The sequence below is a fragment of the Rhizobium sp. CC1099 genome, from assembly GCF_029714385.1.
Classification (GTDB): domain Bacteria; phylum Pseudomonadota; class Alphaproteobacteria; order Rhizobiales; family Rhizobiaceae; genus Rhizobium.
Genome location: NZ_CP121642.1, coordinates 2458931 through 2516601 on the forward strand (window position 1 = coordinate 2458931; position 57671 = coordinate 2516601).

Consider the following 57671-nt stretch of genomic DNA (forward strand, 5'->3'; position numbering starts at 1 on the left):
AGGCCTGCCAGTGCTCCGCCGCGCGTGCTTCGGGGCTCACATCACGAACCTTGGAGATGTCGAATTCCGGTCCGCCTGCCGAAAGCTGTCGGGCCGCTGCGCGCGCCCGATCTATCCAGGTGTCGGCAGCCTCACCCTCGGCAACGATGCGACCCTGGACGATCGAAAGCAGAACAGATTTGGGCGGAGCCAGCGACGCCGTCAGCCGCTTCAACACGAACTCCGGCTCAAGGCTCTGATAGAATTGCCATTGCGAATGAACGCGGGCGGGATCGACATGCGTTCCAGACAACAGCGACTGCGGGTCGGCGCCAAGCGGGTCTCTCAGGCCGGAAATGTAGAATTGGCCATCGCGCACCTTTTGTTCCGCAACGATGATGCCCGGTTGGGCCTCAAGTCGCGACACATAGGCCTGCCAGTGCTCCGCCGCGCGTGCTTCGGGGCTCACATCACGAACCTTGGAGATGTCGAATTCCGGTCCGCCTGCCGAAAGCTGTCGGGCCGCTGCGCGCGCCCGATCTATCCAGGTGTCGGCAGCCTCACCCTCGGCAACGATGCGATCCTTGACGATCGAAAGTCGTACTGTATCCGGCGGAGCCAGCGACGCCGTCAGCCGCTTCAACACGAACTCCGGCTCAAGGCTCTGATAGAATTGCCAGCGTGAATGAACGCGGGCGGGATCGACCTGCGTTCCAGACAACAGCGACTGCGGGTCGGCGCCAAGCGGGTCTCTCAGGCCGGAAATGTAGAAATGTCCATCGCGCACCGTTTGTTGGGCGACGATGATGCCCGGTTGGGTCCCCAGTCGCGACACATAGGCCTGCCAGCGCTGCCCGGATTGCCAGGAAAGAAAGAACCAACCGCCTGCCGGAATCAAAACCAGCAGGACTGCAGCCACCACCAGCCACGGAAATCCCTGGTTTGAGTCCTCCTGCTTCAGTTCAACGCAGGTCTGCAACTGCGTCTCTATGCCGGCTAACTGAGAACCGTCGCCGTCAAACTGCTCTAAAGCCTGTGAGTATTCATCATGGATGCGAAGCAACACATCGCGAACTATTTCATGTAATTCCTCTGGCGGATTTCCCCGGATCACCGCAACCAAGGTCGCAAACGGTCCAACTTCTGACCAGAGACGAAGCTCCCCAAAGCGGATAGTGTCCAGGCCGCTCTGTTCTTTCTCGTTAAATGAGTCTTTAACAAAGTCTTGAATTGCACTGAGCATCGAAGAAATGAGTTGAGGATCCTCGCTCGTTGCATTATCGGCAGTTACATGCGCGATCAAAAGCCCGGAATTTCGGTTAATGAGAAAGACATGTTCTACACGATAGACAAGAGAATGCTTCAGAACAACTTCCGAGAAGCTGGCACCAGTTCTCCAAGATTCAAATCTCCACTTGAGCCCATGCCAGGTAAATATATGTCTTAAAGTTTCATTCAGCGACTGAAAGGTCTGGTCGATCTTTTCCCCGATCGACTTGCGAATTGCCGGCAGAAACACCGGGTATAATATATCCGTCAGCGTGCGCGGGCTCTTCTGGATCGACCGTTGCACAGCCCTCTCGACGGCTGGCGCAAGGGCCTCGCCGAGCTGCGCATGAGGCGCCCGTGCGGCTGCACTGGGAAGAACGCCGCCCACTGCTTCCGCAAGCTGCTCCGGTTCGCCCAGCAGATGCGTAACTCGTGAAAGCTCCGAAATTTCGCGGCCGACCAGCAACTGGCGCAGCGTTTCCATGCGACGATCGGCGGTTGGAACTCCGTCGAAACGCGCATGATGGTCCGGATCAATGTTCCGAGCAATTTCGACCAAAAGAATAGCCAGAGCCGCGCGATCAATCTCGGTATCGTTCGAGGCGGCTTTTTGAGGAAGCCTGATTGGGTCGACGGTCGACGTCAAGTTCCGATCAACTCACTTTCCAGCCACGTTCCGAGTTGCTCTTGCTACCGCCGGAATCCTGATTTATGCATTTTGCAACCTCGACAAACAGGCCAGCCAAAAGATTTCTGTCGGTCTTGACGTTGCTGAGATCGGAAAACATTTTCTCCATTAGCATCTGAATGCTTTCATTCTTTTGCTTGATTTCCTCACGCAGCAAATGATCGCTTCGATTTATCCGGTCCGCAACGTCGCGCTCAAGCTCGCTCAATTGGTCCGACAACGCGCGCACCTGCTTTTCAAGTGCCTGATTTTGCTCGCGAAGATTCCGGTCAATCTCCTTGTCGGCCTCGGCTCGTGCATCTTTTTCGCTCCGCAATTGCGCCGCGAGCGATTCGACCTGCTTCTTTGAATTTGACTCGTACGTTTCAAGATTGCGCTTGGCCTCGGATTCGACATCCTTAAAGCGCTGCAAGAACCGGTCTTCAAGCTTGGAAAAACGGCGGTCATAGTCCTGCATCTGGTTGCCGAACAGCAGATCGCGTATCTTGTCGACACCTACAGCGTCACCGGAGATCCCGCCCTCGCGGGCCTGGGCCGCCATGAAGTTCAGCCCGTTTCCCTCTGCATTACCTATCAGATTTTCGTCCGCCTTATTCGCAGAAGAAGCGGTACTCGAAGGTTCCTTTGCCATCCTTATGCCCCCCCATTTGAACACCTGCCACAGTGCAACCCCGTTAACAGGGAATAATGTCAGCAAAATAGCCGGCCCACAAGCCGGAATCTTCTTGACTCAAGCCGATTCGTGACGCAGCCGAGCGCTACGTCACTGACGTAGCAATGGAAGTTTGGGGCGATGCCATCTTAAAAGCGGGCGGCCGCGACTGGTCGGGGATCAAAGGCGGCAAGCGCGCACGGTCGTCGAGCAGTGACGGTCCGCAATCTCTGCGCTCACGGCATCACGGTGTTAAACCGCAAGGCGATCACTCTAGTAACGACGGCGGCAGGGCGCAATATCGCGCTCAAGGAGGGCGATCCCATCAAGCTCGATAAGAAGCGCTTCACCAATTACACGGCAACACTGCGGGCGTTTGCGCGCGCACTCGCGGATGGCGTGACGAACCTTCCAGACGTCAAGAAGGGGTCGTAGCGCCCCTGGAGCGGCCTCAGGATTCCAAGTCGGTAGACGGGCTGTTGCGTTGCCATTTGGGCCATACTTACCTTGAAGTCGAGGCGATTGAACTCGCCGAACTGGCCCGGCAGCGGCTAGGCGACGAAAGTCATGTCGACGAGCATGGCGGAGCCGAAAGGTGCGGGCGCAACTCGTGCGGCTACAATGTCCGAACGCCTGCTTACGGGATCGAATAAGTCTGTGTCCAACGGCTGCCATGACGGCGTATAGCCGACCGCTTAACTTGGAAACACGGAAAATCGTTCTGGGAGGTGCGGCCCCGCAATGTGCAGGGCCGCCCCGCGAACATCGCTGTTGTCAGCGGTTCGGAAAACAGCATCCAACCCCACAACATCGTCACAGGTGGGCTGAGATAGATCGCAGCGCTGACCTTGGCCACTTTGACCTCCCCGAACGAAGTCGCGTTGGCAACAGAGCGGGTCGAACCAATTCCCTCGGGAGTTTTCGGTGATCGGGGGTTCGACACACACACACACACACACACACTGCTTTTCTGACGCATGGTCCGTGGGCCAATCGCTCAGCTCGCCTTAAACGGCCCCTCCCACCCGAAACACCGGCAGTTCCTGCCGCACGCCTCGAAGATGTGCAGTTCTCGGGTCGACCGCAAAAGCCGCCAGTCCGTCGCGAACCCCGGTCGCGTCGTAAACGTCCTGGCTGACAAAAATCTCGTCGGCGTCGGCAAGGCCTTGGACGCGCGCAGCAATGTTCACGGTCTGGCCGAAATAGTCGAGGCGCTCGTTCAGCGTGACCGCAATTGCCGCGCCTCTGTGAACGCCGATCTTGAGGATCAGAGCCTTGTCTGGCTGCCGCTTGTTGAACGAGGCGATTTCGCTGCGCATGTCGAGCGCCGCGCGCACGGCATCGGCAGGCCTCAGGAACGCTGCCATCACCGCATCGCCGATCGTCTTGATGATCGCGCCGTTGTGGCGGACCGTCACGTCCTGCAGCCGCTCAAAATGCTGCTGCACAAGTGCAAAGGCATTCAGGTCTCCGATCCGGTCATAAAGTGCAGTCGAGCCCTTCAGGTCGGTGAAAAGGAGAGCGATGTCCGTGACGCCGAGCCCTTCGTGGCTGCGGATCACCTCGGAGCGAAAGAGGTCGCGGAACGTCTGGGTCGTGAGCAGCCGCTTCCCTGAGAGGAACGGCGCGAAGTGGAGCGGCGGCGGCCTGTCGACGCCGGGCGGCAGTTGAAGGATCCCGAACTCGATGCGTTTGTCCGCGACATTGGACATCTCGAAAATCACCTTGCCGGTCGCGATGGTGCCCGCGTCCGGCGTGCTGGACTCGAGGTCAAGACGGATTGCAATGCGCTGTTCGCCAGTCGGAAGCGCGGGATCGACAATGAATGTGATACCTGCGTCGCTGTCGGAGCTGCTGCCATGTAATATGCCAGCCTCTGCGATTATCTCAAAAGCGGTCGTCTCGCCCGGCTCGATATAGGCTAATCCGCGGCTCAGCATCTCCCTCAGGTGGACGAAAGGCGTTCCGTCCGGGATCAAGCCCTCATTCGTCGAGCTGTAGCGGAAAAGATAATCCTCCACCGTCAGCGTCTGCGGATCGTGATAGGAGATGCGGCGAATGGCCGGGTTCACGGTGAAGGTTATCGCGATCATGTCGTCGAGAGCCGCCACGAAATCCAGATGGCAGTGGGTGCAGCGGCAGTGACTGCGGAGATTCTTGAGAGCCCGGAAGCTATCGATGACACAGGAGCAGACCGGACAGATCAGAATCCAGGTCATATCGAAGAGACCTAGGGCGGTGGCGTGCAGGAAGAGAACAATCGTCTCCTCCTCGTTGAGGCTCTTGTCGGCGGCGAATTTGATCGGATTGATGCGGAAGAGCTCGGCGTCGCTTGCCGAACGGATGTTGCTCTCGAGCTTGGATACGAGCCGCGCACTCCAGGTCCGGGCCGACTCTAGCGCCGTCAGCTTCTCTTCGAGGTTCTTCTCGTCGATCGATGCCATGGCGACCTCCTCCCCGGACTGCGCTATTGTCAACCGAACGAGTTCAGTTGATCGTCCACCATCAGCGGTTCTACATGTTCGCAGCATTCTAGGTCTACCATAGCGAAAGGCTTCATTGTAGTGGGAAGCCCCCAGGATCCCGGGACGTGCAGGAGTTGGCGCCGACGAGCCTTTCCGCCGACCCACCCACTTGTCGACATCGGGATGGGTCAAGCGGACCGGCAGCTTTCAGAAAATCGCCGAGGTTGCTCGAATGGCTGAAATGCGGGCGCGAAGCGGACAGGCAGGGCAGGGACGAATGGCCGACTAACAACTCATGGTATCCAACGAGGCTAGAAGAGGTCGTTCGACCAATGAGGTTGGGGTTTTGGTTAGCCCAAGGTAGGCGACGATATGACTTTGGTGACGGTACTTTTTGAGGCGAGTTAGATACTGCGCCGAGGTTATCGATCCACAAAATCGTCCGACTGACACGGATAGTTGGTGAAACCTCGAAATAAATTTCACCGCGAATTTCTCTTGAAAATCAACAGCGTAACTTTTTGACGGCTCGACTGTCGGGGTTTGGCCGCCGTCGGAAAGTATTTACTAGCGATTTCAATGGGTTGTAGGCTTATTGAACAATCGAGTGGGGTCCATCGCGTCCCCCAAGGCGTTATAAACTCACCCGGCGGGAATTTCCTGAACGTGCCCCCGTCTCCAGCCGCTTCAGTTCCACGTGTGCAGGCACGTCTTCCAGGAACCGTCGCTTTGTTTTCGCAAGATCGTGACGATCGTGCCCTCGTAGCGTATCGCCTTCCCGTCTGCTCCCAAACCAGACGCCCACCACCTGCCGCTGGAATAGGCGATGTCACCCGCATCATGGGCATCAAGCAATTCTATGCCGTGGCCTTTGACCCCGGCCGAGATCATTCCGGCCCAGAAATCGGCGATTGCCGTGCGACCTTTTACGATTGCATGTGTGTGCGGCAGCACGGTTCCGTCTTCGGTGTATAGAGCCGCTATCGAAGCTGAATCTCCGCTGTTGAAAGCTGCATTCCAGCGGTCGTTAGCGTCCTTGACTATCCCGCGGATATTCGACTCCGGCGTGGTCACCTCCCTGCTGTGGGCTAAGCTGCTCCTGCGGTGTGTCCGCTTAGCAATTGCGCGTTCTTAAGGTCTGGCAGTGCCGTACCCTCTGTGAAACTTTCACAAATTTTGGCAAGCTGTTCACGCGCGGAACCTTCGTTGTCAATCCGGGCAAGGCTCGTTGCTGCCCTCAGTTCCCAAAAGCGTGCGCCCTGTGCTCGGGCAGTGGCCAGCGACTCGCCGAAGCGCTCCGCAGCCATCGTTTTCCGTTCGGGATCGATTTGCAGCATGGCCTCTCCCTGAAGACGGAAAACCTCGGCCGCGAACCAACGCTCATTGGTACGTTCGATGACCTGCTGTGCTTCCACAAGGAGGGCGAGGGCCGCACCCGGATGTCCGGCTTTAATGTCGATCTGCGCTTGAACCGCCGAGAAGTACGGCGACATGTACTTCGCCCCGGTGCGACGCCACTCTTCAATACCCCTCAACAAATCGGATCTGCCACGATCTGTTTCGCCCTCCTCGGCAATTGCCCAGGCCTGCAGGATCATTGCTCCTGCTTGCCAAAAGCGAAATCCGGCCTCTTCTGATATTTCCAGGAGTTCACAGGCCCGACTTTTCACAGCCTCCCGATTGCCGAGTATCTGATGGACAACGCCGCCGAAAAACAAAGGCAGAGCGAGACTGTTGCGGTGTCCTAAGCTTCTCGCTTCCCGCACCGCTTCATCATTGGCCGCAATCGCCTGATCGGGCAAACCAAGCGGCAATAGAGTGCGGGCAAGATAATCGAGACAGACGACGCGGGGGTCAAAGGCATACACGAATGCTTCAGACCGATGCTCCTGCGGGTCATAAAGTGACAGCGCTTCCTTCAAATGGGCGCGAGCACGCAAAAATTCGCCTGCGGGAAGCGCGCTGACACCAGCCGCCCGATGGGCGAAGAAAGACAGGCCCCGGTCATTGTTGTGACCGGCCAGCTCCAGCAGCTTGTCGGCGGCGCGACGTGCCTCAGCAAGCTCGGCCGCATAGAGATGGTAGAGGCAGAGGCCGTAGAGAACCGGGAACAGCTGGCGCACCTCACCAAGCTCTTCGCACAGCTCGTGGGCCCGCAGGTACGCCGCTCCTGTTTCCGGCGCGGCAAAGCCATGCGCTGCCACTTGCGCGCTGCCGAGCGCTACCTGAATCGCTAGTTCTCGCCGCGATCGCTCCTGGGAAGGCGGCAGAGCCGCCAATCCGTTCAGGGCATTTTGGAACCGAACAAGCGCTTCCGATATCGAGGAGCGCGAAAGCGCACGCCGACCGGCCAATTCGTTATACTCGATGGCCTTGTCTAAAAGAGAGGCCTGGTTGAAATGATGCGCAAGCAACTCAGGCTCAGCTTCCACCTTTTCAGGAAAGCTTTCCTCCATGATGTGCGCAATTCGCGCGTGTAACTGTTGGCGTCGGCTCAATAAAAGGCTCCCGTAAGCGGCATCTTGAACCAATGCGTGTTTGAAGGCGTAGCTGACATCGCCGCCTCCACCACGGCGGAATACCAGGCCTGCAGCCACAAGCTGGTCAGTCGCCCTCTCCAGCTCGGGTTCTGCCAGCCCAGCGGCAGCAGCCAGCAATTCGTGACTGAATTCCCGGCCGATCACTGCACCGATCTGGGCAACCTCCCTGACAGGGGCCAGCCGATCGAGCCTTGCCATCAAGGAGTCGTGCAGCGTTGCGGGTACCGCCAGCGGAGGCAAGGGGCCTGACAGTTTGTAGTCGTCGCCTGTGTCGCAAAGCATGCCTGATTCCAAGATGACCTTGGTCAATTCCTCGATGAAAAGCGGCACGCCCTCGGTTTTTGAAAGAATTTGGTCGAGAACCGAGGGTGGAAGACGCTTTCCTCCTGTCATGACCATGATAATCGAGGCCGCCTGCGCACGACTCAATCGGTTCAGCGTCAATAAAGTTGCGTGCGGAAGGCCATTCCACCGAACCAGGCCTTCCGGCCGGGATGTGGCGACCAGCATGATTGGAAGCTTTTGAATCCGATCCACAATCACATCGAAGAGCTCGGCCGATACGGGATCAAGATAATGCGCATCCTCAAGCAGCATGAGGGTCGGCTTTACTCCCGCGAGGGCCACCAGTTGGTCGACCAAGACCTCGAATGTGCGCGTTTTCAATTTTTGGGGCATCAGATCGGGTTTAGGATAACGGTCTCCCGTGGGGATCGACAACAGGGTGGCAATCAGCGGCACTTCCTCCTGCGGATTGTTGGTCGCTGCAAGCACTCCTTCGAGAAACGCCAGCTGCCGTTCCGGCGGATCCGTCCGTGAAATGCTGGCAGCCCGCAGCAACTGGTCAATGACTGGGAAAAGCGCGCTCTGCGTATGATAAGGTGAGCAGAAATAACGCAAATATGTGACGTTCTCCTCCTTCAACCGTTCGCGAAGTTCCTGAAGGATGCGTGACTTTCCGATCCCTGCTTCGCCAAATAGCTCGACGACCTGACCTTCCCCCGACGCCGCGAGATTCCATCGTTCGGTCAACAGGGCAAGGTCAAGATCTCGCCCCGCCAACGGAGCGGTGCCCCCAGCGTGGAGAGCGTCGAAACGGCTTTCCGCCCGGCCCTCCCCGATCACTTGGTAGGAATTCGTGGGGGTATCGAAACCGTGCAGTTTCTGCGGACGGATACGCTTCACCTCGAAGAGCTTACCTATCAGTCGGAATGTGAGTTCAGAAATCAGCACTGTGTTCGGTTCAGCAAGAGCTTGCAGTCTGGCCGCGAGGTTTGGTGTCTCGCCGACAACTGCATTCTCCTGAGCGGCGCCGGAGCCGACTAAGTCGCCGACGACCACCAGACCGGTCGCTATCCCAACACGAACGGAGAGTTGCTGGCCGCCCTTGGTCGACAAGCCCTTGACGGTTTCCACAACTGCAAGACCCGCCTTGACGGCTCGCTCCGCTTCGTCCTCATGGGTCTGGGGCCAGCCGAAATAACAAAGCACGCCATCGCCCATCAGCTTCGCCACGTAGCCGTCAAAGCGGACGACGTCGCCCACCACGGCATTCTGGAATTCACGCAACAGCGCGCCCATTTCCTCAGGATCGAGATGGGTGGAAAAGCCAGTAGAACCCACCAGGTCGACGAACATCACTGTCAGCTGGCGTCTTTCCGCCTCCCGGGGACGCGCGGACAATGGTTGGTGGCGAGGAGGAACGGCGGTCAAATCCGCCTGCTGACGCAGACGCGAGGCCCCTTGGCCGTCATCAAGTCCAGCAATTGCCTCGAGTATTTTCTTTCTGTGCGCGAGGGCGGCCACCCCGATCTCTTTAAGGTCGTCGGAGGTCAGCTTTGGCAGCATCTCCGCGTCAATCGCATTGATCTCGAAGGCCGAGGCATACTGCCCGCATCCCAAGCTCTCCAGCCAGGAAGAAATAATCATCGGGGTCCCCTCCCCAGGACGACCCTCAAGAAAACACTATACCGCATCCACCGGGAAAAAGCATTCGCCATGCAGTGTATACCGACTGTACCGGAGGGGGGGTTTAACCACTGGATAGCCGAATCTGATTGGGCGATGCCGGCCCCCTTCCAGCTTGCTCAGGTGAACGGATGCAGCCAGCCCCCGCAGGGTGTGGGGCGCAAGATTTCCAGCGGCTTATGACGCAAGAATTTCCGTCTCATCACCGCGGTAGCGCGCGGTCAAATCGGCGTACGACCTTCCTTGCGACAAGCCTGCGCTTGCGCAACGAAAAGCCCGGCGCGGGAGGAGGTGCGCCGGGCTTCGATAATGACTGGCAGCTTGGGAGGAGGAGTGCTGCCCGTCGGACCGAAGCGGCTCGGGAGGAGGGTGAATCGCTTCGGATCATCAAAAGATAATGCTGCAACGCAGCAAATTCAAGCCCGTATATCGATGTTTCCTGCCTTAAGCGACAAAAAGCAAAAAGGCCGGGCGGACTCGAGCCCGGATGCCGAACCGACCGCCGTCAGCCTCTTGCGGATAAGCGCTTTCGGAAGGCCGACGATCCGTGAAGCGAAGTTCGGCACCAGATTCAAGAGCCACTTGCCGATGACCGTTCTCGATGTCCCTGCTGCGACGGCGGCTTCCATTGGCGGCGCGGCATGTGGTGTGCCACCTCCGGCTCTGCAAGCTCGCCTTCGTCCAGCTGCCCGACGCTCAGAATACTGCTTTTCTTTCCTATTTCCCGCTCTAGCTGCCAAAAGCCTGAGCAAATGCAGTCATTGTCGGACATCTGAAAGGAGGGGGCATGAGTAGGATACCATTGGAGACGCTTCCGGAGCAGCCGGAACTGAAGCGGGTCATGGGACCCGGTCTGCTCTTGCTTTTCATCGTCGGCGATATTCTCGGGACGGGTATTTATGCGTTGACAGGGCAAGTCGCCAAACAGGTCGGCGGCGTGGTCTGGCTGCCGTTCCTGGTTGCTTTCGTCGTCGCACTGCTGACCGCCTTCAGCTATCTTGAACTGGTGACGAAATATCCGCGCGCCGCCGGTGCTGCACTCTATACGCACAAGGCGTTCGGCATCCACTTCCTCACCTTCCTCGTCGCCTTTGCCGTCATGTCCTCGGGGATTACGTCCGCGTCGACGGCCTCCCGCGCTTTTGCGGCCAACTTCTCGACAGCCTTCGGCTTCGATTTCGGCGGTTATGGCGTGACCCTCATCGCAGTTGTCTTCATCTCGCTCGTCGCAGCGATCAATTTTCGCGGCGTCGGCGAGAGCGTCAAGCTCAACGTACTGCTGACCACCGTCGAACTCACCGGTCTTCTGATTATTATCGGCATCGGCTTTTGGGCAATCGCCGGCGGACAAGGCGACGTTTCCGAGTATGGACTTTCCAGCCGAGCGGCGATCGCGGCGTCTTTTGGTCCGTCATCGCGGCGACGACGCTTGCCTTCTTCGCCATGGTCGGCTTCGAGGATTCGGTCAACATGGCCGAGGAATGCAAGGCACCGAGCCGGATATTTTCGAAAGTGCTCCTTGGCGGCCTGGTGATCACCGGCACCATCTATATCCTTTTTGCGATATCGGCCATTACACTCGTCCCTGCCGCCGCTCTCGGCGAAGGCGAAACGCCGCTCTTGAAAGTCGTGCAGGCAGGTGTGCCGAGTTTCCCGGTCGGCATCTTCGGGATCATCACAATGTTTGCGGTTGCGAACTCCGCCCTGATCAACATGATGATGGCGAGCCGCTTGATCTATGGGATGAGCCGCGAGAACGTTCTGCCCGACGTGCTTGGAAAGGTTCATGCGGCCAGAAAGACGCCGTATGTGGCAATCATCTTCACCTCGCTTCTTGCCGTCGCGCTGATCGTGTTCGCAGGCGGCGTTCCGGCGCTCGGCGGCACCACGGCCCTCCTGCTGCTGTGCGTCTTCGCAGTGGTCAATATCGCCGCGCTCGTGCTTCGACGCGACAGCGTCGGACATTCGCATTTCAAAGCACCGACGATTGTACCGGTGCTGGGTTCGATCACCTGTGTGTTCCTCGCCGGACCTTGGACCGGCCGCGATCCGGTTCAGTACCTGATCGCCGCCGTCCTTCTCGGCCTTGGCGTCGTACTGTGGTTCGTCACAGTCGGCATCATGCGCATCGACAGTAGGCGATGTCCATCAGGTTGAAGTCGTCCTTGAGGGGCGCGTCGTGGACAGACGGCACGAAAAACATCAGCTGAGCATCCTTATAAGGCGTGTAGAAGCCTCGATGCTGGTCAAGACAGTCCGCCCGGCGGATAGCCACCTACTTGTGGCTGCCGCCGGTTTTTCCTTGATCATCGGTGGCTTCGGCCTGTTTGTCGCGCCGGCCGTCTTGCCACACTACCTGGGCGCGTCCTGTATACCTAAAAAATTCACGGCGCTCTGCGCGCGCCTACCCCTGGGGAGTCCCCCAGACCCCTATCCTACCCGCAAATTCGCGGCGTACCCCAGGGGGCTGTCTGCCCCCTGGCCCCCCGAGGATATTTCGAAAAGGGTTAGGATGAGGGTTCGGTGATGATGTCGAGGATCAGGGCCGCCAGCGGCGCTTCGGAGCCCGCAAGCTCTCGATCATGGCACCGAGGACGCGATCGCGATCAAGCGCCTCTTCATTGAAGGGAAGGCCAACGTGCTCGGCCAGGACCGCGAGCAACGTCAGCTGCGTGCGGCCGTTGCCTTCGCGGAAAGGATGGACCGCGTTGATCTCGGCTAGCAGATGTGCGGCTTGGGCCGCGAATTCGGCGGGCGCCAAGCCTTCGAAATAATTGGCATTCGCCAGGAACTGAAACGCCTGGCCCAGCTGGGCGTGGATGTGCTCGGGGTAGCAGAACCAGTTGCCGCCCTTCCCGATCCGGATCGTGCGGATCTCGCCGGCCCAATCGTAAACATCCTGGAAGAGGTGGCGATGAAGCGCCAGATAATGCGCGACGTCGAGTTTTCCGGCCGGCCAGGCTTCGTCGGAGCGAATGACGAACATGGCGGTCTCGAACTCGTCCAGCTCGTCCTGGTCAGTCAGATCCAGCTTGTTGCGGAGCACAGTCGTGCCCGGATAACAGAGGGGATCGGATTCGGCGGTATAGACCAATGCTTAGGCGGACTTGCGAGCGAACTGCGCGCGGATAGCCTGGCGGCGTTCCTCGGCCGGCTGGTCCTTGGTCTGGGCGAGGATCTTGCGCATGCGCGCGCTGAGCACGAGACCTTCAACGGCACTGATCTTCTCGGCACGCGCCTGCGAAAGGCGGCCGGTCTTGGCGTTGCGGTTTAGTTTGGGCGTTTTCAGAGTGTTCATGAATCAGAACCTATCACGTCCTTATGGCAGGCGGCAAAAGGATTCCGCTTGGCAAGCCTCGGCCGGCGTGATTCACTGCGGGCACGGTACAGGCTGCGAAGCCGATAACCGTAAAGGGTTAGGATGCCACCATGGAAACGTGGTGGCATCCGCCATTCAGGCGCGCTTCAAACGCGTTTAGCCTTCCCAGCCGACCTGTGTCCCGTTTTCAGGGAATAAAAGGCCGTCGTGTCGCCGGCGGCCTTGCGCGCAAGCCGGTAGATGAAACGAGCGAGCGGCCGTGACAGCAGGAAATAGTCCGGATTGAGCGTCAGCATGGTCGGCTTTCCATCGGGGCGCACGAGCCCGGGATCTCGATCTCGACCTGGTCGACCCGATCCTGGTTGGTACGGCTGACCACCTTGTAGCGGCCGATCAGGGGGAAGGTTTCGGTCGCGCGCCGGTCCCGGCCCTCACGGCCACCCTTGAGGTTGGTGATGCGGATATTTGTCGCCGGCAGCCGCGCGAGGGCGCGTTCCAGATCCTCGTACTGCTTGCCGCCAAGTTCGCGCCGGCAGAACTTGAGGATTTCCGCTGGGGCGGAATGCTCGGCTTGAGGCCTTTGGCCTCGTCGATGCGGAAGCGCCGTGTGGCACCTCTCGGCGCGCCTTGGCAACAGACTTCGATTGATATACTAGTATGCAACACGAAGTCATGTTCAGGCAGTCCATGCGGCAGGCGTCCAGTTCCGAAGCGATCGATTTTCCGGCTCTTTTGGAAAGACCGGCGAAGCTTCGCCGCGTAACGACGGCGGATGCGATCTTCGAGAGGCTTCATGCCGACATCGTTTCGCTGCGCATGCCGCCGGGAATTGCGCTTCAGGAAAAGCGCATCGCCGAGGAATTCGGCGTCAGCCGCACGCCGGTGCGTGAAGCGCTGCTTCGTCTTGCCGAAGGTGGGCTCGTGGAGATTTATCCGCAGTCCGGCACCGTCGTTTCGCGTATCCCCGTATCGGCAATCCCGGAAGCGGTTGTCGTTCGCAAAGCACTGGAAGGCACGACCATCGAGAGTGCTGCCAGGATGGCCACGCCGCACCACATTGCCAGGCTCGATGCCATCATCTTCCGGCAGAAAGCGCTTGCCGCCCTCGGCGACGTGTCCAGCTTCCATGAAGAGGACGAGGCCTTTCACGAGGCGATAATACAGATCGCCGGCTATCCCGGTATCTGGACCATCCTGAAAACGGTCAAGGTGCAGATCGACCGAGCTCGGCGGCTGACGCTTCCGGCCCTAGGGCGTATGGACAATGTGGTTCCCGAACACTGTGCTATCCGCGATGCGATCGCAGCCCACGATGCGGAAGCCGCCCGCAACGCCATGCTTCACCATCTGAGCGCCGTCATCCCCGATGTCGCGGAGCTTCGAACACGTTATCCCGATTATTTCTGCTGAAGCAGCCGGCAGAACCATAAGCAACGAGACAGCAAGGAGGAAACAGATGCGGCAAGGTTGGAGATGGTTTGGGCCTGAGGCTCCCGTCACCCTGGACGATGTACGCCAGACGGGCGCGACGAACATCGTTTCCTCGCTGCATCAGGTGCCGATCGGCCGCGCCTGGACGGAAAGCGAAGTCAGCGAACGCAAGGCCATGATCGAAAACACGCCGCCCGGCCGCTCGTCCCTCACCTGGTCCGTCGTCGAGAGCATTCCGATCCCCGATGCAGTCAAGCGCAAGGGCGGCCAGGCCAAGGCCGAAATAGAGGCTTGGATTGCAAGCCTCGAAGCCGTCGCCGCCTGTGGGATCCCGATCATCTGCTACAACTTCATGCCCGTAGTCGACTGGACACGCACCGAGCTCGACTACGAGATACCAACGGGCGCGACCGCCATGCGCTTCGACCACGAACGCTTTGCTGCCTTCGACCTCTTCGTGCTGCAGCGTCAGGGCGCCGAAAAGGAATATTCAGCGGACGACCGGAAACGCGCCCGCGATGTCTACGAGGCTATGCCGGAAGCCGAGATCGCCGAGATCACACGCATCATAACCTCGGCGCTGCCCGGCTCGACAACCGAGCCTTTGACCATTCCCGGCTTCCGCGAAAAGCTTGCCGCCTATGCCGGCATCGACGCCGCGAAGCTTCGCCAGCACCTCATCGAATTCCTTCAGGCCGTCACACCTGCCGCCGAAGCGCGCGGCGTCAAGCTGACGCTCCATCCGGACGACCCGCCGCGTTCGCTCTTCGGCCTGCCGCGCATTGCCTCGACGGCAGACGACTACGGCGCCCTTTTCGAGGCCGTACCATCAAAGGCCAACGGCATGTGCTACTGCACCGGCAGCCTCGGCGTGCGTGCCGACAACGACCTGCCGGCGATCGCCCGACGCTTTGCCTCGCGCATCTACTTCGCGCATCTGCGCGCCACCAAGCGTGAAGGCGACGGCCGCTCCTTCCATGAAAGCGCACATCTGGAAGGTGATGTCGATATGGTCGCGGTTCTCAAGGAACTCGTGGCCGAGGACGGCAAGCGCAGCCCGAAAGACGAAATCGTGTTTCGCTCCGACCATGGTCACCGTATGCTGGATGATCTGAACAAGACCGTCACGCCAGGCTATCCCGCGATCGGCCGCATGCGCGGACTGGCGGAACTGCGCGGCATCCTGCACGCGCTCGGTGCCAAACCATCCTGATCGTGAGAGAGCCCTCCAGGCCCGCCATTTCGATTTTCGCAGGTTGCTTTTCCTCGTTTTGTCTCACCGGAATTTCGGCTCGATGAAAGCGGGAAATTTTTGCGGGTCATATAGCTCTTGCGGCTCGAATCCGGCACGGATGCTATGGCTGGCGTGGGTGGTCTTGGTGTCGTGCTGCGCCATTTTGGATTCAGACCAAAACGAAGACCGCCATCCATTGCCCACTGCACTCTCTATTGTACCATCATAGGGGTTTATTTTTTTACTTCAGCGCATTAATTGACCCATTAAAGGGGATTAAACATGCGCCTGACGCTTCAAGTTCATGACAATGGCGAATGGCGTGGGGCCGCAACCCTACAACTTCAAGACGAAGCAGCTGGCTATGCGGGCGCCTCGGTCATTGACTACGATCTCGATTACTTTGTTGAGGCAGCTTCTGTCGATTTTGCCAATGGAAAAGCTGTTTGCGACCATCGCGCCCTATCCGTCCGCTATCCCGTAGACCTTAAAAACCGATACAGTCGCCACTGGCCACCCTTCCTGACAGGTTGCCGAAATCGAAACCGGCACAGGAAACCCGACTCTAGAGACGCTAGAGAAGATCTGCAGGCTATTCGGCTTCGCTGTTGGATTTGTACCGAAAACGCCGCGCGACGATGAGCCAGGATCACCCCTGGGGTAAAGCCTGGTTCAGGAGCAGGCTGTTAGCGCACCCGACTGTCTGTCGACTGTCTGCCCATTTGGCAGCCGCTCATGTGCGTTCTACCGGACAGGAGAGCCAATCGGAATCCCTGCCGAAAGGCTGGAGAAGGTGGGCGTTGAACCCAGAACCCTTGACCATACCGCTAGCGCGATTTTCCATCATCCGCCTGCATGACTTCCGGCGCAAACCGTCCCCTTTCGTCAGCTTCCATCAACTCGTTACTGACGTTGCGGATGTGGCGCGCCATCGCCTTGTAGGCGGCGTCGGGATTGCGCAGACGCAGAGCCGTCAGGATTGCATGGTGATCGCCGATCCAGAGCGGGCGCACGCTTGGCGCGTGGATATGCTCATGCAGTTTTTTCCACATCAGCGACTCGTCGCGCTGAACCCAAAGCGCCTCGACGATTGAAACGATGATGGCATTACCGGTCATGCGCGCAATCGTCACATGGAAATCGCGGTCGCCCTTTTCGTTGTTTAAGGTGACGTCGGTCTCATGCTCCATCTGAGCGATACAGTCCTCGAGCACGGCAATATCGTAATTCGTCGCGCGTTCGGCCGCCATGGCGGCGGCACTCGCCTCGACTGCAAGCCGGGCTTCCAGAAGTTCGAACGGGCCGGGGCCGGCATCCGCACTGATCTTGTCAAAATTGACCTGATTGCCGCGGACCGGCAAAACGACGATGCCGGCCCTGCCCTTGACTTCGACCAGGCCGCGCATCTCCAGAGCAATAACCGCCTCGCGCACGACCGGGCGGCTGACTTCGAGTTCTTCGGCAAGCTCGCGTTCGGAAGGCATGCGCCAGTCCGGGTTCTTGGCGTTTGCCTCGATCATGCGCGCAATACGGCGTGCGACGATCTGATAAAGCCGCTGCTCCCCCTGAAGCCGAAGCGCTGGTACGGCTGCCCCCATGATACCTCCTTGCGGCGCCACCCTTAAGACGGGTGACGCATGTCTGTTTGGCGCTCAGGCGCTGGCGGCCATACGCCGCTCTTCGTCCGGAAGCCACGAGTGGTAAAGCGGATGCTCGGCGGTGATCGGCAGCGGCGTCGGCTTGCCGGTGCGCTGCGAATGATAGGCCGCCGTCACCAGTTCCAGCGAATTGCGCGCGTCCTGCAGCGTCACCGGCGGCTCCTTGTCTTCGATGATCGCCTGATGGAACAGCTCGAACTGGCGGGTATAGCCGTCTTCCTTCACTTCGTAGCCGGCGAGCGCTTCGTCGACACGCTTCTGGTGCTCCTCGGTGCCTGCGATGAAGCTCCACGGATCGCGACCCATCGTATAAGGTTCGAGAATGCTTTCGGCGACGAGATCATGGAAGCAGAAGCGCAGGCGCGAGATCTCCTTGCGTGAGCCGAGCGTCATGGAAAGTGCCGCCAGCGATCCGTTCTGCATCTTGACGGAAAGCGCCATCGTATCTTCGACTTCGATCTTGTTTACCAGCGTCGCGCCATAGGCAAAGACTTCGGCGCAGGCGCCATGCACATAGTTCAGCATGTCGTGCGCATGGATCGCGTGCCCCAGCAGGCCGCCGCCGAGCTCGCTCTTCCACTTTCCGCGCCACGGAACTTCGTAGTAGGCAGGGCCACGCCACCAATGGGTCTCGATCGTCGTCAGGAAGGGACGCCCGGTCAGACCAAGTTCGATCAGCAGCTTCAGCTTCTGAAGACCGGAGCCGTAGCGATACTGAAAGATCGGCATGAGTTTCTTGCCGCCGGAACGCGCAACAATGCGGCTCATCTCGTCGACGTCGGCAATCGAGCCGAAGAGCGGCTTTTCGCAAATCACATGTTTTCCCGATTCGATGCCCTTCTTGCAGAGTTCGAAATGAGAATCCGGCGGCGTCGAAATATCGATGATGTCGAGATCGTTGCGGACAAAGAGGTCGTCGACATTCTGAGTATATTCGCCAATGCCATGCATTTCGCAAAGTTCGCGGCCGCGTTCTTCGTCCAGCGAGCAAAGCACCGGCACGTCGAAAAGGTCCTTGTTCCAGTCGTAGCCGATCAGATGGCGCGAAGCGATGCCCGCACCGATTACGCCAACGCGCAATTTCTTCGTCATGATATCTCCTCCTATCGTCCGCCGAGCCGGGAAGCCTTGGCCTGCGCCTCAAGCGAAAGGCGGCAGACCTCGTAGACGTGCGCCTGCGTCATCGCCGTTTCCGTGCGATCGCGCACATCGGCGGTGAATGCTTCAAAATAGTCGAGCTTCTCGCTGCTGCAGTCGATGTAGGTATTTTCCTCGCCGTTCACGAGGAACAGATGATCCTTGCCGGGGCGGCCGGAAATATCGATGTATTTGCGAAGCTCGATATAGCCTTTGGTGCCGAGAATGGTCAGACGTCCGTCACCCCAGGTCGGCAGCGCCTCGGGCGTAAACCAGTCGACGCGGACATAGCCGGACGCCTTGTCGGAGCGAAGCAATACCTCGCCGAAGTCCTGGAATGCCGGTTTCTCCGGCATGCCGAAGTTGCCGATTGCGCTTGCGACGACTTCGCCGCTCGTCGAGCCGGTATAGAAGAGAAACTGGTCGATCTGATGCGAGGCGATGTCTACGATGATGCCGCCAAAGGCTTCGGGATCGAAAAACCAGTCCGGCCGCGTCGGCAGCTGCAGCCGGTGCGGTCCCATGCCGAGCGTCTGGATGACCTTGCCGATCGCACCTTCCTTGACGAGTTTGGCTGCTTTGACCGCCGAGCGAACGCAATGGCGCTCCGAAAAGCAGATCGAGAAGATCTTGCCTGTCTCGGCGACGGCCTTCTTGACCTCCTCCAACTGCGCAAACGTCGTGACGCCCGGCTTGTCCGTCATCACGTCCTTGCCGGCCCTCATGGCGCGGATCGCAAGACCGGCGCGATCGCGCGGAATGGCGGAGATGCAGATGACGTCGATGGACGGATCGGCGAAAATCGTCTCGCGGTCGATCTGCGGCGCATCCGGATATGTCTTCTTGAAATTTTCGAGCAGCGCCGGAACAGAGGTCTTCGGGCAATAGCCGACGAATTCTCCACCCGCCGCTTGCAATCCCTTCACATGATCAAACGTGTGCGGATGGTCGATTCCGACAACGGCAAATCTCAGCATTTTAGTCTCGTCCTCCTGCAAAAGCCGTGGGAGCTGCGGCTTCTCGTCTCCTGATAATTGGTCAAACCAGACACTCAAAGCTCGAACCTGTCAAGAATGTTTTTGCAAATGGAACTGCGGCAAACCAGCCACATTAGCACTGGTTTTGGCAAAAATTCTTTCGCCTTGCCGGTTGACAATCTGGTAAGTCCAGACATGTTTATGGCAGATCGCCACCCCGGGCGGGAGGCCCGTCGCGATCGCTGGAGGATCTGGATATGAAACGCACCCGCATCGGCTTGTGGGCGGCCTCGACGCTGCTTGCAGCCACGGCGCTGACGGGTATTGCCCAGGCGCAGGAACTCACCGTTTTTTGCGACGATATCGGCTTCGGCTGCCTGACCATGGACCCGGTCGTCAAACGATACGAATCCGAAAATCCAGGCGTCAAGGTCAAGCTCGAGACCGTTCCCTATCAGTCGCTCGTCGAAAGCCTGCCGGTGCAGCTCGAATCCGGCGAGGGCCCCGATGCGGCGATCATCACCGACCTCGGCGGCCTCAGCCGTTACTATCTCGACCTGACGCCTTATGTGAACGCCGCGAATTTCGAGAAGGAATACAGCCAGACCCTGCAATGGCTGCGTGGCTCCAATCCGACGAGCAAGGCAATCAACGGCATGCCGACGACGCTCACCGTCAATGGCGCCTATGTCAATCTCACCTTGTTCGAGCAGGCGGGCGTTCCGGTTCCCAAGGAGGGCGCAACCTGGGCCGAATGGGCCGAAGCGACACGCAAGGTGGCCAAGGCGACCAACACCGAATACGCCATGGAGATGGACCGCTCCGGCCACCGCTTTGCAAGCCTTGCCATCAGCTACGGCGCCGAATTGGTCGATGACCAGGGCAAACCGGTTGTCGACAAGGGGCTGAAGGATGCCGTCGAACAGTTCGTGGCATGGCACAAGGACGGAACAATGCCGATGGACCTTTGGGGAGCGGTCGGCGGCGCAACGCATCGCGAACTCTTCTCAGATTTCCTGAATGCCAAGACCGTGCTTTACTTCGGCGGTTCCTGGACGCTCAGCCAGATGGACAAGGAAGTCGGGGACCTCTTCGACTGGCAGGTGGCACCTGCGCCCTGCGGGCCCTCATCGTGCACCGTCATGCCGGGCGGCGGAGCGCTCGTCGGCTTCAAGCATACCAAACAGCCCGAAGCGGTCGGCAAGCTGATCGACTATATCGCCCAGTCGAAGAACAACGCCGAAATCGTCTCGGCGGCCGTGGAGATTCCGGCGGCAAAATCGCTAATCGAAAATGGCGTGACCTATCCGGGCGCCTCTGAGCGTACGCAACAATCACTTTCGACCTTCATCGCCCAGATCCCGAAAATGGCGCCGGCCGCCTATCGCTTCCAGGGCTGGCGCTATCAGCGTGCCATGATGAACGCGCTGACGACGCGCATCAGCCAGGTCCTGAATAGCGAATTGGAGGTCGATGCAGCACTTGACCGTGTCAAGCAGGATGTCGAGCTCGCCATCAAGGCGGCCGGCCAATAGACAGGATGATCCGGAAGGAGAGCGGTATGGCCACAAGGGCTCGACTTGCGACAGTTGCCGGCGGCATCATCCTCCTGCCGGCAAGGCTCGCCGAGCCTTTGATGACGGGCCTGCAAAAGATCCTGGGCATCCGGCGCATGCCGTGGGTCTTTCTTCTGCCGAACCTCCTCGCCGTTTTGTTTTTCTCGCTCCTTCCGGTCGCAATCAACGTCTTCTATTCGGTCACCGGCAGCGACCGTCTTTATCCGAGCGAGCGACCCTTCATCGGATCTGTCAATTACGAAACGCTGTTCGACTGCACCAACTACCTCGACGCATCCACCTGCTCGAGCGATCTCTTCTGGCGGGCGCTCGGCAATAGTCTCGTCTTCGTGCCGATCCAGGTGATCTGCATGATCGGCGTCGCGCTGCTTGCCGCTGTCTGCCTCAACCGCGAGATCCGCGGCCGCGGCTTCTTTCGCGCTGTCTTCTTCTTTCCCGTCATGCTTTCGCCTGTCGTCGTGGCGTTGACCTGGCAGTGGATCCTGCAGCGCAACGGCGCGTTGAACGGCATCCTAACCTGGCTCGGACTTTCGCCCGTCAACTGGCTGGTATTTCCAAATACCGCCTTCTTCTGGTCGGTCTTCGTCACCGTCTGGGCGCATATGGGCTTTTACACGATCATTCTGCTTGCCGGTCTGCAGTCGATCCCGCGCGATGTCTACGAAGCTGCCAAGATGGACTCCGCCACCAACTGGCGGGTCTTCACGCGCATCACGCTGCCGCTTCTAAAGCCCGTCCTGCTCGTCGTCTTCGTCCTCTGCGTCATCCGCTCGGTCCAGACCTTCGATGAGCTCTACGTGCTGACAGGCGGCGGCCCCGGATCTGCGACGATGCTGATCGTCCAATATATCTACGAGGTCGGTTTCGCCGTGCAGCCTCGCAATTTCGGTCTCGCGGCCGCGGCCTCGCTGCTGCTCGGCGTCGTGCTCTTGATCTTCACCGGCCTGCAGCTGCGCCTGTCGAGGAATTCGCAACATGGCTGACGTTGCCCTGTCCAAATCCGGAGCTCCCATGCGCGGTCTGCTCTTTGCCCGGCGCGGGCGCAACAGGCTCGACGTTACCGATTGGCTCACCTATGGCTTCCTCGTCCTTGGACTGCTCATCATGTTCACGCCGGTTGCCTGGGTGGTCCTGTCTTCTTTCAAGACGCAAGCCAATCTGCAGGAATTTCCGCCGAGCATTCTGCCCTATTCCAGCGAAACAGCCGTGGTTGAAGGTTTCGACCAGCCGCTGCCGCTCTTCGACGTAACCTTGAAGGACGGCACGAAGGCGCGGCTTGCGCAGATCCGCCGTGTCGGCAGGAATGCGCAGATGATCAATCCCGACAACCCTGGCGCCGGCCGTGTCACCGTTGCCGTGACCGATGCCGTCCCTGTCCGCAAGGTGCGGCTTGCGACCGAGAACTACACCAACCTGGTCGCAAGTTCCGGCCAGGCGATGGGCCGCTATGTCTATAACAGCCTGTTCATCACCACTGTTGCGACCATTATCACGCTGGTGATGAATTCCATGGCTGCCTTTGCGCTTTCGAAGTACCGTTTCGCAGGCAGCAGCGTCGCCTTGATCTCGATCCTGTCGACGCTGATGATCCCGGCCACCGTGGTTCTCGTGCCGACTTACCTCATCGTTGCCGAGCTCGGCCTTGTCGGAAATCTCTGGGGTGTCATCCTGCCGACCGTCGCGACGCCGACCGGCGTCTTCCTGCTACGCCAATACATGCTGACGATCCCTGACGAACTGATCGAAGCAGCGCGCATGGATCATGCGAGCGAGTGGCGCATCTTCTTTAGGATCGTCCTGCCGCTTTCCAGCCCGGCGCTTGCCGTTGTGGCGATCTTCTCGATCCTGTCGCGCTGGAACGACTTCCTGCTGCCCTTGATCGTCCTCAATCGCCGCGAGGTCTATACGCTGCAGCTGGCGCTCAACTCTTTCCAGAGCGAGTTCGAGGTCCGTTACGATCTGATGCTCGCCATGACGACCCTAACGGCGCTGCCGCTTGCCTGCGCCTTTATCTTTCTGCAGCGTTACATCACCACCGGCATCGCATCCACGGGCATCAAGTGAGTTTCGTTCATGGCAAACCTCGTACTTGAAAATGTCAACAAATCCTTCGGCACGCTGCAGGTGATCCCCGATATCAATCTCGATATCAAGGATGGCGAATTCGTCGTCTTCGTCGGCCCGTCCGGCTGCGGAAAGTCGACGCTGCTTAGAATGATTGCCGGGCTCGAAGAGGCAACGGGCGGCGACATCCGCATTAACGGCGAAACCGTCATCGACACACCGGCGGCCGATCGCGGCGTCGCCATGGTCTTCCAGTCCTACGCTCTTTATCCCCACATGACCGTTCGCCAGAATCTGAGCTTCGGACTTGAGAATATCCGGATGCCGAAAGACGAGATCGATCGCCGCGTTGAAGCAGCCGGCAAGCTTTTGCAGATCGACACGCTGCTCGACCGGCGCCCCCGCCAGTTGTCCGGCGGTCAGCGCCAGCGCGTCGCAATCGGTCGCGCCATCACCCGCGATCCGAAGATATTCCTCTTCGACGAGCCGCTTTCCAACCTCGATGCGGAACTGCGGGTGCTGATGCGTGTCGAGATTACCAAGCTGCACGAGCGGCTCGGCAATACGATGATCTATGTGACGCATGACCAGATCGAGGCGATGACGATGGCAGATAAGATCGTCGTCCTTCGCAAGGGCGTCATCGAGCAGGTCGGTGCGCCGCTTGATCTTTATAATCGCCCGCACAACACGTTCGTTGCCGGCTTCATCGGCTCGCCGCGCATGAACCTCATCGAAGGGACAATCGGCACTTCGACCAACGGGACGCTCGCCTTCGAGTGCGCCGGATTGCCGCCTTTGGAATTGCCCCTTGAAGCCGGGCTTGCAGCCGGACGGAAAGCAACACTCGGTGTGCGGCCCGAAGATTTCCTGGTCGGTGAAAGCGGCTGGCCAGCCGAGGTCGCCGTTGCCGAACAGCACGGGGCCAACAGCTACCTGCATTGCACCCTTCCAAACGGCGAGCCGATCCTGGTGCACCAGCAGGGCCAGAGCCGGGTCGCGCGCGGCGATGTCCTCAACATCGCACCCCGCCCGGGCCATTGGCATCTGTTCGATGAAACAGGCCTGCGGATCAAAACCGACTGACCCTGCCGGGACAATCCTTCGACTGAACGCTCAATGTCCGTCCGGCGCAACCGCGTCCGGCGTGATCGTGTCCCTGAGGTTTTTCCGGTGGAAGATGAAAAGTCCTGCAACGACGATGATCGCCGCGCCGATGAGGATCTGCATATCGGGTACATCATCGAAAAAGATCATGCCAAGCACGATCGCCCATATGAGCAGCGTGTATTGCAGCGGCGCCAGCAGCGATGCGGGCGCAAGCTTCAGCGATCGGGTAATCAGCAGGTGGGCGCAGGAGGCGACGACGCCCAGAAGCAGCATGCCTGAGTAGTCGAGAAGCGTCGCCTGACGCCAATGGCCGATACTGAGAACGATCCCGGCAATGAGAGCAGCGATCGTCTGCCAGGTGACGAGCGTGGTGTCGCTTGTCGCACGCAAGGAGCGGTTCATCACCAGCGTCAGCGCGAAGGCGAGACTGCCCGTCAGACCGAAAAGAGATGGCAAGGACAGCATCGCAGATGATGGACGGAGCGCTACGACGACACCGGCAAAGCCGATGAAAACCGCAAGCCAGCGGCGCCAGCCGATCTTCTCGCCGAGGAAAAAGTGCGAAAGCGCGGCGACATAGATAGGCCCCGCCATATAGAAGGTCATGACATCGGCAAGCGGCAGATAGGCGACGGCCGCATAAAACAGGCTGACATCGCAGGTCGTCATGATGACGCGCATCACCTGCTGCCCCTTTTGCTCGACATTGAAGAGCTGCCGCGTCCCTTGCCGGATGATCATCGGACCGAGCACGATGAAGGCGCCGACCGAGCGGATCACCAGCACCTGGCCGACGGCGAAACTCGCAACCAGCCATTTGCCCATCGCATCGTTGAGCGCAAAAAGGAAATCGCCGAGCAGCATCAACAAGACGCCCGTCAAGATCACGTTCGAACTGACGGCAACGGCACTGCGTTTCATCCTGACATTCCTTGATACGACACCGCGAGGCAGCCGAGCGCGGCTTCCGCTTTAACAGCACCGATGTCAAGGTCAGGGTGAAGCTTAAAGCGTATCAGCGGCGCGATTCAAGCGCCATGCGAACGGCAAGTCCTCCAAGGACGGTTGCCATCAGCATGCGCTGCGCCCGCATCCAGACCGGCCGTTCGCCGAGAAAAAGCGCGATGGACCCGGCAGAAAGGGCGATGAGTGCGTTGACGCTGACGCTGATCGCGATCTGCGTAAAGCCGAACGCGATCGATTGCACAAAGACGCTGCCGACCTCCGGGTTCACGAATTGCGGCAGCAGTGAGAGATAAAGCATGGCGATCTTCGGGTTGAGCAAGCTGGTGACGAAGCCCATGGCGAAGAGCTCGCGATTGGTATCTCGCGGAAGGTCGCGAATGTGAAAGGCCGAGCGGCCGCCGGGCCTTAACGCATTCCAGGCAAGCCAGGCAAGATAGGCGGCGCCTGCCAACCGAAGCGCATCATAAGCGAGTGGCACGGCGAAGACCAATGCCGTAATCCCGAGCGCTGCCGATAGCATGTAGAAGACGAAACCGAGTGCCACACCGCCAAGCGAGATCAATCCGGCCGCCGGTCCCTGGCATATCGAGCGCGATACGAGATAGATCATGTTCGGCCCGGGCGTCAGCACCATGCCGAGAGCGATAAGGCCAAAGGCAAGCAGACTTGCAAGTTCGGGCATGACGGATCTCCGGCTCGATCGCCTAGTGATGAAGGAGCCCCTGGCACGCCGCAAGAGTGGAATTGTACGGATGACAATTTAAAGCCGCAGCAACTGCCGCCCACGGCACAGCCGTTGTCAGAGCGGAGTTTTCATGGACCGGATCAAGCGCAAGCTGCGTCGGACTGCGGTTGCGGCGGCACCGAGAAGCACGATCCAAAGCCCGAGCCAAAGGACATGGTTTTGCAGATCCCAGTAAGGTTCGCCGATCGAAATGACAGCAGCCATGGTGACGATCGCCATGCGGTGCTGCTTGGCCATCGGGCCTGAAAAATCACTGCCGTGGCCCGTCGCCCGGCCAAGCTCGCGCACATAGGCGGTCAGCACTGCGAATGCTGCAGCCGCCCAGCCAAGGCCGGGATGGCCGATACCGAGACCGATGCCGGCAAAAATCAGGATGTCGGCGGCGCGATCTGGAAATTCGTTCCAGAACGGCCCGTCGGCTTCTGCCTTGCCTCCTTCGACCGCCACCATGCCGTCAAAGAGATTGCAGAGAAGCCTCACCTGGCAAAAAAGCGCCGCAAGAGCGAGAAGGACCATACGCGAATAGCCGGCGTCGCGTCCGGCGACAAAGAACAGGAGACCGGCGATGAAGGCGGCGGCGATGCTTGCCTGCGATATCTGGTTCGGCGTGACGGATCTCGCCGCGATCTTCTGCGCGATCGCCTTTGCCCACCAGCTGTTCCGGCTGTTCAACGGCCGGCGATCTTCAGTGTTCGTCATCACTTACCTTTCCCGGTCAAAAGAGAATAGTTGTAAATCGCCGCATAGCTGGTGGAGACGGCAAGCGGCACCGCAACGGTCCTCAATATTTCGGGTGTTGCGGCGAGTGCGTGGATGGCGATGAGAATGCTTGCAGAACCGAGGCAGGCGATGAGAGGCGGCGCAACGAATGCGGCAGAGCCTTTGAAGCGCTTCGAAAATGTTTCGACCGCCGATTTCAAGAACAAGGTGAGGCAGGCAGACAGCGCGCCCTGAACGACGCCGGCAAGCAGCATGCGCGGCAGCGGATGGACGCGATTGGCAAACAGCGCCCAGCCTCCCATCGCGAGAAAGGCGAAGGTCACATGAACGGTGCTGCTGCGTCCAAGCCGTGCGACCCAACCACTCATGTCAGCGACCACCAGTAGCGGACAAGATGAAAGAAGATCGGCGCCGAAAACACCACGGAATCGAGCCGGTCGATCAGTCCGCCGTGACCCTCGATCAGATTGCCCCAATCCTTGACGCCCCGGTCGCGCTTGATTGCCGACATCACCAGACCGCCGAAGAAGCCCATCAGCGTGATGACCAGCGAAAGCAGGCCCGCCTGCAAGGGCGTAAACGGTGTGATCCACCAGAGCGACGCCCCGATCAAAGTCGCACTGGCGACACCGCCCGCAAAGCCCTCAACGGTTTTCGACGGCGAGAGTTTCGGGGCGATCTTCGTTCGCCCGAAAAGCTTGCCCCAGACATACTGCAAGACGTCGCTGAGCTGCACGACGATGACCAGAAATGCGATGAGAAGAACGTTGCGGTCCTCATAGCCGGGAATGTTCAACGTCAGCAGCGCCGGCACGTGCGAAGCGCAGAAGACGCAGATCATCAGGGCCCATTGCACTTCGGCAATGCGGATGAGGAACCGTTCGGTATCGCCCCGGAGCACGGAAATGATCGGCATCAGCAAAAACGCGTAAACCGGTACGAAGATCGAATAGATCCCGTATTCTTCAGCCCACAGCAAATAATACTGAATGGGAAGCACCACGAAGAAGGCCGAGGCGAGCGCCCAGTGATCAGCCCGCTTCGTGTTTGTCAGCGTGATGAATTCTCGAAGTGCCGCAAAGGAGCAGAAGGCGAAGAGAATGATGACACCGGCACGACCCGCCAGAAACGCGACGCCGATGAAGATCACCATGATCCACCAGGCCTTGATGCGCGCATTCAGGTTCTCGACGGCGCTATTGGAGCCATCCGGCGAAAGACGCCGATGCAGGACATAGCCAACCAGTGAGGCAAAGATCAGCACGGCGAAAATGCCGAGCACGAGCGTAATAAGATCGGACCGCGCGTCGTTCATTCGCTGCCGCCTGAATGTTTTGGAGAAAGGGAAATCAAGGCGGCCCTTGCCCTTGCCAGGAAGCCGTCCTTGGTCTCGCCGGGTTCAAGCCGTATCGGACTGCCGAAGGTTACCGTGCAGATCAGAGGAATCGGCACGATCTCGCCTTTTGGCATGACGCGATTGAGATTGTTGATCCAGACCGGCACGAGATCGATCCCCGGGCGCACTGCGGCAAGATGGAAGAGGCCGCTCTTGAAAGGCAAAAGCGGCTCGTCCGTCTGGTTGCGCGTGCCTTCCGGAAACAGGATCAGCGACGAGCCGGCATCGATTGCCGCCGCCATCTGCTCGACCGGATCCTGCGTGCGCCTTTCACGGTCGCGCTCGATCAGCACGGCATTGAAGACTTCGCGGCCAATGAACGTGGTGAGCGGCGATCTCAGCCAGTAGTCTGCCCCGGCCACAGGCCTTGCTTGCCCGCGCAGACGCGGCGGCAGGACCGTCCAGATCAGAATGAAATCGCCATGGCTCGAATGGTTGGCAAAATAGATGCAGCGCCGGGGCGGCAAACCGTCATTCGCCCAGATCGCCCGCACAGCCGTGATCGCGCGGGCAAACAGCACGATAGCGATCGCGACAGGCTTTGCGATCAGGCTGTGCATCTGCTTCATCGAGCCCAATTCCCGCATTCAGGATTGCAGGAACGTAGCTGCGTTTTGGACAAATCGGAAGACGGTTGGAAAGCCGGATAAAGATTTCCACATGCAGCGGGCGGATTAAGCCCTCCGATCTTCACCTTCTACAGGTTCCGGCGAGAGGAGGATCTTGTCGACGCGGCGGCCATCAAGATCGATGACCTCGAAGCGCCAGCCATCCTTCACGAAGCTTTCGCCGAGATCCGGCAGGTGTTTCAACTCTTCCAGCACAAGGCCGGCGACGGTCTGGAATCCAATGTCATCCGCCAGCTTGAAGTTCATGAATTCGGCGAATTCGTCGATCGGCGTCCAGCCGGAAACAAGATAGGAACCGTCGCCGCGGCGAACGATTGCCTGCTCGTCAGTAGGTCCCTCCTGCAGTGCTCCCATGATCGCTTCCATGATGTCGCCGGAAGAGACAATGCCCTCGAAGTGGCCGTATTCGTCATAGACAAGCACCATGTGGACCGGTGATTTGCGGATTGCCTGGATGACATGCGTTGCCGTCGAAAGATCCGAGATCACCGGAACTTCATGGGCAAGCGACTGGATGTCTGCATGGCCACGCGCGTCGAGCGCATCGTAAAAGTCCTTCACGAAGAGCACGCCAAGCACCTCGTCAGAACTGTTACGGCGCACAGGCAGGCGCGAGCGGTGCGTTCGGTGCAGCTGCTTGCGAATGTCTTCGATGCTGTCTTCGATGTCGACGACTTCGACGTCGCGGCGAGGCGTCATCAAGGCTCTCGCGGTCCGGTCGGCAAGGCGCATGACGCCGGATATCATCGCGGATTCCTCGCTCTCGATCACGCCGGCATTCTGCGCCTCGGCGAGCACCGTCTTGATCTCTTCGTCGGTCACCCCATCGCTGCCTTTTCCGGACTGACCAAGAAGCGTAAGCACAAGCTTGCCGGACGCGTCGAGAAGCCAGACGAGCGGCAAGGCAAGCTTGGAAAGCAGAGCCATGGCCGGAGCAACCTTGCTCGCGACCACTTCAGGTTCCCGAAGCGCAATCTGCTTCGGCACCAGTTCGCCGATAATGAGCGAAAGATAGGTAATGGCAACGACCACCGTGCCGACGCCAAGCGCATCGGAGACGGCGGGGGAAACGCCCTGTGCGCTAAGCCAGGCCGAAAGACGGCCGCCCAGCGTGGCGCCCGAAAAGGCACCCGAGAGAACGCCGACGAGTGTAATCCCGATCTGAACGGTCGAGAGAAAGCGGCCGGGATGTTCGGCAAGTTTGATGGCTTGGGCAGCCCCCCGGCTCCCATGATCGGCCAGGACCCTCAAACGGGCGGGACGTGATGAAACGACGGCAAGTTCGGACATTGCGAGCACACCGTTCAAGATAGTGAGCAGCACAACGATTATGATTTCCAGAAACAAAAGAAGCCTATGATATTGACAGCGATGCCTCAAAATAGGGGCAAAGCGCCAACAATGAAAGCAAGGCTTGCTTCTTGCTTCGGCTATTTTTGCTCGGCGCTTTTGTATGGTTGCGCGCTGGCCCCCTCACTGTGCCGAAGCCGGTGAGACGCGCCATATCGTGTTGCCGACGTCATCGGCAACAAGCAAGGCACCCTTGATGTCGATTGCGACGCCGACAGGTCGGCCAAAGGCCTTGTCGTCCGCCCCGATAAAGCCCGTCAAGACATCGCGCGGCTGGCCAGAGGGCTTGCCATCGACGAATGGCACGAAAATCACCTTGTAGCCGCTGCGCGGCTTGCGGTTCCAGGAGCCGTGCTGGCCGACGAAAGCACCGCCGACATAATCCGGACCAAACAGATTGCTCGTGTTGAAGGTCAGGCCAAGCGAGGCGGTATGCGGACCAAGGGCATAATCGGGGACGATGGCGCTCGCAACCATTTCAGGGTTTTGCGGCTTTGCCCGGCTATCGATATGCTGGCCGAAATAGCTGTAGGGCCAGCCATAAAAGCCGCCTTCCTTCACCGAGGTCATATAGTCGGGAACGAGATCGCTTCCGAGCTCGTCGCGTTCGTTGACCGCCACCCAAAGTGCGCCCGTCCGCGGCTGCCAGGCAAGACCATTTGGATTGCGTAAGCCGCTTGCGAAGACGCGAACAGCCTTTGTCGCAAGATCGATTTCGAGGATCGAGGCACGGTTTTTTTCCGCATCCATGCCGTTTTCCCCGACATTGCTGTTGGAGCCCACGGTGGCATAGAGCTTGGTGCCGTCAGGGCTCACGATCACGTCCTTCGTCCAGTGCTGATTGATCGGGCCTGCTGGTAGATCGGCAATTTTCGCGCCCGGCGTGGTGATCACCGTTTCACCCTCCATATAGGGAAAAGCCATGACCGCATCGGTATTGGCGACGTAGAGCGTGTCCTTGGAATATGCCATGCCGAAGGGCGAATTGAGATCCTTCAGGAAGACGGTGCGCATCTCGGCTGCACCGTCCTTGTCGGCATCGCGCAGCAGTGTGATGCGGTTTGCACTTTTGACCTCGGCGCCGGCCCGGCTCATGAGCAGACCTTCGAACCAGCCGCGGATGCTGAACCCGGCGTCTTCACCTTTTGGCGGCTTGTTGCTTTCGGCAACAAGGACATCGCCGTTCGGCAGGACTTGGATCCAGCGCGGGTGGTCGAGGCCCCTTGCAAAGGCTTCCACCTTCAGCCCCTCCGCGGCTTTTGGTGTGGCTCCTTCTGGCCAGCCCGCCGCTTCCGCGACATTAACTGTCGGGATCAGCGTCGGGTTCGGCGCGGGCAGCGTCGGTGAGGGACCGTAGCCCTGTTCGATCGGGACGGTGGCGGATTCACGCTCAAAGACGAATATCCACCCGCCTGCAACAAGGATGAGAAGAAGGACGACAATGATGATCTTCTTCATGGATGATCTCCCATGCAAGACCGTGCTAACGGTTTGACCGCTACAGGTTTCAACGCTCCTGATAAATTCGAATGATGGAGCAAGTGCCTCAAGGTTCAAGATTTCAACGGCGCAACTGTGTTTCTCAACACCGCATCTTCGATCATGGCGTTTTGAAGCGTGACAAGACCATATACGAGCGACTTGAGCGACCCCACAGTATGCTGAGTCTTGAGGCATGTGCGTAAAGAGACTGCCTGAAACTTCGGGCTCAGACGGCCCCATTGTACGATTGCGGACCTATGAAGTTTATCGGGAACCCCACCGAGTGCGAGGGCATTAATTCCTCCGTAGAAGGAGGACACCATGCCAACAGTCTCCGTTGCACAACCTTGCAGCGCTCAGGCAGAAATTATCTCGCTTCTTCCAGCTCTCAAAGCCTTTGCGAGGCGTTTCGAGCGTGTTGAAAGCGACGCCGACGATCTCGTTCAAGAGACGGTCTCCAAGGCGCTTTGTCATATCGAGCAGTTCCAGGACGGCACGAGCCTGAAATCCTGGCTCTTTACGATCATGCGCAATACGTATTGCAGCAGCTACAAACGCCGCAAGCGCGAACCGGTCGGTTGCGTCGGCGACCTGACCGACTATCCAATACCGGTCAAATCAACGCAGGAATGGTCGCTGAGAGCCCGTGACGTGCAGGCAGCGATCGACAAGCTCGGAGCATCGCACCGCCATGCACTGCTGCTCGTGGTGAACGGGACAAGCTACGAAGAAGCGGCCGCGATCTGCGACTGCCAAGTGGGCACCATCAAGAGCCGGGTGAGCCGCGCTCGCAACCATCTTCTTGAAATGCTCGGCGAGACGCAATCTTCCGAAGCAGCCTCGTTACACTGACAGGGGTGCGCAGCCATGAGCCGCCACGACAGGAACGAATGGATCGCCAAGAGGGCCTATGCACTTTGGGAAGCGTCCGGGCGCCAACATGGCCGCGATGGCGAGCACTGGGCACAGGCGGTGCGAGAGCGCGACGAGCTGGAGCGCATGCAGGCTTCCGCCGACGGGCGCGAGGTGCTGGTCCGGTTCAGACCAAGACCACCGGCCGCCACGTCGCCGAAACCCATCCCGCCCGCCGGCGATCGCGAGCGGCTGATGGATGATGCGGTCCTGCCGTCTGCCCCCTTTGCGATGAGACGCCGGCTAAGGTTCTTATCAGCCGAGACGGGTCGCTTCCTTCACCCTGTTGCGCGATAACGGCAGATCGACCAGCCGCTTTCCCGTCGCATTGCGGATTGCGTTGGCGAGTGCTGCACAGGTCGGCCCCTGCGCCGCCTCGCCTGTGCCGAGGAAGGGCTGACCGGGCCGATCGAGAATATGCACTTCGACGCTTTCTGGAACGCTCCCGAAGCGCAGTATCGGATAGCTCGCCCAATCGGTGCTGGTAATGCGGGTGCGATCGAAGGTGACGGCTTCATAGAGCGTCCAACTGATCGATTGCAGGATGCCGCCCTCCGTCTGGTTGCGGATCCCGTCGGGATTGACGGCCTGACCGGCATCGATGGCGGCAACGGCGCGCAGCACCTGCACACGGCCGGTTTCGCGCTCGATCTTCGCTTCCAGTGCGACCGCCAGATAGGCGGCACGGTTCTTGTAACGCGCAAAAGCAAAGCCGCGACCGTGACCGGAAGGCACTTCGCCCCTCCCCCAGCCGAATTTGTCGGCCGCGAGCTTCACGACGTCGCTGGCACGATCATCTTCCAGATGACGCAGGCGGAATTCGACAGGATCGGCTTTGGCGGCAATAGCCAGCTCGTCCATGGCGCTTTCGATCGAGAAGACATTGGCATAAGCACCAAGGCCGCGCAGCGCCGAAACCCGTAGCGGCATGTCGGGCAGGAAATGCCACAGCACCCGGCGGTTCGGGATCGCATAGAGAGGATCGGCATTTCGATCGCCGCTGCCATTGGGACTGATGCTGAGTTTCGGCGGTTCTAAGGGCGTCGGCTGTTCCTTGGCGCGGCCGGCAAGCAGCGAGCCGGCATTGCCGGGGCGCGTGCTATGGGTATTGCTCCACACATCATAGGTCCAGTTGTCGATCCTGCCGCTTGCATCGAGCGATGCCCGGACCTTGGACACCATGCCAGGCCCGTAAGGTTCCCACATGTGCTCCTGCTCGCGCATCCACTGGACACGCACAGGGCGGCCGGGAATTTTCATGGCGATGAGTGCTGCATCGGCAGCTGCGTCGTCAGCGCCGTTGTGCCCGTAGCAGCCGGACCCTTCCATGTGGATGACACGCACCTTCTCCTCCGGCATCGCCAGCATCTGGGCAATCGCACCCCGATCGGGGAAAACCCCCTGCGTGTGCGACCAGATATCAAGGCTGCCGTCGGCCTTCAGATGCGCGGCCGCACAGGAAGGACCGATCGAACCGTGCATCTGGTAGGGCCGCGTGAAGGTTGCCTCGTAGATCGCGCCGTTCGGGAAGCTCGGATGGCCGGATTCGGCCACTGTGCCGACATCCTTTTCCAGAGCTGTGAGAGCAGCGGCAAGATCGGTCTGTTCCGGAAGCGTTGCAGGTTCGTCCCACTGCGCCGCTTTTTCGACGGCGCGCATGGCCTTGATCGCCTGCCATTCTTTCTCCGCCACGACGGCAAGGAAACTGCCGTCGCGGATGACCGAGATGACACCAGCCATGGCGGCGGCCGCCGTGGCGTCGATGTCTTTCAATGTGGCGCCATAGCTCGGCGGACGGATTACGCGCGCGTGCACCATTCCTTCGAGGCGCAGGTCCTGCACATAGGCTGCAGCACCGGTGACCTTGCCCGGGATGTCGATGCGCTGCACATCACGGCCGATGATGCTCAGCGCATCGGGTTGTTTCAGTTGCGATTGCGGCTGGGCTTCGACGTGCAGGAACTGGCCCGACACCAGCTCGCCATAGGTCGTCGATCTGCCGTCCGGCCCGGAGACGCTTTTCTTTTTCGCCCTGAGCTGGTCTGGGGGCAGGTTAAAACGGCGCGCTGCCTCGGCGATCAGCAGCCCGCGAACCTGCGCGGCTGCGTTGCGGATGGCAGTACCGCTGTTCTGCATCGACTGGCTGCCTGCCGTAAACCCTTCGTCGGGCGTGCGCCCCGTATCGGCGGTCACGAGCGTGATTTCTGAGGGATCGACTTCCAGTTCCTCTGCGGCGACCTGGATGAGGGCCGTGCCGATCCCCTGTCCAAGCTCCACCTTGCCGGTAAACACGGTGATCTTGCCGTCAGAATCGATCCTTATCCAGCTATCGAGATAGCGGTCGTCATCCAGGCTGCCCGGCAACTTCGGTTTTTCGGGCGCCGCACTCGGTATCTCTTGGGCCAGCGCACGGATCGTGGAGAAGCTGACGATGAGAGCGCCGGTACCAGCAAGCAGGCCGCGCCGGCTCATTTCATGTCTGGTGAGAATATCCATCATCCGGCACTCCTTTTGGCGGCCGGAAGCCCGACAGCTTTCATCAGTTCACTCGCGCGCCTGATGGCGGCAAGGATGCGCATATGGGTGCCGCAGCGACAGAGATTGGTCCGCAACGCCGATCGGATTTCCTCGTCAGTCGGCGTGGCATTCTGCTTCAGAAGCGCTGCTGCGCTCATCATCATGCCGGGAATGCAGTAGCCGCATTGCGCCGCCTGTTTCTCGATGAAGGCGGCCTGCAGCGGTCCGGGCTTTTCAGCTGTTCCAAGCCCTTCCACAGTCACGATTTCCTTGCCTTCGACGACGATGAGCGGCGTCACGCACGAAAGCACCGCCTGGCCGTCGACCATGACGGTGCAGGCGCCGCATTGGCCAAGGCCGCAGCCAAATTTTGCGGCGTTGAGATCAAGATCGTTGCGAAGCACGTAAAGCAATGGCGTGTCGGGCTCGCTGGCGACCTCGTGGGTGTGTCCGTTGACGTTGAGCGTTGTCATCTCAGCTCCTTCGCGCCGACATTGGACGGCGCTCGTTCAATTCCTTCCGAGGGGCGGACGGCGACAAAATATTCACCGGACCGCGTGCGGTTGACGCGTTGCAGCAGATCGGGCCAAGGATCGCCCGTCGTAAAGCGCTGGCGCATGAAATCGAGCAGATCGGCGATCTGCTTGTCGTTCAATGCCCCGGCAAAGCCGGGCATCACGGCGCTTGGCTCACCGTCGGCCGGTGGCAGGCCGAAAAGCACGACATTGACAATGTTTTGCGGATTGGGCGCGTTGACGGCGGTGCTGAGATTGAAATTCAGTCCTCCAAACGGCGCGGCGCGGCCGGATTCATGACAGGTCGCACAAGCCGCGCCATAGATGGCTGCACCCGGATGAGAGGCAAGTTCGGCCGACGCCTTGTTCTCGTCAATCGCCGCCGTCACTATGCCATCTTGCTCCGGAAAGAACTGCTTCTTCAGCTCTTCGCCCCTTTGAACGCGTTCGCCAGACGGTTCGCCCATGATCGAGGCGACATAGGCTGCGATTGCATTGATATCGCTGTCGGGAAGCGCACCGAGATTGCCGGTGACTTCAGCCATCGGACCACGCGAGACGCCGTGGAACGCGTGGTAGCCATGACGCAGATAGAACGCGAGCGACTCCTTGTCCCACGGGATCGGCGAGGGGCTTTGCGCATTAATCGCATAAGCCTGCCAGCCTTCCGCCTCGCCGCCGCCGAAGTGCCTGCCGCGCTCCTCGGCACCAAAGGCGTTGCGAGGCGTGTGGCAAGCGCCGCAGTGGCCGAGGCCTTCGGTAAGATAGGCGCCGCGGTTCCATTCCTCGCTTTTCTGCGGATCGAGCGTGAAAGCGCCCTTGTCGAAGAAGACCAGTTTCCAGGCGGCAAGGATGGGGCGGACATGCAGGAGGTACGGCAGCTCGTTTTTGGGTGCCGTCGCCTTGACGGGCGTGCGCGTCATCAAAAAGGCATAGAGTGCCTTGTTGTCCTCGTCGGTGACGCGGGTAAAATGATCATAGGGAAATGCCGGATAAAGATGATCGCCCTTTCGATCCACTCCTTCGCGCATGGCGCGCTGGAAGGCAGCCTCGCTCCAGCGTCCGATACCGGTTTCATCGTCCGGCGTGATGTTCGTCGAATAAATAATCCCGAAAGGCGTCGCCAGTTTAAGCCCCCCGGAAAAAGCTTCCTTTCCCGGGAACGTATGACAGGCGATACAGTTTCCGACCGCCGCGAGGCTGGCTCCCTTGGCGATCAGGGCGTTATCGAAGCGCATGGTCTCTGAAGGGTTTTGCGGCTTGATTTCGGGGCGCCAGGCAAGAAAAAAGAATGCGAGACCGAAAACGATGAAGAGGGTAAGGATCGTCGACAGCAGTCTGATGGCTCGCATTGCCGATATGACCCTCCCAGGAGTGCAAACCGAACTGCACAAAACGCAAGGAGCAGGAATTTGTTCCCGAAATAGGTGCTGGTATCGCTAGCGTTTGGCGATCGTGGCGCGCTCTTGAATGATCCGAGCCTGGTCATTTTCGCTGGCGCGCATCAGACGTCCGGTGGCGCGCAGCATCGCGATCAGGTCAGTTCCATCGATGGACGCCTTGGTCATTTGGAGCTGTTCGAACTCGGCCGCCGCCTGCTGCCAGTTTTCGGCCTCGCGCCCGCAGGGGCGTCCCTCCGCCTCCCATATGGCGTATGCGCGCTGGCTGATCCAATCTTCCTTGTTGTAAACCATGACACCCAACTAAATGGAGAGAAATATTCGTCTGAAGGTTGCCAGATTTCGCTTACGGAGTTGTTACTTCGCCTTACTTCGCCTCAGACCGGAAGCGCGGTATCACGCGGGAAACAGCAGCGCCGCTCAGATATTACTGTTGCCCAGCAACTGCCTCAATCCGTCCGCTCGGCGAGCTCGATGAGGATGCCGTCGGGATCGCGCAGAAAAGCGACCTTGTGCAGAACCTCGGAGTTGTAAGCAAGACGCGGGCGCTCCTTCACCTCAACTCCGGCCGCTTCGAGCTTTGCGAAGGTTTCAGCGACGCTGCCGAACAGGAAGGTGAGGTGGCGCAGACCGGCGGCACCCTCGGGAACGTCGGTTGCCCGCACCGCCCCGCTTGCAGGCGCGAAGACCTCCAGCATGCCACCGCCGGCATCGAGAAAAGCAACGTGCGAGCCATCCGGCATCGTCTTGCGCAGATGCAGCCGAAGGCCGAGGAGGCCGCAATAAAAGGCGACGGCACGGTCCATATCGCTTACCGTCATGCCGATATGTTCAAAGGATTTCAGCATTCAAAATTCCTCCCACAGATAATCCTCGAGCTGACTGCGGTCCCTTGCCGCCGTCAAGACTAAATCGTGTGATGGCAATCGAAGCGACCTGGCTTGCGGTCGATGAAATCGAGCGCTATCTGGTTGGAAAAGCCACGACGTCACGACCTAACCATCGAAAGCCGGGAGGCAGGGCATGCGCAAAGCGATCATCGTTTGGGGCGGCTGGCAGGGCCACGAACCGGAAGCATGCGCAAGCGTCGTCGGCGAACTTTTGCGGGAAGACGGCTTCTTAGTTGAAATTACCTGCGATCTCGACATCTTCGGCTCGCCGGTGATTGCTAAAGCCGATCTGCTTGTTCCGATCATCACCGGGGAGCAGTTGGAAAAGGCGCATGCCAATGCGCTGGTCATGGCTGTTCGTGACGGTCTTGGCCTCGGCGGTCATCATGGCGCACTCGCGACATCCTTCAAGGAGAGTGCGCCGTTCCGCTATGTTTCGGGCGTCACCTGGGTTTCTCATCCGGGCAACATCATCGACTTCCGCGTGAATGTGAGCCGACAAAACGATCCGCTGATGCAGGGCATTCCGGACTTCGACTACCACTCGGAGCAGTATTACCTGCACTACGATCCATCCGTTGAAATTCTGGCGACTACCACGTTCACCGGCGAATATGACGAGGCGGCCCGCAATGTCGTAATGCCGGTGGTCTTCAAACGCCACTTTGGCGCGGGCCGCGTCTTTTATTCGGCACTCGGCCATGTCGCAGCCGAATTCGACCATCCGTACATGCGTCTCATTCTTCGCCGCGGCCTTGCCTGGGCTGCACGCCGGTAGACCCGCATGCAGTCCGGCCCACGCGCAACGGTCAGTTCTGAATGATGTGCTGCCTTACCAGTCGCTTGAGCTCTTCTGCGTCCTTATGCTGAATGGCGTCGATCATCAGGTGATGTTCGCGGCCGGACTGTTCGATGCGGGCGCGCGTGCGCCATTGAGCGACGGGCGCCGAGGAGGTTCGTTGGCGAATTTCCGCAATAAGGTCGACAAGCTCCTGATTGCCGCCAAGAACCAGAAGTTGCCTGTGAAAGGCGAGGTTGGCTTCGTAAAGCTCCAGCATCGTACCATCAAGGACCATCCGGTCGAAATGGACCGCTAGCTTCCGGAGCGTGTCGAGATCGTCAGCAGAAGCATTCTTGACGATCGTGCCGGCAACCGCGGTTTCAAGAATGATACGGATTTCGCTTACCTCCCTGGCGCGGCGGCCGTCGGGCTCGTAAACGTGATAGCCGCGATTGGGCACATGCTCGACCAGCCGCTTCTGCGCAAGGCGATCGAGCGCTCGGCGGACTTCCGGCCGCGTGCATTTGTAGCGTCGCTCGAGATCGATCTGCTTGAGCCAGGTGCCGGGAAGAAGCACGCCCGCCAGAATATCCTGGAGGACAAGATCGGTCACGTCTTTCGAATTTCCGATCTCCGGCTTCGGCCCCATCAAAACGTCTGCCATTCAAGACTCCCTTTTTCGAAACGGATATCACGGCGCCTTCAGTTTCTGTAGGCAGCCAGACAATTTCGACCCTGTTCAAATTTTATTCATGCCCACGCATTGCGCAAAAATCTTTTGTATCCTAAATTGGCGCCAATTTTGGATACTAAGCGATAAGAAGCCGTTTTGAAAGCCATGAAAAACTCGGACAGCGTATGGGACATCGTCGAAGGCAAGCGCGAAATCTTCTTTGCGCTCAGCGATCGCATCTGGGATCTGCCGGAAACGAACTATGAGGAATATCGCTCGTCAGACGAACATGCGCGGCTCCTGCAACAGGAAGGCTTTCGCGTCGAACGCGGCCTCGCCGGGATGCCGACAGCCGTCCTGGGAGAGGCCGGGGAGGGCGGACCGGTTATTGCAATTCTCGGCGAGTTCGACGCGCTGCCGGGCCTCAGCCAGGTGGCAGGCCTTGCCGAGCAGCGCGAAGCAATTGCCGGCGGCAATGGTCATGGTTGCGGTCATAACCTTTTAGGCGCCGGTTCAATGCTTGCGGCCGCTGCAGTCAAGGATTTCCTTGCACAGAACGGCCTGAAGGGACGCGTGCGCTATTATGGTTGCCCGGCCGAAGAAGGCGGCTCCTCCAAGGGCTTCATGGTGCGCGCCGGCGTCTTCGACGACGTCGATGTCGCCATTTCATGGCACCCGGCTGCCTTTGCCGGGGTCAACAATCCGATCTCGCTTGCCTGCAACGAACTCAACTTCCATTTCACCGGCCGCGCCTCGCATGCCTCCGCGACACCGCATCTCGGCCGTAGTGCGCTCGATGCCGTCGAGCTGATGAATGTCGGCGTCAATTACATGCGCGAGCATATGCCATCGACGGCCCGCATTCATTATGCCGTGACCGATACCGGAGGCGCAGCGCCAAACGTCGTCCAGGCCCGCGCGACCGTGCGCTATCTCATCCGCGCCCGCACTTTGCCCGAACTTTTGTCGCTTGTTGCGCGCGTCAAAAAAGTCGCCGAGGGGGCAGCGCTGATGACCGAGACGTCGGTCCGCAGCGAGATCCTCAGCGGCGATGCGAACCTGGTCGGCAATACCCCGCTGGAAGAACGGATGTTTGCCCATCTCCAGCGTCTCGGCCCTCCCGTTTTTGACGAAAATGACAAACAAACCGCCCGCACGTTCCAGCAGACGATGAGTGCGGAGGATGTCGCGTCTTCCTATGCCCGCTTCGGCTTGAAACCGAATAAGGATCAACCGCTTTGCGAGGAGATAATCCCGCTGTATTCCGGAGACGGCTCTATCGTCGGCTCGACCGATGTCGGCAGCGTGAGCTGGGTCGTTCCGACCGTGCAGATGCGCGGCGCGACTTATGCGATCGGTACACCCGGCCATTCCTGGCAGCTTGTCGCACAGGGCAAGCTTCCGGCCGCCCATAAGGGCACCGAACATGCAGCAAAGGTGATGGCAAGCACGGCCGTTGATCTGATCTGCGACCCGTCCCTCATCGATGCCGCCAAGGCCGACCTCAAAGCCCGCCTCGACGGGACACCCTTCGTCAATCCTATCCCGGATGACGTGCAGCCGCCGCTGCCGGAGAAACGACATGCCTGACGAGCTCACACAACCCGATGTCGGGCGCCTGATGGCGCATCTTTGGGAGTTTTCCCGACGCGTCAAGCTGTCCGGAACGCCTGAGGAGCTGGAAAGTTTCGACTACCTCAACCGGCAGATGAAAAGCTATGGCTATCGCACCGAGCTGCTGTTTCACGAGGCCTTCATCAGCCTGCCGGGACAGGCAAAGGTGGAAATCGACGGCGCAGCTCTTCGCTGCATCACCCATTCGATGTCCGCTTCCAGCCCTCCTGCGGGCATCAGCGCCGAACTCGTTCATGTCGGCGAAGGCACCGAAGCCGATTTTTCGCAGGCCGAGGTGACTGGAAAGATCGTTCTCGTGGATGGCATTGCAACCGAAGAGGTCGCGGCGCTGGCAAGTGCGGCCGGCGCGCGCGGCCAGCTCCATATCAGTCCTACCGAGCATCTCTATGAAATGTGCGTTTCGCCCGTGTGGGGAAACCCCTCCCAGCATACCCGCGACCGCCTTCCTGCGACCGTGATCTGCTCGATCGACGCACATGACGGCGCCGCGTTGCGCAAACGCCTTGCAGACGGCCAAACCGTCAAGGCCGTCTTGTTTGCCGAGGTCGACACCCGCTGGACCAAGACACCTTTGCTGGTGGCCGAGATGCCCGCCCCCGGTAAAGGGGCAGACGATCCGTTCATACTTTTGTCGGGTCATCACGACACCTGGCACTACGGCGTCATGGACAATGGCGGCGCGAATGCGACGATGCTGGAGGCAGCACGACTGCTGGGCGAAGCGGCGTCGAGCTGGAAGCGCGGGTTGCGCATTTGCTTCTGGTCGGGTCATTCGCATGGGCGCTACTCCGGCTCAGCCTGGTATGCCGACGAATATTTCGATGATCTCGAGCGCCGTTGCGCCGTCCACGTCAATGTCGACTCGACGGGTGGCAAGGGCGCGGCGATTTTGAGCAATTCCAGCGTGATCGACGAGCTCAGACCGCTGGCGGCCGAGGCGATCGAGAAAATCACCGGCCAGCGCCATGCCGGCCGACGTCACGGCCGCGCGGCCGACCAGTCCTTCTGGGGCATCGGTATTCCATCGATGTTCGGCAGCCTGAGCCATCAGCCTCCCGAACCGATAAAGATGCTGACGGCGCTCGGTTGGTGGTGGCACACTGCCCATGACACCATCGACCATATCGACCCGGACAATCTGCGGCGCGACACACAGATCATCACCGAAGTTCTCGAGCGCCTGCTCATCTCCCCCGTTCTGCCGCTGGACTACACGGTCTACGCCGCCTCGCTTGAAGAGGAGCTGGCGCGGCTGAGTACCGCCATTGGCGGCCGCCTCGATCTCGCACCGATTGCCGACGCGATTGCCGAGCTCCGGCGCAATGCCCAGGCAGTCCTGGCAGCGAGCGGTGGCTGCCTAAAGCAGGCCGAGCGTCTCAACGCAGCGCTGATGCGCGCGTCCCGCCAGCTCGTGCCACTGAACTATACGCGCGGCGATCGCTTCCATCACGATTCAGCTCTGCCGCATCCGCCTTGGCCGGCTTTGGAAGGCCTGCGCGAACTGGCCGGCCTGCCCGAGCACGCACCCGACACGCCATTTTATGTCGTTCATGCCCGGCAGACCCGCAATCGCATCGCCCACGCTCTTCGTAAGGCCAATGCCGCATTGAGATCTGCATTTGATGCCTGAACAGCGAACCGCAATAAAAAAGGGGAATGATGTCATGAAAAGGAAAAATCTGCTTCTCTTCGGTCTGGCGGCCGTTTTGAGCACGGCTGCAATTGCTGCCGAGGCCAAGGACTGGACACATGTGAAGGTCGGCATAGAAGGCGCCTTTCCACCCTGGAACATGATGGATTCCAGCGGCAAGCTCGCCGGCTTCGATGTCGACCTGATCAACGATCTGTGCGCCCGGGCCAAAGTGGAGTGTGAGCTCACTCCCGGCGAGTGGACCGCCATGATCCCGAGCCTCAATGCCGGCAAGTTCGATCTGGTGATGACGCTTGGCATCAATGAAAAGCGCCGGCAGGTTGTCGATTTCACCGTTCCATACGCCAGTGGCGTTGCAAGCTTCATTCTGCTGAAGAACGGTCCTGTCGCTTCGCTGCCGATGACCGGACAGAAGCTCAACCTCAACGACAAGAGCAAGGCCGATCCCGTCATGGCCAAGATCGGCGAGGCATTGGACGGCAAGACCGTCGGTGTTGTCCAGTCGACCAGCCAGGAACAATTGATCAATGCTTACTTCGGCAGCAATGTCACGGTGCGCGCCTACAAGAATTCCGGCGAACGCGACCTCGACCTGAAGGCAGGCCGCATTGATGCCGGCTTTGACAGCGGCGTCTATGCGACCTCCGTACTTGCAAAATCTGGCAACGACGAACTGATAATGTCGGGACCGCTGATAAAGGGCGCCATGCTCGCCACGGAAGTCGCCCTTGGCATGCGCAAGGGCGAAGCAGATCTGAAGGCGAAATTCGACGAAGCCATCAGATCCGCTGCAAAGGACGGCACGATCAAGAAGCTCTCCGAACACTGGAGCAAGATCGACCTCACGCCATCCTTCGAGACGAATTGATCTTGTTCCAGGCGGCGGCAGACCGTCGCCTTATTCCGCCACCGACTTTTCCGTGATGGGTGACATGTTGTTTCCAGCTCCTCAAGAAAAATGCAAAAGGCAGGCGCCATGAACCAGCCCGGCATCCTGGAACTGGTCAGTTTCGGCCCGGACGGCTGGGGCAAGGCACTGCTTGCCGGTGCATGGATGACAATTCTGATCGCACTTGCCGGCTATTCGATCGGCGCGGTTATCGGGTCCTTCGGAGCCTGGGCCAAGATATCGGGAAGCCGCGGGCTTCGTATCGCAGCCGACACCTATACGACCGTGCTGCGCGGAATTCCCGATCTCCTGGTGATCTATCTCTTCTATTTCGGCGGCAGTGCCGTTGTCACCGCCGTCGGCCAGCTCTTTGGTGCCCAGGGCTTCGTCGGCTTTCCCGGCTTCCTCGCCGGGTCGCTCGCCGTCGCGGTCACCTCCGGGGCGCAGTTTACCGAGGTCTTCCGTGGCGCGTTCAAGGCGGTGCATGCCGGCGAGATCGAAGCAGCGATCGCGTGCGGCATGAGCCGATGGCTGCGCTTTCGGCGGATCGTCGCGCCGCTGACGCTGCGCCACGCACTGCCGGGGCTCGGCAATGTCTGGCAGGTGGTACTGAAGGAGTCGGCGCTCGTCTCGATTACCGGTGTCGCCGAGTTGTTGCGCCAGACCCAGGTGGCGGCGGGATCGACCGGCCTGCCATTCGATTTTTATCTCATCGCGGGCGCAATCTACCTGCTGATCTCGACGGTTTCCGGTCTCTTCATGCGCCGCGCCGAGCAGCACTTTTCGCGCGGTGTGAGGAGAAGCTGATGGACTGGCAATTTCTCTTCGAGACCTTCTTGAGCCTCATGTCCGCGATCCCGTTGAGCCTGGAGCTTGCCGCGACATCGATCACACTTGGCGCAATCCTCGCGCTTGCCCTGGCACTTTGCCGGCTCTCCGGCATCACAGCCCTCGACTGGTTCGCACGAAGCTACGTCTTCATCGTCCGCGGCACGCCGCTGCTCGTACAGATCTTCCTGATCTACTACGGTCTTGGGCAGTTTCCAGCAGTCCGCCACAGCCTATTCTGGCCCTTCCTGCGCGAGCCCTACTGGTGCGCCGTTCTGGCGCTGACGATGAACACGGCCGCCTATGGCAGCGAGATCATCCGCGGCGGCCTCCTGTCGGTGCCTTTCGGGCAGATCGAGGCAGCCCGGGCCTGCGGCATGCCACGCCTGATGCAGTTCCGACGCATCCTCCTGCCGCTTGCCATTCGTCAAGCGCTGCCCGGCTACAGCAACGAAATGATATCGATGGTCAAGGCAACTTCGCTTGCCTCCATCATAACGCTTATGGAGGTAACCGGTGTTGCCGCCAAAATTATCTCCGAGACCTACCGTGCCATCGAGGTCTTCGTCGTCGCAGGTGCCATCTATCTCGCGATCAACTTCCTGCTGACGCGGCTGGTCCATCTTCTCGAATACTGGCTGAGCCCGCACCTGCGCCAGCCCGTGCCACATCCTCCGGCAGGCCTTTCCACCGCACCCATTGAAGGAGACGCGCGATGACCGCGGCAATGCCCTCCCCTTCGCCGATCGCACTCAGCGTCAAGGACATGCACAAGAGCTTCGGCCCCGTCGAAGTGTTGAAGGGCATCTCGCTCGACGCCCACGAAGGCGATGTCGTTTCCATTCTCGGTTCCTCCGGTTCCGGCAAATCGACCTTTCTGCGCTGCATCAACCTGCTCGAAACGCCAAATTCCGGCGAGGTCACCGTGGCCGGTGAGACGATCCGTATGGCGGCTGACGGCAGGGGCGGCAGCCGTCCGGCCGATCGCAGGCAGGTCGACCGCATCCGCTCGCAGCTCGGCATGGTCTTCCAGAGCTTCAATCTGTGGTCCCACAAGACCGTGCTTGAAAATGTCATCGAGGCGCCTATTCACGTCCAGGGCCGGCCCCGCGCCGAAAGCGTCGAAGAGGCCGAGGCTCTGCTTGCCAAGGTCGGCATTGCCGAGAAGCGGAATTTCTATCCCGCCCATCTTTCCGGCGGCCAGCAGCAGCGCGCAGCAATCGCCCGGGCGCTGGCGATGCGACCGAAGGTCATGCTCTTCGACGAACCGACCTCAGCGCTCGATCCGGAACTCGTCGGTGAAGTCCTGCGCGTCATGCGCGCGCTTGCCGAGGAAGGACGCACAATGCTCGTGGTCACGCACGAGATGGGCTTTGCCCGCGACGTCTCCAGCCGCGTCGTCTTCCTCCACAAGGGCCTCGTCGAAGAGGACGGCAAGCCACAGGACGTGTTTGCATTCAGCGACTCCTACGGCTCGACGGGCCAGGCATTTGCAACGTCCAAATCCAGCGATCTCGCCCACATGCCCGAAAAGGGCCAGGTCTTTTCGCTTGCAAGCGACGAAGCAGGTGCGGCCGCCGAAATTGACAAGCTGAAGCCGATGCTTGAGGGCAAGACGATCGGCGTGCAGACCGCATCGACGGCCGCAGCCTTTGTTGACAAATATCTGAAGGGTGTCGTCGAGGTTCGCGAATACAAAACGACCGAAGAGCACGACCTCGATCTCAAGGCCGGCCGTGTCGACCTCGTCATGGCCTCCATGGCCTATCTGACCACGGCATCGCAAAAACCGGGCAACGAAGACATGGCAACCGCCGGCCCGCGCTTCCAGGGCGGCTTTCTTGGCCGCGGCAGCTCGGTTGGCCTGCGCAAGAGCGATTCCGAGCTGAAAGAGGAATTCAACAAGGCGATTGCCGCCGCCAAGGCCGACGGCACCATCAAGACGCTCTCGGAAAAGTGGTTCGGCTTCGACGTGACACCGAAGTGACATTGCCAGGGCCGGCGGCATCACCCAGCGCCGCCGGCCTGATTTTACCAAAGACTTCTCAACTTGCTTGCGGTCGTATTTTTGACCTTGCCCCGCCCGGACAGATGTGATCGATTTTCCGGCGCTGCTGGAGGGCGGCGAATTTCTAATCACATGAGCAAAAGCTCGACTGCGACGGAAGGTCATCATGCCTCAGCTTCTCGACGACGCCTCATCGGGCGGCCTGTTTGTCGGCCGCGTCTGGAATCCGCAGGCAGCCGGTCCGGCGATTGTCACGATCCGCGCCGGAGAAATAGTCGACATAACGTCCAGGCAAGCCCCGACATTGAGCGCGCTTCTGGAGAAAGCCGACCCGGCAGGTTTCGTGCGCCAAGCGGATGGCAATCGGCTTGCTTCACTCGAAACAGTGGCAGCAAACAGCACCGGCAGGCCGGACGCTGCCAGGCCTTATCTCTTGGCCCCGGCAGACCTTCAGGCCGTGAAGGCCTGCGGTGTGACCTTTGCCCAATCGATGATCGAGCGCGTCATTGAGGAAAAAGCTGCCGGCAATCCGGATCGCGCAGCCTCGATCCGGAGCCGCGTTGGCACACTGATCGGCGGCAGCCTCGCCAACATCAAAGCAGGCTCTCCGGAAGCGGCAAAGGTCAAGCAGGCGTTGATCGACGAAGGCATGTGGTCGCAATATCTCGAAGTCGGCATCGGCCCGGATGCCGAGGTCTTTACCAAGGCGCCGGTTCTTTCCTCCGTCGGCTGGGGTGCCGATGTTGGCCTGCATCCGATTTCGACGTGGAACAATCCGGAACCGGAAATCGTGCTTGCGGTCAACAGCCGCGGCGAAATCAAGGGCGCGACCCTCGGCAACGACGTCAACCTGCGCGATGTCGAAGGCCGCTCGGCGCTGCTGCTCGGCAAGGCGAAGGACAACAATGCCTCCTGCTCGATCGGTCCTTTCGTTCGCCTGTTCGACGCCACCTACGGCCTCGACGAGGTCCGCAAGGCCGAGCTTGACCTGAAGGTCACCGGCCAGGACGGCTTCGTTCTCAACGGAAAGAGCTCAATGTCGAAGATCAGCCGCGACCCGACCGATCTCGTCAGGCAGACCTGCGGGCCTCATCATCAGTATCCGGATGGGTTCATGCTGTTCCTCGGCACCCTGTTTGCCCCGACGCAGGACCGCGACGCCCCCAACCAGGGCTTTACGCACAAGGTCGGCGATGTGGTCGAGATCTCCTCATCTGGGCTTGGAACGCTTGTCAATACCGTTCGCCTTTCCACCGAATGCCCCCCATGGACGTTCGGCATTTCGGCTTTGATGGCAAACCTCGCCGCGCGCGGGCTGCTTCACGCCTGACATAGCTCCGGCCCAGTTCGGCCGCCTGGATCTGCGGCATTTGGCCTCCCGCATTTGTGCACTGCAGCAATCGTCCCTATATGTATCCTCGGCGCCTTTGTTGGCTCAAGGAGAAGCATGTGTCCTTTCGAGATTCACCTCACGAACGCCTTGTCGAGATCGCAGCATTCGGATCCAATCCCGGCGCGCTCAAGGCTTGGCTGTTCCTCCCGACACATATGGATACGCGAACCCCGCTCGTCGTAGCCCTCCATGGCTGCACCCAGACAGCTAAAGGATACGCACTGGGTTCTGGATGGTCGCAGCTCGCTGAGCGGCGGGGATTTGCGGTTCTCTATCCAGAACAACAGCACTCGAACAACCCGAACCTCTGTTTCAATTGGTTTGAACCCGGGGATGCACGACGCGGTGCGGGCGAAGCCGCATCCATCAGCCAAATGGTCGCACATGTCGTTCAGTCACAGGGCATCGATCCAAACCGGGTTTTCGTGACGGGTCTTTCAGCAGGTGGCGCCATGGCGAACGCGATGCTGTCGACCTATCCTGAGATGTTCGCCGGCGGCGCGATCATCGCGGGACTTCCCTATGGCGCGGCGGCCAATGTTGCAGAAGCGTTCGCACAAATGCAGGGGCGAAATCCGTCGAGCGCCGCCAAGCTCCGGTCCGCGTTGAAGCGTGCCGGACATCACGCAGGTCCGTGGCCGACTGTATCCGTGTGGCATGGAACGCATGATCAAACAGTGCGACCGAGGAATGCAGATCAGATCGTGGATCAGTGGAGCGGCGTTCACGCGACACGTAAAGAGCCGGATCGCACGGAAGTGGCTAATGGGCACCAGCACAAGGTCTGGTACGATGCCGATGGGCGAATGGTCATCGAAACCTATTCCATCAAAGGCATGGCGCATGGCCTTCCTCTTGCAACCCAAGGCGGCTCCTCGTTCGGCCGACCGGGGCCCTACATGCTTGAGGCGGGCATTTCGTCAACCGCGCGCATTGCGCGCAGTTGGGGCCTCGCTTCCGATTCCGATGTCGAAGCAACAGAGTTCGCCGCTGCCGAGGGGTCTGGCGCTCGGAAATCGGTTGGCGCAAGAGAGCGACGAAGCCCTCAACCGGAGCCCGGCGATAGCCGGGTCGGCAAAATCATCAATGACGCGCTGCGCGCAGCCGGGCTGCTTCGCTAACCTCCTGCCGGCAGTCCAACAACGGCTCTTGCCTTGGCGATAGTCGCCCGATCCATCAGTTCCTCGAAACCGATGCAGCAAGGCTAAGCTTAGCGCCCCATCTGGCGGTCACCTCGACGGCAACCGGCGAAGAAAAAAGCTTGGCCCGGCAACATCCGGCAAGCGACGTAGGTTCGGCGATTTCCGCTTCCGGCTTGGCCTGCGCGTATCAAAAAATACCACGCAGTAAGATCCTGTCGATCGCCTGCAACAGCGGGCAAATGCCGGCCAGGAATCTACTGGTTGCGCCGGATTCCCTGCATAAGATCCAGCACGGAGTTGGCGGCGTCGAGCACATGCGTGCCGGGGCCGAAAACGGCAGAAACACCGTGATCAGCCAGAAACTGATAGTCCTGGCGCGGGATGACACCGCCACAAATGACGATGACATCGCCGCCGCCCTTTGCTTTCAGGATATCGACGAGCTGCGGCAGCAACGTCTTGTGGCCGGCGGCAAGCGACGAGACACCGATGACGTTGACGTTTTCGCCGATCGCCATTTGCGCCGCCTCTTCCGGCGTCTGGAAAAGCGGACCGGCAAGCACGTCAAAACCGATATCGCCGAACGCCGATGCGATCACCTTGGCACCGCGGTCATGGCCGTCCTGGCCAAGTTTGGCAACCATGATCTTCGGCCTGCGGCCGAGCGCCGCGCTGACGTCCGACATGCGGCTCTTCAAGACCGCAAGCTCCGGCTCGTCGCGATAGGCTTCGCCATAGACATCCTTGATGACCCTTGGCGTCGCGGCGTGATCGCCGAAGGCTTTCCGCATGGCATCGGAGATCTCGCCCACGGTGGCGCGCGCACGGGCCGCCTCGACGGCCGCAGCCAAGAGATTGCCTTTTCCACTGCGGGCGACATCGACAAGCGCAGCGAGCGTTTGGGCGACCTTGGCGCTGTCGCGCCGCCGCTTCGTCTCTTCGATACGCTTGATCTGCGCGGCTCTCACGGCGCTGTTGTCGATTTCCAGGATGTCGATCGGCTCTTCGTTTTCGAGGCGGTACTTGTTAACGCCAACGATAACCTCATCGCCCTTGTCCACCGCAGCTTGCCGCCGCGCGGCGGCTTCCTCGATCAACCGCTTCGGCAGGCCGTCGTTGACTGCGCGTGTCATGCCGCCAAGTGCCTCGACCTCCTCGATCAGAGCCCATGCCTTGTCTGCCAGTTCCTGCGTCAGGCTCTCGACATAATAGGAGCCGGCGAGCGGGTCGACGACCCTGGTGACACCTGTCTCATGGCTCAGGATGAGTTGCGTGTTGCGGGCGATGCGCGCGGAAAATTCCGTCGGCAGCGCGATCGCCTCGTCGAAGGAATTGGTGTGCAGCGACTGCGTGCCACCCAGCACCGCCGACATCGCTTCGAAGGCAGTGCGGATGATATTGTTATAGGGATCCTGCTCCTGGAGCGACACGCCCGAGGTCTGACAATGGGTGCGCAGCATCAACGAGGACGATTTCTTCGGCTCGAACTCCTCCATGATCCGCGCCCAGAGCAGCCGGGCCGCGCGCAGCTTCGCCGCCTCCATGAAAAAGTTCATGCCGATCCCAAAGAAGAAGGAAAGACGTCCGGCAAAGTCGTCGACATTGAGACCTTTGGCGATTGCCGCCCGCACATATTCGCGGCCATCGGCCAGCGTGAAGGCAAGCTCCTGAACCAGTGTCGCACCCGCCTCCTGCATGTGGTAGCCGGAGATCGAGATCGAATTGAACTTCGGCATTTCCTTCGCCGTATACTCAATGATGTCTGCGACGATCCGCATCGAAGGTTCAGGCGGATAAATATAGGTGTTGCGGACCATGAACTCCTTGAGAATGTCATTCTGTATGGTGCCGGAAAGATCGCCCCTTAAGCAGCCCTGCTCCTCGCCTGCGACGATGAAGGAGGCAAGGATCGGAATGACCGCGCCGTTCATGGTCATCGACACGGACATCTCGTTTAACGGAATGCCGTCAAAGAGGATCTTCATGTCTTCGACCGAGTCGATTGCGACACCGGCCTTGCCGACGTCACCTTCGACGCGCGGATGGTCGCTGTCATAGCCGCGATGGGTGGCGAGATCGAAGGCGACGGAGAGGCCCTTCTGGCCGGCGGCGAGATTGCGACGGTAAAAGGCGTTGGATTCTTCGGCCGTCGAAAAACCGGCATACTGGCGGATCGTCCAGGGCCTGCCGGCATACATCGTCGCACGCGGACCCCGGACGAACGGTGCAAATCCCGGAAGGGAGTCGAGATGCCCCGCCCCTTCGATATCGGCGGCCGTGTAAAGCGGCTTGACGTCGATGCCTTCTGGGGTGTGCCAGGTCAGCGTCTCAGGCTGAGCGCGCAGCTCCTTCTGCGCCAATGCCGCCCAATCCGCGGTCGTCTTCTTGGCCATGTTTTCCTCCGGCATTTCCTTTTGGCCGCACGCTATCACTCGAACCGCATACGGCGCGATAGGGCCTTAGGATAATTTACGCAGGAAACTGGCGATTTCCATGCCCAGCGTGGCGCCTATCGCGCCTGTCTCGGCCGCCAGCGCAGGAGGTAGGATTCAAGCGCATAGGCGAGACGGTTGAGCGAGAAGCCGACCAGGCCGAGAACGAACACGCCGACCATGACAAGGGCCATGTCGAAACGCTCGCGGCCGGCGATGACCAGCCCGCCGATGCCCGGGCCGACGGCGAGGAAATATTCAGCACCCACCGTCGCAAGCCAGGAGTAGATCAGCCCGAGATGCACGCCGGTGGCAATCGACGGCATGGCCGACGGCAGATGGATGCGCAGGATACGTTGACGGGTCGTGAATTTCAGCGCGCGGCCGACTTCAATGAGATCGGCGGGAGCGCTGCGCATTCCTTCATAGGTGTTGAGCACAATCGGGATGAAGGCGGCAAGTGCCACGAAGACGATCTTCGCCTGCTCGCCGAAGCCGAACCAGACGGAAATGAGCGGGATCCACGCAAGCAGCGAAATCTGCTTCAGGCCGTTGAAGGTGGGTGAGATCAGCCGGTCGGCGGGACGCGAGAGCGCAAGCAGCGTTGCCAAAGCGATGCCTAGGACGGTGCCGATCCAGAAACCGGCGATATTGCGCATCAAAGAAAAGCCGAGTTCGGCAAAGAGGCCGTTGTCGAAAATCTCACGCTTGGCCGTCAGCGCCACGTCTTTAAGAGAAGGCAGGAACCGCGGGTCGGCAAGGCCAGTACGGGCCGATACTTCCCATGCAACAAGAAGAAGGACCGGCAGTGTGACGCCGCGGCGGAAGCGGACGGAGAGTGCCACCGTCATGTCATATCTCCTGACGTTTCCAGCGCTGGATCAGCATTTCGGTGCGATCCAAGCCCTTGTCCATGGCAAAGCCGACGAGGCCGATGACAATCATGGCAACGATGACCGTATCGAGCCAGAACATCTGCCGGCCCCAGACGAGCAGATAGCCAAGTCCTTCGGACGAAGCGAGCAGTTCGACCCCGACAAGCGAGGTCCAGGAATGGGTTAGACCGTAGCGGACGCCCGTAAAGATCGAGGGGACGGCGCCCGGGAGCACGATCAGCCGCAATCTTTGCCAGCGGCTGAAACACAGCGCTTCGCCGACCTCGACGTATTTTGGCGATACGCCGCGGATGCCGGAAAAGGTATTCAGCGTCATCGGCACGAGCGCTCCCTTGGCGATGATGATGATCTTCAGCGTTTCGCCGATGCCGACAAAAAGCATCAGCAACGGGATCCAGCCGAGCGTCGGGATTTGCGCAAAGGCAAGGAAGAGCGGCTTCACATAGTCCTCGATTTTCTGCGACAGGCCGATCGCGATACCGAGGCAAAGCCCGGCCACGGAACCGATTGCAAAGCCGATCACCACACGGCGAAGGCTAACGCCGGCGTGAAAGAGAAGTTCGCCGCTTGCGATCATGTCGCGCGCCGTCTCATAGACGAAGAAAGGCGGCGGCAGGATTTGTTCTGCAAGCCAGCCCTTTGCCGAGGCCACCCACCAGAGGCCAAGAAGCGCGGCAGGCAGGACCAGACCGGCTGCGCCGAAGACGGCGCGGCTTCGCCGTCGTCGCGCCATGCGAATGCCGGCATCGCCGTCGGCCTCGAAGATTGCAGCCATGCCCGTCTCCGTTTGCGTCAGCTCACGATGCGTGAGGTTTTCCATCTGCGCCGTAAGATTGCCAGAAATCCTTGAGGCCGAGCCGTTCGATCGCGCTGTTCAAGTATTTCGGCTCGAACCAGCCGTTGAGATCGACATCGCGGCGGATGAGACCGAACTCCTTGCCCTTTACCGCCTGCTCCTTGTACTGCGACACCAGCAGGTCATCGATGAGTGGCGAGTTGCGGTAAGCCAGCGTGTCGTTGCTGAAATATTCCTCCAGGATCGGAACCGGCGTGCCGGACTTGTGCCAGAGTTCGAAAAGCGCGGGACGATTTGGCTCGTCGGACGACCATTTCGCCGCCTTGACGAAGGCATCGACGAGGCGCTGCGTTATTTCCGGATGCGCCTCGATAAAGGCTTGGCGGCCGATCACGCCGGCATTGCGACCGAAGCGCGGATCATCGCCCTTGGTCGTGTAGATGATGTCGGCTGCACCCTTGGCCGCCAGGTTGATGAGCTGCGTGTCGCCGAAGGCTGCATCGATGTCCTTGCTCGTCAGCGCAGCGACCGTTCCGGCACTGTCGAGATTGACGACCTGCACGTCGCGCTCATTCAGTCCGTGAGCCGCAAGCACCTTGATGGCGGCAAGATGACCATTCGTGCCGCGCTGCAGGGCGATCTTGCGTCCCTTCAGGTCCTCGATCCTTGTGATGCCGGAGGCCTTTGCGGCAGCAAGATAGAGTGGCTTGCGGGCACCGCTTGCCAGCAGGTACTTGGTCTTCAAGCCGGTTGCCCGCCCGATCAGCGAGGGCAGGTCGCCCTGGTAGGCGAAATCGAGCTGGTCGTTGGCAAAGCCCTCATTGACCGCCGGGCCGGCGCCCTTGAAGAATGTCCATTCGATCTTGATATTCGGATCGTTTGCGAATTCCTTCTCCAGGTATTCACCAGCACGCGCCGTGGCCGCCGATGTGCCCTCCGAGTAAGGCCGGTTATCGACGCCGATTGCCGCATAGCCGACATGAATGACGAGTGGCTCCTCAGCTAGCGCATCAGTGAAGAGGCCAAGTGCAAGCGCAATGCCTGCGGCAAGGGATGCAAGTTTCATAATTTCTCTCCGTTTCGTCAAATTTAGCCGGCTGCGGCAATGGCTGGACGCAGTCCAGCCACCTTGCGGGCCTTGGGGGGAACACCGGGGCTCTGCTGTGGGCCAGCCTTCGTCGTGGTGCTGAGGCTTTCGAGCACGCGGTTGCGGACTTTAGAAAGTGCTGCCGAGGTCCGGTCGCGCGGCCGCGGCAGATCGACAGGCACAATCTCGCGGATGCGGCCGGGACGTGGCGACATCACGACGACGCGGTCGCCGAGATAGGCCGCCTCCTCGACATCATGGGTGACGAGGATCATGGTGATGCGCTCCCTGGCCCAGATTTCCTGAAGCTCGTCCTGCAGCCGCGTCCTGGTGATCGCGTCGAGCGCGCCAAAGGGCTCATCGAGGAAAAGCACGTTCGGCCGGTTGACAAGCCCGCGGGCAATGCCCGCGCGCTGGGCCATGCCGCCCGACAGCTGGTGCGGATAGGCATCGGCGAAGGCCGACAGGCCGACCAGCTCCAGATGCTCCTCGACGAGACGCTTCTTTTCGGCCGTGCCAAGGCCGGCGTTCTCAAGCCCGAGCGCAACATTGCGGCCGACGGTCAGCCAGGGAAACAGCCGTGGCTCCTGGAAGACGATGCCGCGAGCGAGGCTGGGACCGGTTACTCTTTTTCCGGCATGGGTGATCGAGCCGACGTAGGCCGTATCGAGTCCGGCGCCAAGGCGCAGCAGCGTCGATTTTCCGCAGCCGCTGGCGCCGACGATCGTCACGAATTCACCCTCTGCGACATCAAGGCTGATATCGTCGAGTGCGGTGAGCTTGTTGCCGTTCACCTGGAAGTCGCGGGTGACGCTGCGGATTTCGAGATGGGTCGAACTGGTCATGTTGTTTCCTCCCCTTATTCGGCAGCGATCTGGGCGCGGGCCGGATGGTGCGGCACGCCGAGCCCGAGATTTTCACGAAGCGTCCGGCCTTCGTAGTCGCTGCGGAAAAGGCCGCGGCGGCGAAGCTCCGGCAAAACATGCTCGATGAAATCATAAAGGCCGACCGGCAGATGCGGCGGCATGATGTTGAAGCCGTCGGCAGCCCCCGTCGTGAACCACTCCTCCATCTTGTCGGCAATCTGCACCGGCGTTCCGACGACCTGGTAATGACCGCGGGCGCCGGCGATGCGAAGATAAAGGTCGCGGATGGTGAGGTTCTCGCGGCGCGCAAGATCGAGCAGCAATTTCTGGCGGCTCTTGCTGCTGTTGGTTTCGGGAAGCTCCGGCACTGGGCCGTCCAGCGGATATTGCGACAGATCGATCGAGCCTGCCATGCCCGCGAGCATCGACAGTCCGACGGCCGGGTGGATGAGATCCTGGATCTGTTGAAACTTGTCCTTGGCCTCCTGCTCGGTACGCCCGACGACTGGGAAGATGCCGGGCATGACCTTCAGATCGTCGCGGTCGCGGCCGTATTTTGCGAGCCTGCCCTTGAGGTCCGCATAGAAGGCGCGCGCATCCTCGGTCGTTTGGTGGGCGGTGAAGACCACTTCCGCGGTGCGGGCGGCAAGTTCCTTGCCGGGCTCGGAGGAGCCTGCCTGAACCAGCACCGGATGTCCCTGCGGCGCACGGGCAACGTTCAGCGGCCCGCGGACTTTGAAATACTTGCCCTTGTGATTGAGGATATGCTGCTTGTCGGGGTCGAAATAGATGCCGCTTTCCTTGTCGCGAGGGAAGGCATCTTCCTCCCAGGTATCCCAAAGGCCGCGCACCACGTCGGCGAATTCCTCGGCGCGTTCGTAGCGTTCGGCATGGGCATAATGCTCGTCGCGGCCGAAATTGTGGGCCTCATGTTCGCTCGACGAAGTAACGAGGTTCCAGCCCGCCCGACCGCCGCTGATGTGATCGAGGGAGGCAAATTTGCGGGCGATATGATAAGGCTCGTTGTAGGACGTGGAGGCGGTTGCCACAAAACCGATACTCCTCGTTACGGCGGAAAGTGCCGAAAGCAGGGTGATCGGTTCGAACTGCGCGACGTAGCGGATGGCGGTACGGCTCAGCGCTTCGATGTCCGTGCCGCGGGTACCGACACCATCCGCCATGAAGATGAGATCGAATTTTGCAGCTTCGGCAGCCTGCGCAAGCGCGACATAATGGGTGAAGTTGGAGCCGGCATCGGCTTGTGCATCGGGATGGCGCCAGGCGGCAACATGGTGGCCGGTCGGATAGAGAAAGGCTCCAAGCTTGAGCTCTCGGCGAGTGTCGGTCATGTTGCTCTCCTCGGCAATGGCGATCCGGAAAGCCTAGCAACAATGACTATAATCCATAGAAATAGTATTCTATTACGGTTTGATCCGAGAAATTAAATCTCTAGGGCTTTCACACCGGGGCGGGAAAGCATTGCGGTCGAGATTTGGGGGAGCCGGATCAGACGGCCTTGTGCCTCGGAATGCGCGGCAGGAAAACCGTGAGCAGGCCGAGCAGCGGCAAATACGAGCAGATCCGGTAGACGAACTCAATGCCGTGGCTGTCGGCGAAATCGCCGAGGAAGGCAGCACCCAGTCCCCCCGCCCCGAAGGCGAAGCCGAAGAAGACGCCGGCGATCAGGCCGACGCGACCCGGCACCAGTTCCTGCGCGAAGACGACGATCGCCGAGAACGCAGAGGCAAAGACAAGGCCGATCACGACACTGAGGATACCGGTCCAGAAGAGGTTTGCATAAGGCAGCAGCAATGCGAAGGGAATAACCCCAAGGATCGAGAACCAGATTACGAAACGGGAGCCGAAGCGATCCCCGATCGGCCCGCCGAGGAAGGTGCCGACAGCGACCGAACCGAGGAAGAGGAACAGCATCAGTTGGGCCTGCTGCACATCGAGCTGGAATTTGTCGATGACGTAGAATGTGAAGTAGCTCGACACGCTCGCCATGTAGACGTTCTTCGTCGCCGTCAGCAAGACGAGAATGATGAGCGCAATGATCACCTTGTTCTGCGGCAAGGGCAGCGCACGGCTCACCGCAGGCTTTCCGGCATTCTGCCGGCGGTGGCTCATGAACCAGTTGCCGACCCAGCCGAGCACGACGATGCCGATCATCGCGATGGCGGAGAGCCAGGAGACGCTGTGCTGGCCGAGCGGCAGCACGACGAAGGCGGCAATCAGCGGCCCAATGGCCTGGCCGGCATTGCCGCCGACCTGGAAGAAGGATTGCGCAAAACCGTGACGGCCGCCGGAGGCAAGACGCGCAACGCGCGAGGATTCCGGATGAAAGACGGCCGAACCAAAACCGATGAGGCTCGCAGCAACCAGCAACAATTCGAAACTTGCGGCATTGCCGAGCAGGATCAGGCCGCAGAAGGTGCTGGCCATGCCGACCGGGAGAGAATAAGGCATCGGCCAGCGGTCGGTGACGATCCCCACAAAGGGCTGCAACAGGGAAGCCGTGACCTGGAACGTCATCGTCAGAAGTCCGATCTGGACGAAATCGAGATCGTAGTTTGCCTTGAAGAGCGGATAAAGCGAAGAAAGCAGCGACTGCATGATGTCGTTCAGCATATGGCAGAAGCTCACAGCCACGAGGATCGACATCGTCGTCTTCTCAAAACGGGGGGAAGTCTCGCTCAATACGGCCATAGGCATTTCTCCTGCGGACCGCTGCGCGTGCCGCCGATCACTTCTTCATAAGATGAATCCGGCGACTGGAGCCCTGGGGAAGCTCTCGGCGGCCGCAAAGAGAGCATTTAGCGCAACTTGCGCGTCAGTTACAGCCCAGTTTTCCCAAGTTTGGTACGCTGATGCTTTAATTTCGCTGGAACGCCTGTATTCCTGCACGAATGATTCCGCCACAAGAAAGTACCAATTGAATTTTCCTATGTGCTCATACACTATCATTCTGCCCGAAATGCCGCCTCGAAACGGCGCGCCCCGT

49 protein-coding genes and 5 pseudogenes (1 of these 54 cut by a window edge) are annotated in these 57671 nt (G+C 59.9%); 21 read left to right on the plus strand and 33 right to left on the minus strand.

The window, feature by feature from the left end; translation table 11 throughout:
- Both QA644_RS33110 and QA644_RS33115 read right to left on the minus strand, forming a co-directional pair.
- A protein-coding gene (locus tag QA644_RS33110) for an OmpA family protein (protein WP_283073211.1) crosses the window boundary here: on the minus strand, positions 1 to 958 show its start. It extends 1172 nt beyond the left edge of the window; only the first 958 of its 2130 coding nucleotides appear in the window; the start codon lies at positions 956 to 958; its stop codon lies off the left edge, out of view.
- A gap of 943 nt (positions 959 to 1901) precedes the next feature.
- The gene (locus tag QA644_RS33115; protein WP_283073212.1) at positions 1902 to 2567 is read right to left on the minus strand and encodes a hypothetical protein; all 666 of its coding nucleotides are present in this window, start codon (positions 2565 to 2567) and stop codon (positions 1902 to 1904) included.
- A 234-nt stretch (positions 2568 to 2801) separates the two neighbouring features.
- Between QA644_RS33115 and QA644_RS33120 the strand changes: the two genes are divergently transcribed.
- Positions 2802 to 3023, plus strand: coding sequence for a hypothetical protein (locus QA644_RS33120; RefSeq protein ID WP_283073213.1), 222 nt, complete (start codon positions 2802 to 2804; stop codon positions 3021 to 3023).
- A gap of 572 nt (positions 3024 to 3595) precedes the next feature.
- Here the strand turns inward: QA644_RS33120 and QA644_RS33125 are convergent.
- The 3 genes from QA644_RS33125 to QA644_RS33135 form a co-directional block, all read right to left on the minus strand.
- A complete protein-coding gene (locus QA644_RS33125; RefSeq protein ID WP_283073214.1) occupies positions 3596 to 5032 on the minus strand; it encodes an adenylate/guanylate cyclase domain-containing protein in 1437 nt (478 codons plus the stop codon).
- Positions 5033 to 5740: 708 nt separating this feature from the next.
- Entirely contained in the window at positions 5741 to 6127 is a 387-nt protein-coding gene (locus tag QA644_RS33130) for an SgcJ/EcaC family oxidoreductase (RefSeq protein ID WP_283073215.1), read from the minus strand.
- Positions 6128 to 6141: 14 nt separating this feature from the next.
- Positions 6142 to 9522 carry an adenylate/guanylate cyclase domain-containing protein gene (locus QA644_RS33135; RefSeq protein ID WP_283073216.1) on the minus strand — a complete coding sequence of 1127 codons (3381 nt, stop codon included), beginning with the start codon at positions 9520 to 9522 and terminating at the stop codon, positions 6142 to 6144.
- A gap of 826 nt (positions 9523 to 10348) precedes the next feature.
- Between QA644_RS33135 and QA644_RS33140 the strand changes: the two are divergent.
- A pseudogene (locus tag QA644_RS33140) lies at positions 10349 to 11718 on the plus strand (APC family permease).
- Positions 11719 to 12100: 382 nt separating this feature from the next.
- Here QA644_RS33140 and QA644_RS33145 read toward each other — a convergent pair.
- From QA644_RS33145 to QA644_RS33160, 4 genes are all read right to left on the minus strand, one after another.
- Complete coding sequence (locus QA644_RS33145; RefSeq protein ID WP_349254134.1) at positions 12101 to 12607, minus strand: Fic family protein; 507 nt, start codon at positions 12605 to 12607, stop codon at positions 12101 to 12103.
- 51 nt (positions 12608 to 12658) lie between these two features.
- The gene (locus QA644_RS33150; RefSeq protein ID WP_283073217.1) at positions 12659 to 12859 is read right to left on the minus strand and encodes a hypothetical protein; all 201 of its coding nucleotides are present in this window, start codon (positions 12857 to 12859) and stop codon (positions 12659 to 12661) included.
- 167 nt (positions 12860 to 13026) lie between these two features.
- On the minus strand, positions 13027 to 13176 hold the full coding sequence (locus tag QA644_RS33155; RefSeq protein ID WP_283073218.1) for a replication initiator protein A: 150 nt from the start codon (positions 13174 to 13176) through the stop codon (positions 13027 to 13029).
- Positions 13170 to 13514 carry a replication initiator protein A gene (locus tag QA644_RS33160; protein ID WP_283073219.1) on the minus strand — a complete coding sequence of 115 codons (345 nt, stop codon included), beginning with the start codon at positions 13512 to 13514 and terminating at the stop codon, positions 13170 to 13172. The genes QA644_RS33155 and QA644_RS33160 overlap by 7 nt, the downstream gene beginning before the upstream one ends.
- A gap of 53 nt (positions 13515 to 13567) precedes the next feature.
- Between QA644_RS33160 and QA644_RS33165 the strand changes: the two genes are divergently transcribed.
- The 3 genes and pseudogenes from QA644_RS33165 to QA644_RS33175 all read left to right on the plus strand — a co-directional run.
- Positions 13568 to 14290, plus strand: coding sequence for a GntR family transcriptional regulator (locus tag QA644_RS33165; protein ID WP_283074080.1), 723 nt, complete (start codon positions 13568 to 13570; stop codon positions 14288 to 14290).
- Positions 14291 to 14336: 46 nt separating this feature from the next.
- Positions 14337 to 15524: a mannonate dehydratase gene (gene uxuA, locus QA644_RS33170; protein ID WP_283073220.1), complete on the plus strand. Its 1188-nt coding sequence runs from the start codon at positions 14337 to 14339 to the stop codon at positions 15522 to 15524.
- Positions 15525 to 16071: 547 nt separating this feature from the next.
- Positions 16072 to 16209 (plus strand): annotated as a pseudogene (locus QA644_RS33175) (helix-turn-helix transcriptional regulator); the annotation flags it as partial.
- 163 nt (positions 16210 to 16372) lie between these two features.
- Here QA644_RS33175 and QA644_RS33180 read toward each other — a convergent pair.
- From QA644_RS33180 to QA644_RS33190, 3 genes are read right to left on the minus strand one after another with little or no spacing between them, the layout of a single operon-like run.
- A complete protein-coding gene (locus tag QA644_RS33180; protein WP_074072933.1) occupies positions 16373 to 17143 on the minus strand; it encodes a FadR/GntR family transcriptional regulator in 771 nt (256 codons plus the stop codon).
- Between the two features lie 54 nt (positions 17144 to 17197).
- Complete coding sequence (locus QA644_RS33185) at positions 17198 to 18295, minus strand: Gfo/Idh/MocA family oxidoreductase (RefSeq protein ID WP_194731813.1); 1098 nt, start codon at positions 18293 to 18295, stop codon at positions 17198 to 17200.
- 11 nt (positions 18296 to 18306) lie between these two features.
- A complete protein-coding gene (locus QA644_RS33190) occupies positions 18307 to 19317 on the minus strand; it encodes a Gfo/Idh/MocA family oxidoreductase (protein ID WP_194731814.1) in 1011 nt (336 codons plus the stop codon).
- Between the two features lie 257 nt (positions 19318 to 19574).
- Between QA644_RS33190 and QA644_RS33195 the strand changes: the two genes are divergently transcribed.
- The 4 genes from QA644_RS33195 (at position 19575) to ugpC (ending at position 24044) form a co-directional block, all read left to right on the plus strand.
- On the plus strand, positions 19575 to 20852 hold the full coding sequence (locus QA644_RS33195; RefSeq protein ID WP_283073221.1) for an ABC transporter substrate-binding protein: 1278 nt from the start codon (positions 19575 to 19577) through the stop codon (positions 20850 to 20852).
- A 101-nt stretch (positions 20853 to 20953) separates the two neighbouring features.
- Positions 20954 to 21877 carry a sugar ABC transporter permease gene (locus tag QA644_RS33200; protein WP_092588209.1) on the plus strand — a complete coding sequence of 308 codons (924 nt, stop codon included), beginning with the start codon at positions 20954 to 20956 and terminating at the stop codon, positions 21875 to 21877.
- Positions 21870 to 22958 (plus strand): carbohydrate ABC transporter permease, encoded by a 1089-nt coding sequence (locus tag QA644_RS33205; protein ID WP_283073222.1) that lies wholly within the window; start codon positions 21870 to 21872, stop codon positions 22956 to 22958. Before QA644_RS33200 ends, QA644_RS33205 begins: the two co-directional genes overlap by 8 nt.
- A 9-nt stretch (positions 22959 to 22967) precedes the next feature.
- Positions 22968 to 24044 (plus strand): sn-glycerol-3-phosphate ABC transporter ATP-binding protein UgpC, encoded by a 1077-nt coding sequence (gene ugpC / locus QA644_RS33210; protein ID WP_194731817.1) that lies wholly within the window; start codon positions 22968 to 22970, stop codon positions 24042 to 24044.
- Positions 24045 to 24074: 30 nt separating this feature from the next.
- On the opposite strand, the gene QA644_RS33215 is transcribed toward ugpC, so the two are convergent.
- The 8 genes from QA644_RS33215 to QA644_RS33250 form a co-directional block, all read right to left on the minus strand.
- Positions 24075 to 24989, minus strand: coding sequence for a DMT family transporter (locus tag QA644_RS33215; RefSeq protein WP_283073223.1), 915 nt, complete (start codon positions 24987 to 24989; stop codon positions 24075 to 24077).
- Positions 24990 to 25083: 94 nt separating this feature from the next.
- Positions 25084 to 25716 carry a LysE family translocator gene (locus QA644_RS33220; RefSeq protein WP_283073224.1) on the minus strand — a complete coding sequence of 211 codons (633 nt, stop codon included), beginning with the start codon at positions 25714 to 25716 and terminating at the stop codon, positions 25084 to 25086.
- Between the two features lie 117 nt (positions 25717 to 25833).
- Positions 25834 to 26478 (minus strand): CDP-alcohol phosphatidyltransferase family protein, encoded by a 645-nt coding sequence (locus tag QA644_RS33225; protein WP_283073225.1) that lies wholly within the window; start codon positions 26476 to 26478, stop codon positions 25834 to 25836.
- Positions 26478 to 26867, minus strand: coding sequence for a hypothetical protein (locus QA644_RS33230; RefSeq protein WP_074072942.1), 390 nt, complete (start codon positions 26865 to 26867; stop codon positions 26478 to 26480). Before QA644_RS33230 ends, QA644_RS33225 begins: the two co-directional genes overlap by 1 nt.
- On the minus strand, positions 26864 to 27814 hold the full coding sequence (locus tag QA644_RS33235; RefSeq protein ID WP_022713030.1) for a phosphatidate cytidylyltransferase: 951 nt from the start codon (positions 27812 to 27814) through the stop codon (positions 26864 to 26866). Before QA644_RS33235 ends, QA644_RS33230 begins: the two co-directional genes overlap by 4 nt.
- Positions 27811 to 28455, minus strand: a complete 645-nt coding sequence (locus QA644_RS33240; RefSeq protein ID WP_239603471.1) for a lysophospholipid acyltransferase family protein — start codon at positions 28453 to 28455, stop codon at positions 27811 to 27813. The genes QA644_RS33235 and QA644_RS33240 overlap by 4 nt, the downstream gene beginning before the upstream one ends.
- 114 nt (positions 28456 to 28569) lie before the next feature.
- Positions 28570 to 29871 carry a hemolysin family protein gene (locus QA644_RS33245; protein ID WP_283073226.1) on the minus strand — a complete coding sequence of 434 codons (1302 nt, stop codon included), beginning with the start codon at positions 29869 to 29871 and terminating at the stop codon, positions 28570 to 28572.
- A 126-nt stretch (positions 29872 to 29997) separates the two neighbouring features.
- The gene (locus QA644_RS33250; RefSeq protein ID WP_283073227.1) at positions 29998 to 31332 is read right to left on the minus strand and encodes a sorbosone dehydrogenase family protein; all 1335 of its coding nucleotides are present in this window, start codon (positions 31330 to 31332) and stop codon (positions 29998 to 30000) included.
- Between the two features lie 345 nt (positions 31333 to 31677).
- Between QA644_RS33250 and QA644_RS33255 the strand changes: the two genes are divergently transcribed.
- Together QA644_RS33255 and QA644_RS33260 are read left to right on the plus strand one after the other, a co-directional pair.
- Positions 31678 to 32208: a sigma-70 family RNA polymerase sigma factor gene (locus QA644_RS33255; RefSeq protein WP_283073228.1), complete on the plus strand. Its 531-nt coding sequence runs from the start codon at positions 31678 to 31680 to the stop codon at positions 32206 to 32208.
- 15 nt (positions 32209 to 32223) lie between these two features.
- Positions 32224 to 32409: pseudogene (locus tag QA644_RS33260) on the plus strand (DUF2934 domain-containing protein); the annotation flags it as partial.
- Between the two features lie 114 nt (positions 32410 to 32523).
- Here QA644_RS33260 and QA644_RS33265 read toward each other — a convergent pair.
- The 5 genes from QA644_RS33265 to QA644_RS33285 form a co-directional block, all read right to left on the minus strand.
- Positions 32524 to 34764, minus strand: a complete 2241-nt coding sequence (locus QA644_RS33265) for a molybdopterin cofactor-binding domain-containing protein (RefSeq protein ID WP_283074081.1) — start codon at positions 34762 to 34764, stop codon at positions 32524 to 32526.
- Positions 34764 to 35258 carry a (2Fe-2S)-binding protein gene (locus QA644_RS33270; protein ID WP_283073229.1) on the minus strand — a complete coding sequence of 165 codons (495 nt, stop codon included), beginning with the start codon at positions 35256 to 35258 and terminating at the stop codon, positions 34764 to 34766. The genes QA644_RS33265 and QA644_RS33270 overlap by 1 nt, the downstream gene beginning before the upstream one ends.
- Positions 35255 to 36538 carry a cytochrome c gene (locus QA644_RS33275; protein WP_283074082.1) on the minus strand — a complete coding sequence of 428 codons (1284 nt, stop codon included), beginning with the start codon at positions 36536 to 36538 and terminating at the stop codon, positions 35255 to 35257. Before QA644_RS33275 ends, QA644_RS33270 begins: the two co-directional genes overlap by 4 nt.
- Positions 36539 to 36739: 201 nt before the next feature.
- Entirely contained in the window at positions 36740 to 36994 is a 255-nt protein-coding gene (locus QA644_RS33280) for a DUF2934 domain-containing protein (RefSeq protein ID WP_239602452.1), read from the minus strand.
- A gap of 155 nt (positions 36995 to 37149) precedes the next feature.
- Positions 37150 to 37548, minus strand: coding sequence for a VOC family protein (locus QA644_RS33285; RefSeq protein WP_074072951.1), 399 nt, complete (start codon positions 37546 to 37548; stop codon positions 37150 to 37152).
- Positions 37549 to 37723: 175 nt separating this feature from the next.
- Here QA644_RS33285 and QA644_RS33290 point away from each other — a divergent pair, with 175 nt between their 5' ends.
- The gene (locus QA644_RS33290; protein WP_239602449.1) at positions 37724 to 38368 is read left to right on the plus strand and encodes a ThuA domain-containing protein; all 645 of its coding nucleotides are present in this window, start codon (positions 37724 to 37726) and stop codon (positions 38366 to 38368) included.
- Between the two features lie 31 nt (positions 38369 to 38399).
- On the opposite strand, the gene QA644_RS33295 is transcribed toward QA644_RS33290, so the two are convergent.
- Positions 38400 to 39035 carry a GntR family transcriptional regulator gene (locus QA644_RS33295; RefSeq protein ID WP_239602447.1) on the minus strand — a complete coding sequence of 212 codons (636 nt, stop codon included), beginning with the start codon at positions 39033 to 39035 and terminating at the stop codon, positions 38400 to 38402.
- Between the two features lie 174 nt (positions 39036 to 39209).
- Between QA644_RS33295 and QA644_RS33300 the strand changes: the two genes are divergently transcribed.
- The 9 genes and pseudogenes from QA644_RS33300 to QA644_RS33340 all read left to right on the plus strand — a co-directional run bounded on the left by QA644_RS33300 (position 39210) and on the right by QA644_RS33340 (position 48569).
- Entirely contained in the window at positions 39210 to 40634 is a 1425-nt protein-coding gene (locus tag QA644_RS33300; protein WP_283074083.1) for a M20 family metallopeptidase, read from the plus strand.
- A complete protein-coding gene (locus tag QA644_RS33305; protein WP_283073230.1) occupies positions 40627 to 42309 on the plus strand; it encodes a M28 family peptidase in 1683 nt (560 codons plus the stop codon). Before QA644_RS33300 ends, QA644_RS33305 begins: the two co-directional genes overlap by 8 nt.
- A gap of 34 nt (positions 42310 to 42343) precedes the next feature.
- Positions 42344 to 43198, plus strand: a complete 855-nt coding sequence (locus tag QA644_RS33310; protein ID WP_283073231.1) for a transporter substrate-binding domain-containing protein — start codon at positions 42344 to 42346, stop codon at positions 43196 to 43198.
- Positions 43199 to 43306: 108 nt separating this feature from the next.
- The gene (locus QA644_RS33315) at positions 43307 to 44026 is read left to right on the plus strand and encodes an ABC transporter permease subunit (protein WP_194731833.1); all 720 of its coding nucleotides are present in this window, start codon (positions 43307 to 43309) and stop codon (positions 44024 to 44026) included.
- On the plus strand, positions 44026 to 44766 hold the full coding sequence (locus QA644_RS33320) for an ABC transporter permease (RefSeq protein ID WP_283073232.1): 741 nt from the start codon (positions 44026 to 44028) through the stop codon (positions 44764 to 44766). The genes QA644_RS33315 and QA644_RS33320 overlap by 1 nt, the downstream gene beginning before the upstream one ends.
- Positions 44767 to 44774: 8 nt before the next feature.
- Positions 44775 to 45500 (plus strand): annotated as a pseudogene (locus QA644_RS33325) (ATP-binding cassette domain-containing protein); the annotation flags it as partial.
- Positions 45501 to 45551: 51 nt separating this feature from the next.
- Positions 45552 to 46034 (plus strand): annotated as a pseudogene (locus tag QA644_RS33330) (transporter substrate-binding domain-containing protein); the annotation flags it as partial.
- A 184-nt stretch (positions 46035 to 46218) separates the two neighbouring features.
- Positions 46219 to 47385: a fumarylacetoacetate hydrolase family protein gene (locus QA644_RS33335; RefSeq protein ID WP_283074085.1), complete on the plus strand. Its 1167-nt coding sequence runs from the start codon at positions 46219 to 46221 to the stop codon at positions 47383 to 47385.
- Positions 47386 to 47504: 119 nt separating this feature from the next.
- Complete coding sequence (locus QA644_RS33340; protein WP_283073233.1) at positions 47505 to 48569, plus strand: PHB depolymerase family esterase; 1065 nt, start codon at positions 47505 to 47507, stop codon at positions 48567 to 48569.
- Positions 48570 to 48844: 275 nt separating this feature from the next.
- On the opposite strand, the gene scpA is transcribed toward QA644_RS33340, so the two are convergent.
- The 7 genes from scpA to QA644_RS33375 all read right to left on the minus strand — a co-directional run bounded on the left by scpA (position 48845) and on the right by QA644_RS33375 (position 57376).
- Complete coding sequence (scpA, locus tag QA644_RS33345) at positions 48845 to 50983, minus strand: methylmalonyl-CoA mutase (RefSeq protein WP_194731837.1); 2139 nt, start codon at positions 50981 to 50983, stop codon at positions 48845 to 48847.
- A gap of 116 nt (positions 50984 to 51099) precedes the next feature.
- The gene (locus QA644_RS33350; protein ID WP_283073234.1) at positions 51100 to 51873 is read right to left on the minus strand and encodes an ABC transporter permease; all 774 of its coding nucleotides are present in this window, start codon (positions 51871 to 51873) and stop codon (positions 51100 to 51102) included.
- 1 nt (position 51874) lies between these two features.
- Positions 51875 to 52693: an ABC transporter permease gene (locus QA644_RS33355; RefSeq protein WP_283073235.1), complete on the minus strand. Its 819-nt coding sequence runs from the start codon at positions 52691 to 52693 to the stop codon at positions 51875 to 51877.
- Positions 52694 to 52715: 22 nt separating this feature from the next.
- Positions 52716 to 53780, minus strand: coding sequence for an ABC transporter substrate-binding protein (locus QA644_RS33360; RefSeq protein ID WP_194731840.1), 1065 nt, complete (start codon positions 53778 to 53780; stop codon positions 52716 to 52718).
- Positions 53781 to 53803: 23 nt separating this feature from the next.
- Entirely contained in the window at positions 53804 to 54646 is an 843-nt protein-coding gene (locus QA644_RS33365) for an ABC transporter ATP-binding protein (RefSeq protein WP_283073236.1), read from the minus strand.
- Positions 54647 to 54660: 14 nt separating this feature from the next.
- Positions 54661 to 56016, minus strand: coding sequence for an LLM class flavin-dependent oxidoreductase (locus QA644_RS33370; RefSeq protein ID WP_283073237.1), 1356 nt, complete (start codon positions 56014 to 56016; stop codon positions 54661 to 54663).
- Between the two features lie 157 nt (positions 56017 to 56173).
- Complete coding sequence (locus QA644_RS33375) at positions 56174 to 57376, minus strand: MFS transporter (RefSeq protein WP_074072960.1); 1203 nt, start codon at positions 57374 to 57376, stop codon at positions 56174 to 56176.
- Positions 57377 to 57671: the final 295 nt, after the last annotated feature.

Bases quoted from the DNA above. Each gene is read 5' to 3' on its own strand.
- QA644_RS33115 (WP_283073212.1), bottom strand. From the start codon at position 2,567: ATGGCAAAGGAACCTTCGAGTACCGCTTCTTCTGCGAATAAGGCGGAC.
- QA644_RS33125 (WP_283073214.1), bottom strand. From the start codon at position 5,032: ATGGCATCGATCGACGAGAAGAACCTCGAAGAGAAGCTGACGGCGCTA.
- QA644_RS33135 (WP_283073216.1), bottom strand. From the start codon at position 9,522: ATGATTATTTCTTCCTGGCTGGAGAGCTTGGGATGCGGGCAGTATGCC.
- QA644_RS33150 (WP_283073217.1), bottom strand. From the start codon at position 12,859: ATGAACACTCTGAAAACGCCCAAACTAAACCGCAACGCCAAGACCGGC.
- QA644_RS33155 (WP_283073218.1), bottom strand. From the start codon at position 13,176: ATGCTGACGCTCAATCCGGACTATTTCCTGCTGTCACGGCCGCTCGCT.
- QA644_RS33165 (WP_283074080.1), top strand. From the start codon at position 13,568: ATGCGGCAGGCGTCCAGTTCCGAAGCGATCGATTTTCCGGCTCTTTTG.
- uxuA (WP_283073220.1), top strand. From the start codon at position 14,337: ATGCGGCAAGGTTGGAGATGGTTTGGGCCTGAGGCTCCCGTCACCCTG.
- QA644_RS33180 (WP_074072933.1), bottom strand. From the start codon at position 17,143: ATGGGGGCAGCCGTACCAGCGCTTCGGCTTCAGGGGGAGCAGCGGCTT.
- QA644_RS33185 (WP_194731813.1), bottom strand. From the start codon at position 18,295: ATGACGAAGAAATTGCGCGTTGGCGTAATCGGTGCGGGCATCGCTTCG.
- QA644_RS33190 (WP_194731814.1), bottom strand. From the start codon at position 19,317: ATGCTGAGATTTGCCGTTGTCGGAATCGACCATCCGCACACGTTTGAT.
- QA644_RS33195 (WP_283073221.1), top strand. From the start codon at position 19,575: ATGAAACGCACCCGCATCGGCTTGTGGGCGGCCTCGACGCTGCTTGCA.
- QA644_RS33200 (WP_092588209.1), top strand. From the start codon at position 20,954: ATGACGGGCCTGCAAAAGATCCTGGGCATCCGGCGCATGCCGTGGGTC.
- QA644_RS33205 (WP_283073222.1), top strand. From the start codon at position 21,870: ATGGCTGACGTTGCCCTGTCCAAATCCGGAGCTCCCATGCGCGGTCTG.
- ugpC (WP_194731817.1), top strand. From the start codon at position 22,968: ATGGCAAACCTCGTACTTGAAAATGTCAACAAATCCTTCGGCACGCTG.
- QA644_RS33215 (WP_283073223.1), bottom strand. From the start codon at position 24,989: ATGAAACGCAGTGCCGTTGCCGTCAGTTCGAACGTGATCTTGACGGGC.
- QA644_RS33220 (WP_283073224.1), bottom strand. From the start codon at position 25,716: ATGCCCGAACTTGCAAGTCTGCTTGCCTTTGGCCTTATCGCTCTCGGC.
- QA644_RS33225 (WP_283073225.1), bottom strand. From the start codon at position 26,478: ATGACGAACACTGAAGATCGCCGGCCGTTGAACAGCCGGAACAGCTGG.
- QA644_RS33230 (WP_074072942.1), bottom strand. From the start codon at position 26,867: ATGAGTGGTTGGGTCGCACGGCTTGGACGCAGCAGCACCGTTCATGTG.
- QA644_RS33235 (WP_022713030.1), bottom strand. From the start codon at position 27,814: ATGAACGACGCGCGGTCCGATCTTATTACGCTCGTGCTCGGCATTTTC.
- QA644_RS33240 (WP_239603471.1), bottom strand. From the start codon at position 28,455: ATGCACAGCCTGATCGCAAAGCCTGTCGCGATCGCTATCGTGCTGTTT.
- QA644_RS33250 (WP_283073227.1), bottom strand. From the start codon at position 31,332: ATGAAGAAGATCATCATTGTCGTCCTTCTTCTCATCCTTGTTGCAGGC.
- QA644_RS33255 (WP_283073228.1), top strand. From the start codon at position 31,678: ATGCCAACAGTCTCCGTTGCACAACCTTGCAGCGCTCAGGCAGAAATT.
- QA644_RS33265 (WP_283074081.1), bottom strand. From the start codon at position 34,764: ATGGATATTCTCACCAGACATGAAATGAGCCGGCGCGGCCTGCTTGCT.
- QA644_RS33270 (WP_283073229.1), bottom strand. From the start codon at position 35,258: ATGACAACGCTCAACGTCAACGGACACACCCACGAGGTCGCCAGCGAG.
- QA644_RS33275 (WP_283074082.1), bottom strand. From the start codon at position 36,538: ATGCGCTTCGATAACGCCCTGATCGCCAAGGGAGCCAGCCTCGCGGCG.
- QA644_RS33280 (WP_239602452.1), bottom strand. From the start codon at position 36,994: ATGGTTTACAACAAGGAAGATTGGATCAGCCAGCGCGCATACGCCATA.
- QA644_RS33285 (WP_074072951.1), bottom strand. From the start codon at position 37,548: ATGCTGAAATCCTTTGAACATATCGGCATGACGGTAAGCGATATGGAC.
- QA644_RS33290 (WP_239602449.1), top strand. From the start codon at position 37,724: ATGCGCAAAGCGATCATCGTTTGGGGCGGCTGGCAGGGCCACGAACCG.
- QA644_RS33295 (WP_239602447.1), bottom strand. From the start codon at position 39,035: ATGGCAGACGTTTTGATGGGGCCGAAGCCGGAGATCGGAAATTCGAAA.
- QA644_RS33300 (WP_283074083.1), top strand. From the start codon at position 39,210: ATGAAAAACTCGGACAGCGTATGGGACATCGTCGAAGGCAAGCGCGAA.
- QA644_RS33305 (WP_283073230.1), top strand. From the start codon at position 40,627: ATGCCTGACGAGCTCACACAACCCGATGTCGGGCGCCTGATGGCGCAT.
- QA644_RS33310 (WP_283073231.1), top strand. From the start codon at position 42,344: ATGAAAAGGAAAAATCTGCTTCTCTTCGGTCTGGCGGCCGTTTTGAGC.
- QA644_RS33315 (WP_194731833.1), top strand. From the start codon at position 43,307: ATGAACCAGCCCGGCATCCTGGAACTGGTCAGTTTCGGCCCGGACGGC.
- QA644_RS33320 (WP_283073232.1), top strand. From the start codon at position 44,026: ATGGACTGGCAATTTCTCTTCGAGACCTTCTTGAGCCTCATGTCCGCG.
- scpA (WP_194731837.1), bottom strand. From the start codon at position 50,983: ATGGCCAAGAAGACGACCGCGGATTGGGCGGCATTGGCGCAGAAGGAG.
- QA644_RS33350 (WP_283073234.1), bottom strand. From the start codon at position 51,873: ATGACGGTGGCACTCTCCGTCCGCTTCCGCCGCGGCGTCACACTGCCG.
- QA644_RS33355 (WP_283073235.1), bottom strand. From the start codon at position 52,693: ATGGCTGCAATCTTCGAGGCCGACGGCGATGCCGGCATTCGCATGGCG.
- QA644_RS33360 (WP_194731840.1), bottom strand. From the start codon at position 53,780: ATGAAACTTGCATCCCTTGCCGCAGGCATTGCGCTTGCACTTGGCCTC.
- QA644_RS33365 (WP_283073236.1), bottom strand. From the start codon at position 54,646: ATGACCAGTTCGACCCATCTCGAAATCCGCAGCGTCACCCGCGACTTC.
- QA644_RS33370 (WP_283073237.1), bottom strand. From the start codon at position 56,016: ATGACCGACACTCGCCGAGAGCTCAAGCTTGGAGCCTTTCTCTATCCG.
- QA644_RS33375 (WP_074072960.1), bottom strand. From the start codon at position 57,376: ATGGCCGTATTGAGCGAGACTTCCCCCCGTTTTGAGAAGACGACGATG.